Source organism: Pseudoalteromonas sp. CuT4-3, from assembly GCF_035666335.1.
GTDB lineage: Bacteria > Pseudomonadota > Gammaproteobacteria > Enterobacterales > Alteromonadaceae > Pseudoalteromonas > Pseudoalteromonas atlantica.
Genome location: NZ_CP142030.1, coordinates 900,172 through 957,842 on the forward strand (window position 1 = coordinate 900,172; position 57,671 = coordinate 957,842).

47 protein-coding genes, 1 pseudogene and 1 riboswitch (2 of these 49 only partly in view) are annotated in these 57,671 nt (G+C 40.5%); of the genes and pseudogenes, 28 read left to right on the plus strand and 20 right to left on the minus strand.

The window, feature by feature from the left end:
* Positions 1 to 157: the 5' portion of a pantetheine-phosphate adenylyltransferase gene (gene coaD / locus VOI46_RS04045; protein ID WP_004588523.1), read on the minus strand. Its footprint begins 335 nt before the window's first position; 157 of the gene's 492 nt are visible here — the first part of the coding sequence; its start codon is at positions 155 to 157; its stop codon lies off the left edge, out of view.
* A gap of 326 nt (positions 158 to 483) precedes the next feature.
* On the opposite strand from coaD, the gene VOI46_RS04050 reads away from it, so the two are divergent.
* Positions 484 to 1,137, plus strand: a complete 654-nt coding sequence (locus VOI46_RS04050) for a TetR/AcrR family transcriptional regulator (protein WP_004588522.1) — start codon at positions 484 to 486, stop codon at positions 1,135 to 1,137.
* A 97-nt stretch (positions 1,138 to 1,234) separates the two neighbouring features.
* On the plus strand, positions 1,235 to 2,692 hold the full coding sequence (gene thiI / locus VOI46_RS04055; RefSeq protein WP_004588521.1) for a tRNA uracil 4-sulfurtransferase ThiI: 1,458 nt from the start codon (positions 1,235 to 1,237) through the stop codon (positions 2,690 to 2,692).
* A gap of 26 nt (positions 2,693 to 2,718) precedes the next feature.
* On the opposite strand, the gene VOI46_RS04060 is transcribed toward thiI, so the two are convergent.
* Together VOI46_RS04060 and VOI46_RS04065 are read right to left on the minus strand one after the other, a co-directional pair.
* Positions 2,719 to 3,621 carry a ketopantoate reductase family protein gene (locus tag VOI46_RS04060; protein WP_004588520.1) on the minus strand — a complete coding sequence of 301 codons (903 nt, stop codon included), beginning with the start codon at positions 3,619 to 3,621 and terminating at the stop codon, positions 2,719 to 2,721.
* Complete coding sequence (locus VOI46_RS04065) at positions 3,614 to 3,967, minus strand: VanZ family protein (RefSeq protein WP_004588519.1); 354 nt, start codon at positions 3,965 to 3,967, stop codon at positions 3,614 to 3,616. Before VOI46_RS04065 ends, VOI46_RS04060 begins: the two co-directional genes overlap by 8 nt.
* A gap of 150 nt (positions 3,968 to 4,117) precedes the next feature.
* Here VOI46_RS04065 and VOI46_RS04070 point away from each other — a divergent pair, with 150 nt between their 5' ends.
* The 3 genes from VOI46_RS04070 to VOI46_RS04080 all read left to right on the plus strand — a co-directional run bounded on the left by VOI46_RS04070 (position 4,118) and on the right by VOI46_RS04080 (position 7,766).
* Positions 4,118 to 4,600, plus strand: a complete 483-nt coding sequence (locus VOI46_RS04070; RefSeq protein ID WP_004588518.1) for a YajQ family cyclic di-GMP-binding protein — start codon at positions 4,118 to 4,120, stop codon at positions 4,598 to 4,600.
* 267 nt (positions 4,601 to 4,867) lie between these two features.
* Positions 4,868 to 5,650, plus strand: a complete 783-nt coding sequence (locus VOI46_RS04075) for a hypothetical protein (RefSeq protein ID WP_004588517.1) — start codon at positions 4,868 to 4,870, stop codon at positions 5,648 to 5,650.
* A gap of 86 nt (positions 5,651 to 5,736) precedes the next feature.
* Positions 5,737 to 5,900, plus strand: a riboswitch (cobalamin riboswitch).
* A gap of 36 nt (positions 5,901 to 5,936) precedes the next feature.
* Positions 5,937 to 7,766 (plus strand): TonB-dependent receptor, encoded by a 1,830-nt coding sequence (locus VOI46_RS04080; protein ID WP_004588516.1) that lies wholly within the window; start codon positions 5,937 to 5,939, stop codon positions 7,764 to 7,766.
* A 245-nt stretch (positions 7,767 to 8,011) separates the two neighbouring features.
* Here the strand turns inward: VOI46_RS04080 and msrA are convergent, their stop codons facing one another.
* From msrA to VOI46_RS04095, 3 genes are all read right to left on the minus strand, one after another.
* The gene (msrA, locus tag VOI46_RS04085; RefSeq protein WP_004587180.1) at positions 8,012 to 8,548 is read right to left on the minus strand and encodes a peptide-methionine (S)-S-oxide reductase MsrA; all 537 of its coding nucleotides are present in this window, start codon (positions 8,546 to 8,548) and stop codon (positions 8,012 to 8,014) included.
* Between the two features lie 89 nt (positions 8,549 to 8,637).
* Positions 8,638 to 11,745 carry an efflux RND transporter permease subunit gene (locus tag VOI46_RS04090; protein WP_004587179.1) on the minus strand — a complete coding sequence of 1,036 codons (3,108 nt, stop codon included), beginning with the start codon at positions 11,743 to 11,745 and terminating at the stop codon, positions 8,638 to 8,640.
* Between the two features lie 3 nt (positions 11,746 to 11,748).
* Positions 11,749 to 12,801: an efflux RND transporter periplasmic adaptor subunit gene (locus VOI46_RS04095; protein WP_004587178.1), complete on the minus strand. Its 1,053-nt coding sequence runs from the start codon at positions 12,799 to 12,801 to the stop codon at positions 11,749 to 11,751.
* Between the two features lie 246 nt (positions 12,802 to 13,047).
* On the opposite strand from VOI46_RS04095, the gene VOI46_RS04100 reads away from it, so the two are divergent.
* The 6 genes from VOI46_RS04100 (at position 13,048) to VOI46_RS04125 (ending at position 18,693) form a co-directional block, all read left to right on the plus strand.
* The gene (locus VOI46_RS04100) at positions 13,048 to 13,752 is read left to right on the plus strand and encodes a DUF2982 domain-containing protein (RefSeq protein ID WP_004587177.1); all 705 of its coding nucleotides are present in this window, start codon (positions 13,048 to 13,050) and stop codon (positions 13,750 to 13,752) included.
* Between the two features lie 20 nt (positions 13,753 to 13,772).
* A complete protein-coding gene (locus VOI46_RS04105) occupies positions 13,773 to 14,105 on the plus strand; it encodes a hypothetical protein (protein WP_004587176.1) in 333 nt (110 codons plus the stop codon).
* Between the two features lie 217 nt (positions 14,106 to 14,322).
* A complete protein-coding gene (locus tag VOI46_RS04110) occupies positions 14,323 to 15,978 on the plus strand; it encodes a DUF1566 domain-containing protein (RefSeq protein ID WP_004587175.1) in 1,656 nt (551 codons plus the stop codon).
* 9 nt (positions 15,979 to 15,987) lie between these two features.
* Positions 15,988 to 16,506: a DUF1566 domain-containing protein gene (locus VOI46_RS04115; protein ID WP_004587174.1), complete on the plus strand. Its 519-nt coding sequence runs from the start codon at positions 15,988 to 15,990 to the stop codon at positions 16,504 to 16,506.
* A 175-nt stretch (positions 16,507 to 16,681) separates the two neighbouring features.
* The gene (locus VOI46_RS04120) at positions 16,682 to 17,599 is read left to right on the plus strand and encodes an AAA family ATPase (protein WP_004587173.1); all 918 of its coding nucleotides are present in this window, start codon (positions 16,682 to 16,684) and stop codon (positions 17,597 to 17,599) included.
* Positions 17,600 to 17,610: 11 nt separating this feature from the next.
* The gene (locus VOI46_RS04125) at positions 17,611 to 18,693 is read left to right on the plus strand and encodes a general secretion pathway protein GspB (RefSeq protein ID WP_004587172.1); all 1,083 of its coding nucleotides are present in this window, start codon (positions 17,611 to 17,613) and stop codon (positions 18,691 to 18,693) included.
* A 49-nt stretch (positions 18,694 to 18,742) separates the two neighbouring features.
* Here VOI46_RS04125 and VOI46_RS04130 read toward each other — a convergent pair whose 3' ends face one another.
* Together VOI46_RS04130 and putA are read right to left on the minus strand one after the other, a co-directional pair.
* On the minus strand, positions 18,743 to 19,936 hold the full coding sequence (locus VOI46_RS04130; RefSeq protein ID WP_054983194.1) for an HD-GYP domain-containing protein: 1,194 nt from the start codon (positions 19,934 to 19,936) through the stop codon (positions 18,743 to 18,745).
* Between the two features lie 120 nt (positions 19,937 to 20,056).
* Complete coding sequence (gene putA / locus VOI46_RS04135; RefSeq protein ID WP_004587170.1) at positions 20,057 to 23,860, minus strand: bifunctional proline dehydrogenase/L-glutamate gamma-semialdehyde dehydrogenase PutA; 3,804 nt, start codon at positions 23,858 to 23,860, stop codon at positions 20,057 to 20,059.
* 207 nt (positions 23,861 to 24,067) lie between these two features.
* Between putA and VOI46_RS04140 the strand changes: the two genes are divergently transcribed.
* Entirely contained in the window at positions 24,068 to 24,550 is a 483-nt protein-coding gene (locus tag VOI46_RS04140) for a winged helix-turn-helix transcriptional regulator (RefSeq protein ID WP_004587169.1), read from the plus strand.
* Between the two features lie 112 nt (positions 24,551 to 24,662).
* Here the strand turns inward: VOI46_RS04140 and VOI46_RS04145 are convergent, their stop codons facing one another.
* The gene (locus VOI46_RS04145; RefSeq protein ID WP_024034313.1) at positions 24,663 to 25,268 is read right to left on the minus strand and encodes a TIGR04211 family SH3 domain-containing protein; all 606 of its coding nucleotides are present in this window, start codon (positions 25,266 to 25,268) and stop codon (positions 24,663 to 24,665) included.
* A gap of 215 nt (positions 25,269 to 25,483) precedes the next feature.
* Here VOI46_RS04145 and VOI46_RS04150 point away from each other — a divergent pair, with 215 nt between their 5' ends.
* From VOI46_RS04150 to VOI46_RS04170, 5 genes are all read left to right on the plus strand, one after another.
* Positions 25,484 to 27,004, plus strand: coding sequence for a CYTH and CHAD domain-containing protein (locus VOI46_RS04150; RefSeq protein WP_004587167.1), 1,521 nt, complete (start codon positions 25,484 to 25,486; stop codon positions 27,002 to 27,004).
* A 163-nt stretch (positions 27,005 to 27,167) separates the two neighbouring features.
* Positions 27,168 to 27,728, plus strand: a complete 561-nt coding sequence (locus VOI46_RS04155; RefSeq protein ID WP_324738174.1) for a phosphate/phosphite/phosphonate ABC transporter substrate-binding protein — start codon at positions 27,168 to 27,170, stop codon at positions 27,726 to 27,728.
* Positions 27,729 to 27,782: 54 nt separating this feature from the next.
* On the plus strand, positions 27,783 to 28,937 hold the full coding sequence (locus VOI46_RS04160; protein ID WP_029772239.1) for an IS110 family transposase: 1,155 nt from the start codon (positions 27,783 to 27,785) through the stop codon (positions 28,935 to 28,937).
* Between the two features lie 336 nt (positions 28,938 to 29,273).
* Positions 29,274 to 29,549, plus strand: coding sequence for a PhnD/SsuA/transferrin family substrate-binding protein (locus VOI46_RS04165; protein ID WP_324738175.1), 276 nt, complete (start codon positions 29,274 to 29,276; stop codon positions 29,547 to 29,549).
* Positions 29,550 to 29,662: 113 nt separating this feature from the next.
* The gene (locus tag VOI46_RS04170; protein ID WP_004587165.1) at positions 29,663 to 31,777 is read left to right on the plus strand and encodes an ATP-binding protein; all 2,115 of its coding nucleotides are present in this window, start codon (positions 29,663 to 29,665) and stop codon (positions 31,775 to 31,777) included.
* Positions 31,778 to 31,800: 23 nt separating this feature from the next.
* Here VOI46_RS04170 and VOI46_RS04175 read toward each other — a convergent pair whose 3' ends face one another.
* Complete coding sequence (locus VOI46_RS04175) at positions 31,801 to 33,318, minus strand: hypothetical protein (protein WP_004587164.1); 1,518 nt, start codon at positions 33,316 to 33,318, stop codon at positions 31,801 to 31,803.
* 337 nt (positions 33,319 to 33,655) lie between these two features.
* On the opposite strand from VOI46_RS04175, the gene VOI46_RS04180 reads away from it, so the two are divergent.
* The 5 genes from VOI46_RS04180 to VOI46_RS04200 all read left to right on the plus strand — a co-directional run bounded on the left by VOI46_RS04180 (position 33,656) and on the right by VOI46_RS04200 (position 42,645).
* Complete coding sequence (locus VOI46_RS04180) at positions 33,656 to 34,876, plus strand: response regulator (protein ID WP_004587163.1); 1,221 nt, start codon at positions 33,656 to 33,658, stop codon at positions 34,874 to 34,876.
* A 221-nt stretch (positions 34,877 to 35,097) separates the two neighbouring features.
* Complete coding sequence (locus tag VOI46_RS04185) at positions 35,098 to 35,436, plus strand: P-II family nitrogen regulator (protein ID WP_004587162.1); 339 nt, start codon at positions 35,098 to 35,100, stop codon at positions 35,434 to 35,436.
* A 12-nt stretch (positions 35,437 to 35,448) separates the two neighbouring features.
* A complete protein-coding gene (locus VOI46_RS04190) occupies positions 35,449 to 36,678 on the plus strand; it encodes an ammonium transporter (RefSeq protein ID WP_004587161.1) in 1,230 nt (409 codons plus the stop codon).
* Between the two features lie 149 nt (positions 36,679 to 36,827).
* Positions 36,828 to 39,170, plus strand: coding sequence for a penicillin-binding protein 1B (gene mrcB, locus VOI46_RS04195; protein WP_004587160.1), 2,343 nt, complete (start codon positions 36,828 to 36,830; stop codon positions 39,168 to 39,170).
* A gap of 454 nt (positions 39,171 to 39,624) precedes the next feature.
* Entirely contained in the window at positions 39,625 to 42,645 is a 3,021-nt protein-coding gene (locus VOI46_RS04200) for a TonB-dependent receptor (RefSeq protein ID WP_004587159.1), read from the plus strand.
* A 130-nt stretch (positions 42,646 to 42,775) separates the two neighbouring features.
* Here the strand turns inward: VOI46_RS04200 and VOI46_RS04205 are convergent.
* The 5 genes and pseudogenes from VOI46_RS04205 to VOI46_RS04225 all read right to left on the minus strand — a co-directional run bounded on the left by VOI46_RS04205 (position 42,776) and on the right by VOI46_RS04225 (position 49,293).
* Positions 42,776 to 44,562 (minus strand): annotated as a pseudogene (locus VOI46_RS04205) (methyl-accepting chemotaxis protein).
* A 157-nt stretch (positions 44,563 to 44,719) separates the two neighbouring features.
* Positions 44,720 to 46,000, minus strand: coding sequence for a glutamate-1-semialdehyde 2,1-aminomutase (gene hemL, locus VOI46_RS04210; RefSeq protein WP_004587157.1), 1,281 nt, complete (start codon positions 45,998 to 46,000; stop codon positions 44,720 to 44,722).
* A gap of 35 nt (positions 46,001 to 46,035) precedes the next feature.
* Complete coding sequence (locus tag VOI46_RS04215; RefSeq protein ID WP_004587156.1) at positions 46,036 to 47,052, minus strand: aspartate carbamoyltransferase; 1,017 nt, start codon at positions 47,050 to 47,052, stop codon at positions 46,036 to 46,038.
* 116 nt (positions 47,053 to 47,168) lie between these two features.
* Positions 47,169 to 47,603 (minus strand): CopD family protein, encoded by a 435-nt coding sequence (locus VOI46_RS04220; RefSeq protein ID WP_004587155.1) that lies wholly within the window; start codon positions 47,601 to 47,603, stop codon positions 47,169 to 47,171.
* 7 nt (positions 47,604 to 47,610) lie between these two features.
* Positions 47,611 to 49,293, minus strand: coding sequence for a chloride channel protein (locus VOI46_RS04225; protein WP_004587154.1), 1,683 nt, complete (start codon positions 49,291 to 49,293; stop codon positions 47,611 to 47,613).
* Positions 49,294 to 49,541: 248 nt separating this feature from the next.
* On the opposite strand from VOI46_RS04225, the gene erpA reads away from it, so the two are divergent.
* Positions 49,542 to 49,880, plus strand: coding sequence for an iron-sulfur cluster insertion protein ErpA (gene erpA, locus VOI46_RS04230; RefSeq protein ID WP_004587153.1), 339 nt, complete (start codon positions 49,542 to 49,544; stop codon positions 49,878 to 49,880).
* A gap of 48 nt (positions 49,881 to 49,928) precedes the next feature.
* Here erpA and VOI46_RS04235 read toward each other — a convergent pair whose 3' ends face one another.
* Positions 49,929 to 50,117, minus strand: coding sequence for a hypothetical protein (locus VOI46_RS04235; protein ID WP_004587152.1), 189 nt, complete (start codon positions 50,115 to 50,117; stop codon positions 49,929 to 49,931).
* 499 nt (positions 50,118 to 50,616) lie between these two features.
* Between VOI46_RS04235 and VOI46_RS04240 the strand changes: the two genes are divergently transcribed.
* Positions 50,617 to 50,856, plus strand: a complete 240-nt coding sequence (locus VOI46_RS04240; RefSeq protein ID WP_004587151.1) for a helix-turn-helix transcriptional regulator — start codon at positions 50,617 to 50,619, stop codon at positions 50,854 to 50,856.
* Between the two features lie 71 nt (positions 50,857 to 50,927).
* Here VOI46_RS04240 and VOI46_RS04245 read toward each other — a convergent pair whose 3' ends face one another.
* Genes VOI46_RS04245 through VOI46_RS04260 form a run of 4 tightly spaced genes read right to left on the minus strand, consistent with a single transcriptional unit; the run spans position 50,928 to position 54,678 of the window.
* Positions 50,928 to 52,307 carry an MFS transporter gene (locus VOI46_RS04245; protein WP_004587150.1) on the minus strand — a complete coding sequence of 460 codons (1,380 nt, stop codon included), beginning with the start codon at positions 52,305 to 52,307 and terminating at the stop codon, positions 50,928 to 50,930.
* 46 nt (positions 52,308 to 52,353) lie between these two features.
* Positions 52,354 to 52,971, minus strand: coding sequence for a peptidylprolyl isomerase (locus VOI46_RS04250; protein ID WP_004587149.1), 618 nt, complete (start codon positions 52,969 to 52,971; stop codon positions 52,354 to 52,356).
* 2 nt (positions 52,972 to 52,973) lie between these two features.
* Entirely contained in the window at positions 52,974 to 53,534 is a 561-nt protein-coding gene (locus VOI46_RS04255) for a YajG family lipoprotein (protein ID WP_004587148.1), read from the minus strand.
* 1 nt (position 53,535) lies between these two features.
* The gene (locus tag VOI46_RS04260; RefSeq protein WP_004587147.1) at positions 53,536 to 54,678 is read right to left on the minus strand and encodes a methyltransferase; all 1,143 of its coding nucleotides are present in this window, start codon (positions 54,676 to 54,678) and stop codon (positions 53,536 to 53,538) included.
* A gap of 42 nt (positions 54,679 to 54,720) precedes the next feature.
* On the opposite strand from VOI46_RS04260, the gene VOI46_RS04265 reads away from it, so the two are divergent.
* From VOI46_RS04265 to VOI46_RS04280, 4 genes are all read left to right on the plus strand, one after another.
* Positions 54,721 to 55,332, plus strand: coding sequence for an alpha-ketoglutarate-dependent dioxygenase AlkB (locus VOI46_RS04265; RefSeq protein WP_004587146.1), 612 nt, complete (start codon positions 54,721 to 54,723; stop codon positions 55,330 to 55,332).
* A 55-nt stretch (positions 55,333 to 55,387) separates the two neighbouring features.
* Positions 55,388 to 55,699, plus strand: coding sequence for a BolA/IbaG family iron-sulfur metabolism protein (locus VOI46_RS04270; protein WP_004587145.1), 312 nt, complete (start codon positions 55,388 to 55,390; stop codon positions 55,697 to 55,699).
* 124 nt (positions 55,700 to 55,823) lie between these two features.
* Positions 55,824 to 57,017, plus strand: a complete 1,194-nt coding sequence (gene fabV, locus VOI46_RS04275; protein ID WP_004587144.1) for an enoyl-ACP reductase FabV — start codon at positions 55,824 to 55,826, stop codon at positions 57,015 to 57,017.
* Between the two features lie 353 nt (positions 57,018 to 57,370).
* On the plus strand, positions 57,371 to 57,671 hold the 5' portion of the coding sequence (locus VOI46_RS04280; RefSeq protein ID WP_004587143.1) for a Na(+)-translocating NADH-quinone reductase subunit A. 1,043 nt of this gene lie beyond the right edge of the window; the window shows 301 of its 1,344 coding nt (coding positions 1–301); the start codon lies at positions 57,371 to 57,373; the stop codon falls past the right edge of the window.

Consider the following 57,671-nt stretch of genomic DNA (forward strand, 5'->3'; position numbering starts at 1 on the left):
CAACTCGCTCATCGAGACTAAAGCACGGCTTTTTTGAAGGGTTATGAGCAATAGCAACAATAACCGTGCTAAACATTTTAGCTGCGCGCTGAATTAGGTCGGTGTGGCCGTTGGTTAACGGGTCGAATGTACCAGGATAGATTGCCGTAACGTTCATAGATTTCACTAACTATTATTTTTTTAGTAGTCTATCAGTGTTTGTTCTACAAATCAGCCTAGGAGCTCAGGTTGAGCTTTTATGTTTGATATTTAATCAGTAAAAGTGCTTTAAATGCGTTACCATTTTTTAGAGTGTAATTACGCTGCTTAGGCTTTGCGTTAGCTAACAGCACCACATTAATGCAAATGCCTGCGTGCAGCATAATCTGACCCTCGTTTTTAAAATAGTAAATTATGATGGTATTTAAACCTGCCTGATTTGTTTATACTGCAAGGCTGATATTTAGTGTAATGTAGTTTATAAGTTAATTTGAGTCGTCGCATATGAATACTAAGGATAAAATAATACACACCAGTATTTCGTTATTTAATGAACATGGTGAGCGTGCAATATCAACCAATCATATTGCATCACATTTAGGGATGAGCCCGGGTAATCTTTACTATCATTTTAAAAATAAAGAAGACATTATCCGACATATTTTTGCGCTTTACAGCGAGCATTTACATACTCATTTTAAACCCATTGAAGCAAACGATGATGCCTTTGATCATTTAACTGCTTATTTAGATTCATTATTTGAGCTAATGTGGCGCTATCATTTTTTTTACGACAACTTAGGCGACATCCTCTCAAGGGATGAAAGCTTAAAACAAGCCTACATTGGTTTTCAGTCAACTTTATTAGAGCAGGTTCGCCAAGTTATTTTAGGCCTGCGCGATAACGAAATGATTGCCATAGAAGAGCAAGATGCGCTTGAACTTGCTCATACTCTTAAGCTAACCGTTAGTTTTTGGACTCCGTATATTAAAGCGCGTAGGCTCAGTGGTAATTTAGCCGAGCAAGATATTTATCATGGCATTTTAAAAGTATTAGCATTATTTAGGGCTTACAGCACCGAAAAAAGCATACTTAAAATGAATCAGTTACGTGAAAAATACACCCAACTTGCAGAGCAAGCGCCAGCGCTTGCCTAACTGCTGTTAGTTGGTTAGTTCCTAGACGCAAAAATTTTTGCTATAATCGCGCGCCCAATGCCTGGGAGCGCGAATTCCCGCAGTCTAAGAGTGAACTATGCTTAAATTTATCGTCAAACTACATCCTGAAATTGCCATTAAAAGCCGTTCGGTACGTAAACGCTTTACTAAAGTGTTAGAAAATAACATTAAAATTGTATTGCGCCGTGTTGACGAAAAAGTACAAGTAAGAAACAACTGGGATAATATTTCTGTTGTAACTAAGCTTGATGATGCACAAACACGCCTAGACTTTATCGATAGCTTGCAGCGCATTCCTGGTATTGTGCAATTTATTGAAGTGACCGAAACTGATTTCACAACGCTTGACGATATCTATAAAAAAACCATAGACCTAGTAGGGCACACCATTGTTGGTAAAACGTTTTGTGTACGCGCAAAGCGTATTGGTCAACACGACTTTACTTCTACCGATTTAGAGCGTTACGTGGGTGGTGGTTTAAACCAGCACGTTGAAGGCGCGCGCGTTAAGTTAAGCCGCCCAGAAGTAACTATTCGCTTAGAAGTAAAAGACGATAAAGCCTACATAGTTACGCAAACTCACCTAGGTATGGCAGGCTTTCCACTACCAACACAAGAAGACGTGCTTTCGTTAATGTCAGGCGGCTTTGACTCAGGTGTAGCAAGTTATCAGATGATCCGTAAAGGTGCTCGCACGCACTTTTTATTCTTTAATTTAGGTGGCGCAGCACACGAAATTGGTGTTAAACAAGCCAGCTACTATTTATGGAAAAAATTTAGCTCTACTCATAAAGTTAAATTTATCACGGTTGATTTTGAACCGGTTGTTGCCGAAATTTTAGAGAACGTTGAAAACAGCCAAATGGGTGTTGTGCTAAAACGCATGATGATGCGTGCTGGCAGCCAAGTAGCCGAAAAATTAAATATTCAAGCCTTGGTAACTGGTGAGAGTATAGGTCAGGTTTCTAGCCAAACCTTAGCTAATTTAAGTGTAATTGACCGCGTAACAGAAACCCTGATTTTGCGCCCACTTATTCAGCACGACAAACAAGAAATTATAAATATTGCACGTAAAATTGGCACCGCAGAAATGGCCGAAACCATGCCTGAGTACTGTGGCGTAATATCTAAAAAGCCAACGGTTAAAGCTAAACTTGACGTTATTAAAGCCGAAGAAGAAAAGTTCGACTTTGATGTGCTTAATACTGTTGTTGAAAACGCTCGCATTATGGATGTGCGTGATATAGACGTAGAAGCTAAGCAAGAACTTAAAGAAGCTGAGTCGGTAGTTGATTTACCAGCGGGTGCAGTGGTTGTTGATATTCGCTCACCAGAGGAAGAGGATGCAGCGCCGCTTGAGATTGACGGTATAGATGTAGTGCATTTACCGTTTTTCCGCTTAGCGACTAAATTTGGTGATCTGCCAAAAGATAAGGATTACTACCTGTATTGTGAAAGAGGGGTTATGAGCCAGTTACAGGCGCTTATTCTTCATGAAGCAGGCTTTACGGGTGTAAAAGTTTATCGCCCGTAAAGGTTAACCGTAATTTAGAGCGTGGTTTATACCACGCTTTTTTTTGCCTTAATTTTAGCAAGTAGGGCATCGTTTAGCGGGGTGCTGATATTTAATCGCTTACCTTGTTGGCTAATATAGCCACAAATGGCGTCTATTTCGGTTTGTCGGTTATGCGCTACGTCTTGATGCATTGAAGAGTAGTTTTCAGCGGTTAGCATCATTACGTTATAAGCGTTGTTAAGTGCATCAGCCAGCTTAATATCAAGCTTTAAAGCCTGGGCTATTTGGCATGCCTCAGTTAATAAATTAAAGATAATGCTATTAAAATAAGGGGCACGTAACTGACCATTTTTAATATCATACAATGCGCTTAATGGGTTAATGGCAATATTTACTAATAGTTTTTCAAATCGTAGCTGCTCAATATTAGTAGTGTAGCTAAGCTGCGGCACGTTTTGCAATTGCTCACACATTGCTTGGCGATAACTGTGCGCGCAAGGGTTGCAGGCACCTAATACGCTTTTACCTTCACCGGTGTGCTGTACTATAAAGTCGTTTGTTTTAAAGCCAGCCATGCTGGTGGTTAAAAAGTACAACGCTTGTTGCTTATCGAGTTGCTCATTGAGTGTTTCAACATTACCCATACCGTTGTGCGATACAATAAGTACACTACTTGGCGATAAAAAGGGTTTAATTTGCGTAAAGGCCGATTGCACCTGAAAAGCCTTTACTGCAAAAATAACAATATCAAACGCGGGCTGTTCATTAATTTGCTTAAGTGTAATAAACCGTGCATTAATTTTTTGCGAAGGCTGTTTTGCTTTGCAATAAAAGCGTGTATTTGCAGTGGCTTTGCGTGTTAACACATGAACAGTGTGAGCTTTAGATAAAAAATGGCTTAGCAATAAACCAATAGCGCCGTCGCCAATAATAAGAATATTAGCCATAAGGGTTCTTTTTTCGAGGAGTAAAAATGGTTCTTAGTAAAAAGTACGTGGCCGCACCGGCAAAATCAGCAACAAAATCACCTAATGAGGCCTGCCTGTAAGGAAGCGCATCTTGCATTATTTCTATTGCTGCACCGTAGCCCGCAAGCAAAAGTACTTGCGTGTACAGCGGTAACTTAAAGGCTTTATCCATAATGATGGCAAGTATAAAAAAAATCCCAAAGTGGGCAACTTTATCAACATGTGGAAATAAGTTCGTAACGCCGCCTTTTATTTCTTTGGCAAATAAGAGGGTAAACACCACAATACTAATCAAAAAAACTGCTTGGTAAACACGCCTTGTCACGATAAATCCTAAAACCGCTTAAAAAAGAGGCTGCAGTATATCAAACTAAATTAGTATCGCACCTGAACAACTGGCAGAAAAATGTAAAGATTTATAATTTTAGCGTTATAATCGGCGCATAAATTTAGATTTAATAGTTAGGAGAACCCAATGCCTTCATTTGATATCGTATCAGAAGTAGAAATGAACGAAGCTAAAAATGCAGTAGATAACGCCAACCGTGAGCTAGAAACGCGCTTTGACTTTAGAGGTGTTGACGCATCAATTGAGCTAAACGACAAAACAATTAAACTAAAAGCTGAAGCTGACTCACAAGTTATGCAATTGTTTGATATTTTAGCAGGTAAAATTTCTAAGCGTGGTATGGACGTAGCAAGCTTGGAGCTGCAAGACATCACTCGTGCTGGTAAAAACGTGTTTCGTAATGTTGCACTTAAACAAGGCATTGAGAAAGACATGGCTAAAAAAGTAGTTAAAGCCATTAAAGACTCAAAAGTAAAAGTACAAGCTGCTATTCAAGGTGAAGAAGTACGTGTAACGGGTAAAAAGCGTGACGATTTACAAGCCGCTATGCAAGTCGTTCGCACTGCAGATTTAGGTCAGCCTTTCCAGTTTAAAAACTTTCGCGATTAATTAGCTAAGTGTCTTTAGTGTTTTAAAGTGAAAATTTAAATGTGTGGTTATTAAATATATTAGCCACACATTTTACCCCGCCCTAATTACAGCCTTTACTTACTCGCAAGCCTAAACCCCTTTTACCTGTGTAAAATTAGTACACTGTTATTCCATACTCTTTTAACGTTATTTAAATGCATTATTAAACCTGCTTATCACGCAGTTGCGTATATTAGGCTATTCTTAATATCAATATTACTTAATAGCGACTGTTAAAGGCTTTAAATGCTTAAGTTTTTTGTTTTTATAATTATTATTGCGAGCAGTAAGTTTAGCTTTGCCAAGCCAATAAATGTAGATGTGTTGGTAGAGGACGGTTACTTTCCAATTATTATTAATGCTGAAAAAGAGCAAGGGGTAGCGCCTGAGTTTGTAAAAATACTCAATGACTCTCAAAGCGAATATAAATTTACTCTTAACTCTTTGCCTGTAAAAAGGCTCAAAAAGTGGGTCGAATGGGGGGAATTCGACATGTTATTTTTAATGGCTATGCAATGGGTGCCTGAGGTAGCAAGAAGTGCCTTACAGGAAACGAGCTTTTATGTTATTGCAAAAAATGAGTTGTATACGCTGGCACAAAACGCCCAAAAGCAAAGCTATTTCGATGACTTACATGCTTTAACAAAAGCGGGGGTATTGGGGTATTCCTATCGTTTTGCTGATTTTATAACCGATGCACAATATTTAAGTGATGAACACCAAGTTAGTTTAACAATCGATGAGTTTAACGTTGTTAAAATGCTGCTATTAAAGCGTGCCGATGTTGGGGTGTTAAATAACATAGCTTATCAATACTTTAAAAAGAACAACATTTTTAATATGAACCTGCTTTATAAGAGTAATACCCCAGATGCTATATACGATACTCATTTTTTAGTTAATCCTGTGCGCAGTAAAATTACGGTAAAACAAATGGATAAGCTTTTAAATTCGTCTGCAATAAAACCTAAAATCACAGCGCTTTTAAGTTCATACGGCGTAACATCCAGCTTTACTGAAAATAAATAATATAACCTTTAGCTATATAGACGTCCGTTGACATTTGTAAACAAACTGCTCACAATAACCGCCTATTTTCAAGGTGCTTGCTGGTTGCTAAATACAGGGTTTAAAGTATTAAAACTAACAGCGAGATAATCGGGAAGTTGGTGCGCCTTTATAACAAAAGCAATCCCAACACTGCCCCCGCAACGGTAAAGTATTAACGCATTTATGTGTTTACTGAGTCCGGAGACCGGCCTTGAAGTAATCTTACTTACTTAAATCTTTGCGGTGGGCAAAGATAGGGAACATCATGCTAAATAAAACAACTCTTGGCGTTGCTATCTCGGCTGCGCTGTCTTTTTCTGTATCTGCTGCACAAAGCCCAATTGAAAAAATCACTGTTACCGCTAATAAATTTGAACAATCAATAAATAATGTTTTAGCGAGCGTTAATGTAATTGAACGCGCCGAAATAGATGCAAGCAATGTACGCGATTTACCAACCTTACTAAGCACACAAGTGGGTTTTCAAATTAATCCTAATGGTGGTTTTGGGCAAACAGCGGGTGTGTCATTACGTGGTACAGGTTCTGGCGATACGCTAATTTTAATTGATGGTGTACGCACGGGCTCAGCCACGCTAGGACAAAAAGCATTAAGTAACGTGCCGCTAAATAGTATTGAGCGAATCGAGATCATAAAAGGCTCGCGTGCAGCTGTGTATGGCTCAGATGCATTAGCTGGGGTTATTAATATAATAACGCGTGAAGCGAGCAATGTATCACTTGATGCCACATTTGGCTCTAACGCTTATCAAAACTATCAACTTGCAGGTTCAGTAAAATCAGATGAAGTGGTTAGCGCATTTAATGCAGGCTTTGAAAAAACCGATGGTTTTGATGCATTACAAGGTATAGCGCCCGATGACGACAGCTATGAAAATAAAAACGTAGGCTTTAAAGTAAACTATGCAGATGCACATTACGGTAACTTTAAGCTACTAGGCCAGTACAGCGAAGGCTACGCGGATTACGATAGCAGCTTTAGCCCGGCTACGAGCACGGTTGAAAGAGGGGACTTTAAAAACTATCAACTGTCGGCGCAGTGGAGCAAAAACTACACTAACCAATCTCATGCTATAGATGTTGCTTTTGCAACCGATGATTCTGACAGCACATATGTGGACTTTTTTACCGGCGGGCCATTAACCAGTACATTTATTACTAAGCGCTCGCAAGTAGATTACAGCGGCCAATACCGCTTAACAAATGCGCTTAATATTAGCGGCGGCGTTAATTGGTATAACGATGATGTATCGCACAGCTCGCAAGCATTTGATGAGGATAGCCGCGATGTATTAGCAGTGTTTGTTGGGGCTTATTACGACACCGACACTGTGCTTGCCAATTTAACTCTTCGCCAAGACGACGATGAACAGTTTGGTGATGAAACAACCTATACTGCGGCGGCTGGTTATCATTTATCTGAAAATTCAACATTTAGAATTAGTCAAAGCACAGGTTTTAAAGCGCCAACATTTAACGATTTATACTACCCAAATTTTGGTAATCCAGATCTCCAACCTGAAAAATCAATAAACCGCGAGCTTGGTGTAAATGTTAATTTTGACAGTGCACAAGTCGATTTTGCAATTTTTAGAAACGACATCGAAGATAAAATTGATTACGATGAAAACTTTGCGTTAGCTAATATAAACGAAGCTCGCTACGAAGGGGTTGAGTTTAGCCTTACACAACAAATTTTAGGGTTTGATAGCCACTTAAATTTTGCATATTTAAGTGCCGAAAACAAAGAAACCGGCGATGAGCTACGCAATGTTGCCAAGCGCACTGTTAATTGGGAACTCGCAAAGCAATTTGGTGATTTTGATGCTCGCATTGATATGCAATACCGCAGTGATCGCGAGGGTGCAGTAACGCGCCTAGGGTCGTATACACTTTGGAACCTAGCGGGTAACTATCATGTAAACGATAATATTGAGCTGTCGCTGCGTGTAGAGAACCTATTTGACAGAGATTACAATGTGGTTGACTCAAGAGCTGACTTTACAAGCGGTGACGTATATTACTACAACACCCCAGAGCGCCGCTTTTTTGCAGGTGCAAGCTATCAGTTTTAATAGCGTTTTTTAATATACAAAAGCCCGATTTATATCGGGCTTTTTAATGTGTATTTATACCAATTCGCATTAATACTTAATCATTTTCAGGGGCTAAATGTGTCGCTATCTGCGTTAAAAAATTCTCATTTAGAACAACTAAATAGCGAATTTTTTGCCTTGCTATCAACACGTTTATCCATCCTCAAAATAGATCACTTAATTATGCGGATTGGTATTAGAATTATTTTAACAACGAAAATTAGCTAGTTAGCTAAGAATTCTTTAAATAAAGTTTCAAACTTGTGCAATTTAGGCGCTATTAAAATACTACAGTAACCCTGCTGTGGGTTTTCGTTGTAGTAATCTTGATGATAATGCTCAGCTGGGTAATATATGGTAGCAGGACTAACCTCTGTCACTATTGGCTCGCTAATATGGTTTTGTAACTGGGCTATCATCTCATTGGTTTGATTTAATTGTGCATCGTTGTGGTAATAAACAACACTTCTATACTGTGTGCCAATATCGTTACCTTGGCGATTTAATTGCGTGGCATCGTGTAACGTAAAAAACATGCTAAGCAGTGTTTCAAAGCTTACTACAGCGCTGTCAAATTCCAGTTGCACAACCTCAGCATGGCCTGTTGTACCAGAGCAGACCGATTTATACGTGGGGTTGTCGGTATGGCCGCCGGTGTAACCTGAGCATACGTTTAGTACACCTTTTACTCGTCTGAATGCAGCGTCTATACACCAAAAACAGCCTCCACCAAATGTTGCTAGTTGTGTTGATGTGCTCATTAGTTGTCCTAATTATGTATGTTACAGTATTAAGGCGAGCATAAATTGAATACGCCGTAACAGCAAGTTACGGCGCAGTGTAAGCTCAGTTAAATTTCTTCGCTGTCTTTTAACGGGTGAGAGTCGGCTTGCTTATTTAATTTTTGCTGTAAAAATTCTGGCGACTGTGTGTTGCGGGCTAGGGCATAATACGCCGCAGGCACAACATAAAGCGTTAGCAATGTTGATACAATAACCCCTGTAAATACCACCACACCAATTACCATGCGGCTCTCTGCGCCTGGGCCTGATGCCAATACTAAAGGCACTGCGCTCATTACCGTAGTCAGAGAGGTCATTATTATTGGGCGTAGGCGCTGAGTGGCCGCTTGCAAAATAGCCTCGCTAAATTCTACGCCTTTATCGCGCAGTTGGTTGGTAAATTCGACTATTAAAATACCATTTTTAGCGCTTAAACCTATCAGCATTACAATACCAATTTGGCTATAAATATTAAGCGTTAAGCCGGTTGCCCATAGGCCAAACATGGCGCCCATTAGGCCAAGCGGTACCGTTAGCATAATGACAAACGGGTGCATAAAACTTTCAAATTGTGCAGCTAAAACTAAAAAGGTCACAGTCAGGGCAAGCACAAATACATAGGTCATGGCCGATGCGCCTTCGTAATATAATTGTGATTCACCCTTATAATCTACAGCGCCGTCAATGTCGTTTTCTTCTGCAGCTACTTTGTTTAAAAAGTTAAGTGCTTGTTCAAGTGTATAACCGTCCGCAAGGTTAGCGCTTAGTGTGATGGCACGCATTCGGTTATAACGATTTAAGCGCGATGCTGTGGCCTCTTCTTTTAAGCTTATAAGGCTATCTAGCGGGACCAGCTCACCACTGCGTGATTTAAGGTAAATATTTGAAATATCAGTAGGATTTGTAAAGTCTTGTTTAGTGCCCTTTAAAATTACATCGTATTCTTCACCACGGTCAATAAAGGTGGTAACACGGCGCTGTCCTAGCATGGTTTCAAGCGTGGTGCCTACATCTGATACCGACACACCTAAATCAGCGGCTTTGTTTTTATCTATGCTGACTAAAAATTGTGGAAAGGTTTCTTTATAGTCGTGATCGATTCTTACCAAGCCTGGATTTTTTTCTGCGCGCTCTATAATGCGGTCGCGCCAATCAGCAAGTTGCTCGTAATCGTTACCTTGTAGTACAAACTCAATGGGGCGAGAAGAGCCACCACCGCCAATACCACGGCGCATAATAGCAAAGGCACGTACATCTGTTACTTCGGTCATTTTGGCGCTTATTTCGTCCATAACTTCCCAGGTAGAGCGCTTGCGCTTATCCCAATCGGCCATACCAACGATAGCAACACCGCCACTGCCGCCCCAGCCCGGTACGCGCACTAAAACACGGCTTAATTCGCCAGCTTCTGAGTAAGGAAGCAGGCGCTCTTCTATTTTGGCCATGTTGGCAGCGTTATTTTCATAACTTGCGCCTTCAGGGCCGCTCATCATAATAAAAAAGGTACCGCGGTCTTCTTTTGGCGTAAGCTCAGAGGGCACTTGCAAAAACAACGAGTAGCTAACAAAACCAGCAAGTACTAGGCTTATCATTAAGCCCCATTTTTTGGTCATATTTGAGGTAAGCGATTGGCGGTAACTGTTTTCAACTTTGCTAAAAACACGGTCCATCCATTGGCTAAATTTACTTTCTTTTTCTGACGCTTTTAAAACTTTAGAGCACAGCGCAGGCGAGAGCGTAAGGGCAGTAATACTAGAGAAAAACACCGCGGCACTTACAGCCATTGCAAACTCTGTAAACAAAGCGCCAATTCGTCCATCCATAAATACTAAAGGTACAAACACCGAAATAAGCACAAGCGTTGTCGCAATAATTGCAAAGCCTACTTCGCGGGCACCTCTAAAGGCCGCTAATAAAGGTGGCTCGCCAAGCTCAATACGACGGTGAATATTTTCAAGCATTACAATGGCGTCATCTACGACCAAACCAATCGCTAATACCAGCGCAAGTAAGGTTAATAAGTTGATTGAATAACCCATGGCAAGTAAAAACATAAAGCTGCCAACAAGTGCTACAGGCACAGTAACGGCGGGGATAAGCGTAGCGCGAATATTACCTAAAAAGATAAATATTATTAACACCACTAACCCCATAGAAATGGCAAGCGTGCTATATACTTCGTTGATTGACTCTTTAATAAAAATAGACGAATCGTAGCTGTCTTGAATAGTGGTGCCCTCTGGCAAATTACGTTTTATTTTTTCAAGTTCACTGCGGGCGTTGTCTACCACTGTTAAGGTGTTTGCTTTAGCTTGCTTTACTATGCCAAGGCCAATCATGTTACGGCCGTTACCACGGAACAGGCTTTCATCGTCGGCGGCTTCTAAATGTACATCGGCAACTTCACCTAAACGCACAAGGTAGCCGTCTTCACCGCGTTTAATAACTAAGTTTTGAAAATCACGTTGGTCTTTATAGCTACGCGCTGTACGTACGGTAAAGTCGCGGTCGATAGACTCAATTTCACCTGCTGGAAGCTCTACGTTTTCGCTGCGTAGGGTGTTTTCGATATCACTCGAAGTGATCCCACGAGCGGCCATGGCTTGGCGGTTTAGCCAAATTTTCATGGCGTATTGGCGCTCACCACCAATACGTACATTTGAAACGCCATCTACAACGGCTAATCGGTCAACAATAAAGCGCTGTGCATAATCGCTCAATTGCAGCGAGTTCATGGTTTCACTGTTAAGTACAAACCAAGCAATAGGGCTCTCGTCGCTGTTTGACTTAGATACCTCTGGTGGGCGCACTTGCTCTGGTAGGTTATCTAGTGCGCGGGCTACTCGCTCTCGTACATCGTTTGAGGCTGCGTCAATATCACGGCTTATATCAAACTCAATAACGATATTAGAGCGCCCATTTCTGCTTGAAGAATTAATACTTTTAATGCCTTCAATACCCGATATCCGGTTTTCTAATATTTGCGTTATTTTTGTCTCGACTATTTCTGCCGAAGCACCAGTGTAGTCAGTACTAATACTGACAATAGGAGTTTCAATATCTGGGTATTCTCTAAGTGGTAGCATCGAAAAAGCCACCAAGCCAAATGTTAGCAGTAGTAAGTTAATTACTATGGCAAAAACAGGGCGTTTAACACTCGTATCTGTAATTTTCACCGATTAACCCTCAACACTTACTTTGCTACCAGGGCGAATTTTAATAATGCCTTCGGTAATCACTTGCTCGCCATCGCTAAGGCCTTCATCAATCGCTACCCAGCCGTTATTTCTGCCAGCAACATGTACTTCTACCTTATTGGCAATACCCTCTTTTACTTGATATACAAAATGTTTATCTTGCAGTGGGATCACGGCTTTTTCTGGCACCATAAGCGCCTGATTACTACTAAGCTCCAGAGCGGTGTTTAAAAGCATACCAGGGCGTAATAGCCCGGATTTATTAGCAAAGCTTGCGGTTACTTCAACACTGCGAGTAATCGAGTCGATACGAGAACTAATATGGGTCACTTTGCCGGTAAAAGTGCGCCCTGGGTAGGCATCGTTTTGAGTATGTACTTTCATGCCTAGGTTAAGTTGAGATAAATATTTTTCAGGGACTTTAAAGTCAACTTTTATAATACTAATATCATCAAGCGTTGTAATAATTGTATCGCTACTTACATAAGCACCAACCGACACTTCTCGTTTGCCTAATAAGCCAGAAAACGGCGCGGTAATTAGCATTTCATCAAGTTTGGTTTTAGCGCTTTCTAGCTGAGCTTGCGTGGCATCTACGCGAGAAAGCTGCTCTTCTAATAATGATTTAGCGGTAGATTGCGTACGAGAAAGCTCAGTAAGGCGGCTTAACTGACGTTTTTCTTCTTTTAAGTTAATGCCTAGCTCTTTTACAGCGTATTGTTCTTGCTGATTTTGCAGCTGCACAAGGCGTTGGCCTTTACTTACTAAGTCGCCATCTTCAAAATATATGTGTGTAACATAATCGCTTTGTGCGCTTTTTATATAAATTGCTTGGTTTGCGCGTGCACTGCCTATGGCTTCAATCATAACGATGTTTTCTTGAGACGATACCGTATGAGCCATTACCTGTGTGGGTGTATCACTTGAATTAGATTGTTCGCCATGGCTAGATGGCAAATATAAGTACACACTTAAAATAACAAGAAGCGTAATTAAAAATGGAAAAAGAGCTTTACCTGACTGTTTTGAATACATCGTTTTCATACCTGAAAATAAATTGTAAGTATTGTACGAAATAAGACCGTGAAAAGGCGGTTATGTGTCTCATAAATTTGTGCGTTAGGCGTAAAAATTTATGAGACTAATTACTTGTTCCCATTTAACACTAAAATTATGATAAAACGATGAAGCAACCACCGCAGTGTAAAACCTGTTTAACAATGAGAAAAATAATACTTTGGGGTATTGTTATGTTTTTATTTTATATGGCTTTTTACCAATATGGGTAAGCCAAGTTCAATAATAAAATACAGGGCGCAAGGGGCGCGCAATGGCATTGAAGTACTTACTGTAGGCAGCGTAGGTTTAGTATTTATTATGCTGTTTAATTTACTGCGCCCGGGTGAAATTAGCTTAATAGAAATTTTTTTAGTAAGCATGTGCATAGCTGCTATTTTTATTGGTTTTTTAAAAACACAGGAACCTTATTACAGTTTAGTGCTTAGCGAGTCCTTACTTGTGTATCAGCATAAGTATGGCCAGTGGCAGTTACATGTTAGTAACTTACACCACAGCGGTATTCCTAAGGTGGCTGACGGCCTTGAACACCTTGAATTAAACGCAGTAGGTTTAAAACTTAATGATATGGACGAATTTTTAAGCGCTATACACCCACGCATTGCCGGAAAACTACTGATAGAGCAGCGTAATTTATTTATGCAAGCTGTTCAAAAACATTGCAAAAATGGCAATTGCCCATCAGAATGGTTAATAGAAGAGACACAATACACCTCACCTAAAGGATTTAGCTATACTGGACTTATAGCTATGTTTGCTAACAGAGCCAAGCACCTTGAGTTGTTAACGGGATATAACTTACTGTTACCCGCAAGTGTATTAGAGACAGACATTTGGTCGTTCAGTGCCGATTTAAATAAATGGAAACGCGCACCTGAACGGTTTATAGCATCGCAAGTTGGACACTAAATGCGATAGTAGGAAAAATAATGAGCCAAGAAAGATCTTTTATAAAGAGTGGTCGCAATACCATCATCCATAAAGATAAAAAGCTTGATCTAGTCATTGTTAATGCAGAGCAGCACCCACGTATAAGGGTAACTCAAAATGGTTTGGAGCCATTTAAAGAGGATCTACCTAAAAACCGGCGTGATGCCAAAGAGCGTTACCTTGAAATTGTTAATGTAAGTAGCGCTGATATTTTTGGTGAAGAAAAACAGCTGTTGTTTATTCAGGCGCTTGATGGGCGTGAATACAAAGTAGATTACTCAAAAATAGGCACTAAGCTGTTTGTGCGTATTCATCAAGATACGTATATGTAATACCAATCCGCAATACTGCTTAATCATTTTGAGAGGCTAAACGTGTTAAAAAATTTTCATTTAGAACAACTGAATAGCGAATTTTTTGCCTAGCTACCAACACGTTTTCAAGCCTCAAAATAGAACACTTAATTAAGCGAATTGGTATAACTCTAAATGGCATCTTTATTGCTAGTGATTACACTATAGTAATTATTTGACATTATAGGTGCGTTTTATGAAAGCATTTGCTTTTACTCCTCTTATATCTTGTTTTTTATTGGCTGCCTGTGGCGGTGGAGGCGGCGGTAGTGAAGACTCTGCTGTTGAAACCTCGGTTAATGCCGGAACCGATCTTCAAGTTGTAGAAAAAACAGAGTTTAAAATCACTGCACAAGGCTCACCAGATGACGGTACCTTTACTTGGCAGCGCGTTAGCGGCCCATCTGTGGACGGCTTCCCGCTTGAAGGTGCAGAGCAAACAATTACTGCGCCCGATGTTAAAGCCGACAGTGAACTTGTACTATCTGTAAGCTATCAAACGGATAACGGCAGCTTAGTTAGTGACAACGTGAGCATATTTATTACCTCAAGTAATCAATTACCGCTTGCTGTTGTTAGTCAAACAGCCCCAGAAACACTGCCTTCAACCTATAACGACACCGTAACGTTAAGCGCTGAAGAGTCGAGCGACCCTGATGAAAATGGCCAAATTAATAGCTATCAGTGGCAATTAATTTCAGGCCCTGATTTAGATGTAACCGACTTTGACAACTCTACGGTAAGTTTTAGCCACCCGCTGCTTGAATCAAATACTAATTTAATATGGCAATTAAGCGTTACCGACGACGAGGGCGGCGAGGCAAGTACTGAATACAGTATGACATTAAATAAAACAGACGAGCTGGTTGTGGCCAATGCCGGAGATGACCAAAACGTTGAAGAATTTGAGGAAGTGACCTTAGATGCAAGTGAAAGTGACACCCTAACAGATACGTTTTCATGTAGCTGGCAACAATTAACGGGCAATGCCGAAACGCTGGCAAATACTAGCCAATGTACCACGACATTTTTTGCCTCCGACGTTGATTTAGATACCACGTTGAGCTTTGAAGTCACTGTTACTGATTCTAAAGGGCGCACTGACACCGATACCGTATTTATTGACGTATCACCAAAAGCATTAGGGTTAATTAACGACAGTGGCCTAGGCGAGTGTTATAACAATACCCAGCGTATCAATTGCCAAAGTAGTGACTTTCCGGGTCAAGATGCAGAGCTTGGTCGAGACAGCTTTGCCAACCAACTCGATAAAGCAGGCCAAGGTAACCTTGCGTTTGACTACACTAAGCTAAATCAGTTTGCTGATGAAGTAGCGGATGATAGTGACGACTTTACTTGTATACGCGACAACGTAACGGGGCTTGTATGGGAAGTGAAAAGTGTAGAGTCAGGTACATTACCTAATACCACCTTACGCGATGGCCAAAATCATTACTTTTGGGATTTAGGCACGACAACCTTTACCGATACCAGTACCGCTAATACCACCTGTCCAGATGATACAAGCTGTGGTGTGCAAACCTATATAAATGAAGTGAACGACTTAGATTTTTGCGGCGGTACCAATTGGCGCTTACCAACTTACACTGAGCTGTTGAGCTTAATAGATTATGGCAAGCAGGGCGAAAACGTATTAATTGATGAAGCGTTTTTTCCAAATATGCCAGAAGCAGGCGCTATAGATGATGTGAATTTACCGTACTGGACATCACAAACTGCAGCCGATGGTACTAGCTTATCGCAAGCGTACATTATCGATATGAGCAACGGGAATGACTTAGCCTACCCGAAAGAAAAATACGCGTATGTACGTTTAGTCAGAAGCCGATAGGAGAAAATCATGAAAACATGCTTACTATTTTCAATGGCTGTATTTAGCGCAAGCTTTCAACTAGTCGCAGCGCAAACGTGTTACGACGGGGCGGATACAACAACACCAACCACTCGCTTCACCCTTAATGACGATGGCACAGTGTTAGATACAGAAACAGGCCTAATGTGGCAACGTTGTAGCTACGGACAAGTTTACGATAGCGACACTGAAACATGTACAGGCTCTTCTCCGTCACTTAATTGGCAAGAAGCACTCAGAGGCGCAGAAAACGACACCACTGCCGATTACGACGATTGGCAGGTGCCTAATATTAAAGAGCTTGCCAGTATTTTAGAGCACAGCTGCACCGAGCCAAGTATTAACGAAGAGGTGTTTTTAGGCACTAAATTGCAAAACTACTGGAGTAATACCTCAGGGGTAAGCACGATGAGCTCAGCATGGGTTTACCAGTTTGATAGCGGGCTTAATAGCTTACATGCTAAAACCAGTGACGTGTATTTACGTTTAGTGCGTTACGAAAACTAAGTAAAATAAAATAGCCAAGCACTTAGCTTTAATACAAAAGCGCCGCTAAATTTAGCGGCGCTTTTTTGTTTTACATAAATTTACGTTATTTCAATAATAAAGCGCATACAACGTTGTTACTTTGTCGTTTTTTTTGCCATTATAGGCCGAGTTTTAATGACGAAGGAACATTGCGGTGTATTTAAGCTACTTTGGCTTGAGCGAAAAGCCATTTTCGATCTCGCCCAACCCCCATTATTTATTTTTAAGCGAACGCCACAAAGAGGCACTTGCCCACTTAACCTATGGTTTAGGCGAAGATGGCGGGTTTGTATTGCTAACCGGCGAAGTGGGAACAGGCAAAACCACCATTACCCGCAGTATGTTAGAGCAACTGCCAAAGAACACTCAAGTTGCAATGATCCATAATCCGGCGCTGTCGGAGCTTGAGCTTTTGGCCAGTATTTGTGATGAGCTAAACATTACTTACGATGCCCAAAATGCCACCCTTAAAAGTTTAACCGACATTATTAAGCAGCACCTAGAGGCTAATAACAAAGCGGGCGGGCACACAATTTTAATTATTGATGAAGCGCAGCTCCTTGCCCCCGATGTGCTTGAGCAATTACGACTATTAACTAACATAGAAACTGATCATAAAAAACTGCTACAAATAGTCTTAGTGGGTCAACCAGAGCTTCAGGCATTATTAAAACGTACTGAGCTTAGGCAGTTAGCGCAGCGAATTACAGCACGGTATCATTTATTACCGCTCACCCAAGGGCAAACAGTTGCGTATATAAAGCATCGTTTACATATTGCCGGGTGTGATAAAGGCGTGTTTTCGCTCGATGCGATGCAAGCTGTACATCAGTTAACTGGCGGCATTCCACGCTTAATGAATTTAGTCTGTGAGCGCGCGTTAGTCGGGGCTTTTTCTAAGCAGCAGCTCATTGTTGATAGTGATATTATAAAACAATCAGCCCAAGAATCACTGCCTATGGATTTTGTGGCTGCGCAGAATAATGCGCCTAAATCCACTGGCCGTGTTTATTATTACTTAGCATTTGCTGCTTTGTTTGCAGTAGGTGTTGGCATGTCGTTTATTATATAGTTAGGTAATTTATGTCTTATTTATTAGATGCATTAAAGCAATCTCAACAAGCAGATATGAGCGCCGAGCAATATGATTTGCAGTCAGCGCAGTTAAAGCAGCAGCAAGCACTTACGCGCTATAAAAAAATGGTGTGGCTACTTGGCGGCGCAATTGCAGCATTTATTGCCATAGCGGGTGGCTTTACAGCAGGTAAGTGGTTTCAAAGCAGCGCACTTTTAAAAACAAGCCAGCCGGTTGACGTTGTTAGCACTGATAGCAAAAAACAAAAACAAGCAGTAACAGATGAGCCAGCTACAGCGCAAAATAAAGCCGCAAAGCCTGTAACATCACCTTCTTCAGAGGCTGAAAAAAATAGTAATAAAGCAACGATTGAAGGGCAGTTGGTGTATGTACAAACACCTACCGGGGTACAAAAAATGTTGCTTACCCCACAAGGGCAGTATATCCCTATTAATGATAATCCGGCGCAGCAGCAACCAGGTTACAATGTGCAAACACCTATAAATGCTAACGGATATAATCAAAATGCGTTTAATCAGCAAACTTACAATGCACAGCTACCTAATACGCAAAGCTATAATCCACTTGCTTATAATGCACACGGCCAAAACACGCAATTTATGCAGCCGCAAGCACAAAATACAAGCTCAGCAGGTTTAGATATGAGCAAGTACAAAGTGCTTGGAAAACCACTGAATGGTGAAAATACCCCAAGCACGCAAGCGCCGCAAAGTAGCCCGGAGCTTGATGCTGTACCGAGTAAATTAAAAGATGCCTTTGCACAAGCGATAAAAGACTCGGAGCAAGAACAAGATTACGAAGTAACGCAGGCCTCACGCAGTTCATCTCGAGTTAAACCGGTTGAGCTATTACCAGATGGTTTACAAGCCATGCTACCAAGCATTAAATACCAAGCACATATATACTCTTCAAGTGCAGATAAACGCTGGATAAAGCTTAATGGCAGAGAGCTACACGAAGGGGAGAGCATAGGGGCACTAACAGTGCGCGAAATTACCCCAGAGCAAAGTGTACTTGATTTTGATGGTTATGAATTCAGTATTAAAGCTTTGCAGGATTGGCCGCAATAAAGCGCAGCTAATAAAGTAAAGCCGCAAAACTGCGGCTTTACTTTTTAACTCAAGGTAAAATAGCGTTTTTGTAAAAGCGCTCTAAATCAATGTTGTAGTCGGTCGGCTTAACAGTTGATTCGAGCTTGTCAGCTGTTTTTTTATTTGCCAAGTTTATATCTTGCATTTCCGTGTAGCGACCGTGTTTAGCACTATAAAATGTTTTAACCACCGGCTTTAAAGGTGTTTCAGGGTTACTCTGTGTAACCAAGCCTACTTTTTGGCTAGATAAGCGCACCAAGGTGCCTACTGGGTGAATGCCAATACATTGGATAAACTTAGTAAGTAGCTCACCATCAAAGCTATCAGGGCAACCATCTTTTAAAATTTTAAACGCTTTTATAGGCTCCATACCTGCTTTATATACCCGCTCTGCCGTAAGTGCATCATATACATCTACAATTGACGCCATACGTACGTATTGGCTTATCTCATCGCCTTTTTTGGCAAACGGATAGCCTTTTCCGTCTAACCGCTCATGGTGTAGGCCGGCAATATCTACAGCAATCCCCGTTAATCCTGCTTCTTCCAAAATTTGCTTAGAATACAGAGCATGGTTTTGCATAATTTTAAATTCGTCATCACTAAAGCGGCCCGGTTTATTGAGCACTTTGTCAGGAATTTTAATTTTTCCTATGTCATGCAACAAAGCACCTGTAGTGAGCTCTACAATAATGTCGCGTTCTATGCCTAAGTGCTTTGCAAAAATACCCATTAAAATAGAAACGTTGATAGAGTGCTCTAATAAGTAAGCATCTTTTTGACGCATTTGGGTTAAGCAGGCTAGGGCATCTTGGTTTCTAAAAATAGAGTCCATAAAGCCACTGGCAAGTTCTTTAAAAGGCGCTATGTCTATATCTCTACCCGCTTTTATATCGCCAAAGGCCTTTTGTTGAAGTGTTTTAGCTTCGTCGTAGAGCTTTTTAGCTTTGCCCATTTCTTGTTCGCTACTATGAACTTTAAGCCAAGGGTCGCGTTTTTTAATCTCAGCCTTAGGCGCTGGGGCTTGGGTGTCGGGCTCGGGTGTAGTTAATGTTTTATCTGGATCTATCTCTATTTCTAAAATGCCCGCTTTTTTGAGCTTATCGATACTCGTCTGAGTTTTAACCCAGCCTTGGTTTTTAATTTTAATGCGCCCAGTTTGTTTTGTAACACTTTGAACAAACATGCCAGGCTGTAATTGCGAAATAGAGATAACTTTCAATTTTTTTGCTTCTGTAATGGGTCTTTGTTTAAATTAGCATCATTATACGTTTCAATATAAAAAAAAAGGCACTTTTTAAGTGCCTTTTTTTACATTTTTAGTTAATTAGTATTGGATGGGCTATTCGTCATCTTCTACTAGGGTCATCAGTGAAGTATTACCACCAGATGCGGTAGTATCTATACTGATCGTTTTTTCAGTAATTAAGCGCTTAATTAACGTATCGTAATACTCTGAAGTAATTACTGGTAAAATAGCGCCTTTACGCTGTGCAAGTTGTTGGCTGAAGTAACCTAAACGAGACGAACGTGCAGCAACCACCGCACCCGCTAAGTGAGGGTGAGCCAAAATAGCTTGTAGCTGATTAGGTTTTGCAACCTGGAACACGCCCTCAGCAACGCCTGTGGCAATAAACTTATCTTTAAAGGCTACCGCTTCGTCGTAAAATAGCTCTGATGCTACCGTAATTACTGTATTACCTGCAGCAAGTGCTGTAATGATTGAAAGCGCCCAAAAGTTAAATGACGTGCTTTTATCTGCATAACATACTACACAACCACGTGCTTCAAGGTGCAAGGTGTTTGATTCACCAGTAGGCCCAGGCAAAGTAGTAAACTTACGCATATGTTTTTCTAAACGGTTAAGTTGTGCACGCGCTTCTGAAAGCGTTAATGCCAAATCGTCCGCTAGGTCATCAATAATTTCGACCGTTGCTACTTTAGCAAGCAACTGACGAACAGCCGATACACGGTCATTCAGCGGTGTTGCACGCCAAATTTTCTCATCGCGCATTGAGTTAGCCATTAACTTTTCAACTTGCTCGTTTGCACCGCTGTAATGGTGTAAATCAAGCTCATCTGGCGTTAGGTTAGTCATTTGCACGTTATCAGGTGATGCTTTCTCTTTTACTAAACGCTGCAGGTAGTTAGGGCCACCGGCTTTAGGGCCTGTACCAGATAAACCACGGCCACCAAATGGTTGCACACCGACAATGGCACCAATCATGTTGCGGTTTACATATACGTTACCCGCACGCGACATTTTAGCTAGGTACTCACAACGCTCTTCAATACGTGAGTGAACACCCATTGTTAAGCCGTAACCTGTGTTGTTAATTTGGTCAATCACGTTGTCGATATCATTCGCTTTAAAGCGAACAATGTGCACACATGGACCAAATACTTCACGTTTAAGTACTGATAAATCTTCGATTTCGTATAAACGAGGGGCAAAAAAGTAGGCGCCATTTTCAGTGTTATCAGGGATCTTACACTCGTAATGAAGTGTTGCATTACCTTTTAAGTATTCAACATGATCATTTAGCGTTTTAAGGGCTTTTTCATCAATTACTGGGCCCACATCGGTAGAAAGTAATGACGGGTCGCCAATATGCAGCTCGGCGAGTGCGCCTTTAAGCATTTCAATAATGCCATCGGCTACATCTTCTTGTATAAATAATACACGCAGTGCTGAACAACGCTGGCCTGCACTTTGGAAACCTGAGCTTATTACATCATCAACAACTTGCTCTGGCAGCGCTGTTGAATCCACAATCATACAGTTTTGGCCACCGGTTTCTGCAATTAGCGGTACTTGAATATCGTTACGCGCAGCCAGTGTTTGTGAAATCAGTGTGCCTGTTTCTGTAGAACCAGTAAACATAACTGCCTGAATACGCTCATCAGGTACGATTGTTTTACCTACCTCAGAACCACGGGCAATCACCGGCTGTACTACATGCTCTGGTAAGCCAACCGAAAGCATTAACTCAATAGCGCGAAGTGCGATTAAGCTTGTTTGCTCTGCAGGTTTTGCAATAACAGTATTACCAGTCACTATCGCAGCGGCCACCTGACCTAAGAAAATAGCAAGCGGGAAGTTCCACGGGCTAATACATAAAATTACACCGCGTGCTTCAAAGCGCTCATCGCTTGCAAGTTCTTCTGCACGTGCCGCGTAATAACGACAAAAATCAACGGCTTCACGTACTTCGTCAATACCATCTTGCGTAATTTTACCGGCTTCTTTAATACATATAGCGACGAGCTCATCGTGGTGACGCTCTAGAATATCTGCCACGCGGCGTAATAAATTAGCACGCTCTTTTACAGATGTTTGCGACCATGACTCAAACGCCGCTTCTGCATTGGCCAAAATGTCTTTCATCTCATCGCCAGATTGCAGTTTAACGTGGCCGATGATTTCGTTGTGATTAGCTGGGTTTTTAACTGCTAATGCGCCTTCAGGTACTTGGCTTTGATCAATTAAATGCTCGTTAAACCAGCTTTCAAGATTTTCTTTGAATGGCGTAATTACATTAATATCGGTTAAGTCCATGCCTTTAGAGTTAGCACGTTCGTCGCCGTATAAGTCGATTGGCATTTTAATTTGCGTATTGTACTTATTACGTAAACCTTGCAGTGTTTCTACTGGATCAGGTAGTAGCGACTCAACTGGTTTAGTGGTATCTACAATGGCGTTTACAAACGATGAGTTAGCGCCATTTTCTAGTAAACGACGTACTAAGTAGGCAAGTAGGTCTTCGTGCTGGCCAACGGGTGCATAAACACGGCATTGAATTTTTTCTTCATTTACGATTTGGTCAAATAAAGATTCGCCCATACCGTGTAAACGCTGGAATTCAAATCCGGTGTTATCGCCTTTAGCAACTTCTAAAATAGTGGCTGCAGTGTAAGCGTTGTGTGTTGCAAATTGCGGGTACAGTACATCGCGTGCTTCTAGCATTCTAATAGCACAGGCTTTGTAAGATACATCGGTAGTTGCTTTACGCGTAAATACTGGGTAGTGCTCTAAACCATCTTGTTGCGTGGTTTTAATTTCTGTATCCCAGTAGGCACCTTTTACAAGGCGGACCATCATTTTACGGCCTACACGAGTAGCAAGTTCAGTTACCCATTCAATAACAAAAATAGCGCGCTTTTGGTATGCTTGTACGGCTAAACCAAAACCTTGCCAGTTACCTAAATCTTCATCGCTAAATACCGCTTCTATAACATCTAACGAAATATCTAAGCGGTCAGCTTCTTCAGCATCAACCGTAAAGCCAATGTCGTATTTTTTAGCAGCAAGCGCGAGCTCTTTCAGTTTAGGTACAATTTCGGCCATTACGCGGTCTTTATGCGTGAACTCATAACGTGGATGAATAGCAGAAAGTTTAACTGAAATACCTGGGCTTTTAACTGGGCCACGGCCATTTGCCGCTTTACCAATTGCATGGATTGCGTTCATGTAGCTGTCGAAGTAACGCTTGGCATCTTTCATTGTGCGCGCGCCTTCGCCTAACATGTCGTATGAGTAAACGTAGCCTTTTTGCTCTTTTTCAGCAGCGCGTTCAATGGCTTCGTCAATGGTGCGACCCATAACGAACTGCTTACCCATAATTTTCATGGCAAAGTTTACAGATTTGCGGATCACAGGCTCGCCTAAACGACCTATGGTCTTTTTAAGCATGCCAAATTGCTGTTCTTTGGTTTTATCTGTGTAGTTAACCATTTTACCGGTTACTAATAATCCCCAAGAAGAAGCATTAACGAATAAAGAATCGCTGCTTCCTAAATGAGAACTCCAATCACCTTTAGCAAGCTTGTCACGAATTAACGTATCTTGCGTGGCTTTGTCTGGTACGCGAAGTAGGGCTTCGGCCAAACACATTAACACTACACCTTCCTCACTAGAGAGTGAGAATTCATTTAAAAGTGCGTCTACACCGCTTTGACCGTCTTGATCTTTTCGAATGTTTAAAACAATCTGGCGAGCTCTTTCCCATGCACGGCTTCGTGCTTTAACACCCACTTCTGCAAGTGGTAAAATATGATCAATAACAGCATTTTCATCAATGCGGTAAAAATCACGAATTTTCTGTCTTGTAGGACAGGTTGTTGTCAAATCGCCATTGAATAACATAAGCAACCCTTAGGAATGTTAATATGTAAATAGTAGAACAAAATTTATGTGCTTGGGCTGTTGAGCTAAAGCAACTTTGCTACCAATAAATTACCAGTGATGTAATGCGTGCATTCTAATTAAATTTCAGCAGAATATGCTGGTTAAATTTCACGATTTACGATAATTTACAGGGCATATTTTCAACTTATCCGTATAAAATTCTGTATGACAAGTCCAAATAGATTACGCCTGCTTGATCGTATCGATTTAGCAATATTAGACGTTCTTCAAAAGAACGGCAGAATTTCTAATGTTAACCTAGCAAAACAGGTTAATTTAAGTCCTAGTCCATGCCTTGACCGTGTAAAACGTTTAGAGCAAGAAGGCTATATAGAAGGGTACTTTGCAAAGCTTAGCGAACAAAAGCTGAATCAGAGCTTAGTAGCGCATGTGCAAGTATCGCTGGTGACATCTAACACGGCCGTTTTTAAAGTATTTAAAGAGCATATACTTAAAATTGAGCAAGTTGTAGAGTGCGATATGGTAGCGGGAGGATACGACTACCTGCTAAAAATTAGGGTCTCGGATATGGATGAGTATCGACAGGTGCTAGGAGACTTGGTCGATATTCCGGGAGTAGGTACTCACCATACTTACATGGTAATAGAAAAAATTAAGCAAGATCCTGGTTTACGTTTGGATGTTTAAAAACCAAATGCTTATTGCAATACATTACACACACATTAAAAAAGCACCTAAGGGTGCTTTTTTAATGATTAGCCAGCGGCTATTAAACTTAGTAAACCAAGGTTTAGGTTAATTAAGCCCACCCTTCGTAGCGCTTACGGCGCGAAAGTACAACGGTAAGTATAATACCTAAAAACAAACCTATAAAAGCAATAGCGCCACCATAAGTAAGTAGTTGGCGTTTTTCTTTTGCAGTGGCAGCTTGTTTTTGAGCACGTTCTTGCTCAAGTGTTGTTTGCAGCTCAGTAATTTGTTGATTAAGCAACTTGTTTTGATTAGTTAAGCTTTGATTATGTTCTTGTAACTGAGGTAGCTCAACTTGTGCTTGGCGTAGTTTGTTTTGCACTGTGCTCATTTCGCTACTGAGTGTTTGATACTGCTGATGAAGCCCTGGCGTTTGCGATATAAATTTAGACTCAACCCAACCTTCACGGTCTTTATCGTCTTTTATTTTTATAAAGCCGTTTTCTTCTTTTGATAGCACGGTTAATTTAGTACCCGCATCTACAGAGCCAAGTAAGCGGTAGTTTTTACCTGCGCCAGAGCGCATAAAGGTATATAGATTATCGATTATATAAGCTGAATTTGCATCTGATGAATTGGCTGTTTGAGCTTCTTGTGCTTGGCTTATAAACGAGGTGGCTGTTAAAAGTAGCCCTAGTAAACAGTGTTTTAGCATTTATCTACCTTGTTAGTCTATCCGTGTCCGTTGTGGTTGTGATTGAGATTTTCACATAAGTAGTGAGATAGTATGGATTAAACGCGTTAATAGCAAGGTTGATATTGTAACCCAGTGCGGGCGTTGCTCAGCCAAAAAGGTTAAAAAATTTGCAAAATGAGGTGGCTTTGTTTATTTTGAGCACTTATTTATTTTAAAGGTAATCCTCAACCCTAATGGATACTGAGATAGAACTGAAGTTTTTGGTATCAGATGCCGTTGTTCCACTGATCCCCTCGCTAATCACACAATTTGCTAAAACGGTTATTAATAAACCTTCACGTAGTTTGCAAAATGCCTATTACGATACCCCAAGTAGAGAGCTAAGAGCCCTTGATATAGGTTTTAGAACCCGCTGTGCCGACAGTAAATGCGAACAAACAATAAAGCTTGCTGGCGAAGTTGTGGGTGGGCTACATCAACGTCCTGAATACAACTTACCAATTGAATCAAGCCGTCCTGATTTATTAGCATTTAATAATGCTATTTGGCCTCATGGTATGCAAGTAAATGCTATTAGCAATAATTTATATCCTATTTTTAGCACTAACTTTATTCGTCGTACTTGGTTAATAGAAACCCCAAATGGCGCAAAAATTGAAGTCGTGCTAGATAAAGGCGAAATAGCTGCATCAGGTAAGGTTGATATTATTAGCGAGCTAGAAATAGAGCTTGTTGAGGGCAACAGAGACGAGCTATTTGCTTTGGCAGATAAACTTGTTAGCCAAAACTGTATTCGTTTAGGGCTTTATTCAAAAGCAGCTAGAGGCTACCGACTAGCCGATGAAACACCGCTTAAACCAAGTAAGTCTATTGGGTTTGTAAAATTAAAAAAACAAGCAACTCAAGAGCAAGCACTAATAGAGGCCATGAACTTTGGTATTCGTTTTGTGCAAAAGCATGAGCAGTGTTACTTTGACAAACCAAGTTTAAAAACGCTCAAACGTGTGACTGATGGCATTAGCTTAATTAGGCATAATTTTTGGTTGTTTGACGATATTGTAAGTAAAGACAGTACTGAGCAATTAAGAACAGAGTTAAAGTGGCTGTTAAGTGAATTAGCCTGGGTTGAAAATGCAATTCAGCTAAAAACTTATACATCTAAACGCCATGCATTTTATAAAAAAATAAATGCAGCGCCTGCATTAGCGCAAGTTATTAACGATTTAAAAGAGCTACAGCCAAGCATTGATGATATTAATGCTTTGTTTCAAAGCGCGCGATACAACCGTTTATTGCTGTCGTTAACTACCTGGTTGGTAGATAAACAATGGCGTAAGTTTTGGGGGCAAACTCAACTACAGGCGGCAGAGCAGCCAGTAGCTAAAATTGCAAAACGTTTGTTTAATAAAGATTGGCAAAATTTAGATAAGCTACTTCCTAAAGAGCAAACGCTTACAGCACAAGATTATTTAAGCTTACGCACCCAATTAGAAAACAGCTTATTAAGCGGTAATTGCTTAGGGTCATTGTTTGACAAAGAAGAGCGCTTAGAATTTAGACTGCCGTGGCTGGATATTTCTCATGGTATGTACGAGCTCAGCACGCTGGAATATTTAAAGCAGCTTTGCGGCGGGCAAGAAGACGAGCAGTTGGCTAAAATTCAACAGTGGCTAGATCAAAAGTCAGATTACTTAGTCAGTGCAATGGAGCAAAGCCGTTTAGCGTCTTTTGATATAGAGCCGTACTGGCAGTAATATATTTAAGCAGGTGTGTATTGGCGCCTGCTTTTATCTTTTTGTTGAAACTTTCTTAAACCTCCTTAATTAAATAACCTCTTAATTTCTACGTAATAAAAATGGTGCGTTAGTCACTCGTTAACTATGCTTATAGTCATAAACCTACAACGGTAAGACTAATATGAAGTGTAGTGTTGTTTTGCTTTTTTTATTCAATAGTATGGGTGTCTATGCTCAAACCTTTACTTTTGGTGTAGTTCCGCAATATGAGCCTCAAAAACTCACTGCAATATGGCAGCCCTTTCTTAATAAAGTAACCGAAAAAACAGGCGTGCAACTACAGCTTGTTACCGTGGAATCAATCCCGGTTTTTGAGCAAGGGTTTGCAGATGGCGATTACGATTTTGCTTATATGAACCCATGGCATAGTGTGATTGCTTACGACAAGCAAGGCTATTTACCGATAGTGAAAGATGCCGCGCGCCATTTGCAAGGCGTATTAGTGGTCAATAAAAACAGTAATATTGAATCCGTTAAGCAGCTTGAAGGCGCCGAAATTGCTTTTCCTGCGCCTAATGCATTAGGCGCTTCTTTATTAATGCGGGCGGAGCTTGCCCTATTGTATGGCTTAACAATAGAGCCTGTGTATGTACAAACGCACTCATCTGTTTATTTAAACGTGGCACTTAGACATAATGACTCCCACACGGTGTTAGCCTCCGCTTTTCGTGGGTTAGCTTAATTCAAAGCCAGAGCCATAATTAGTTTGTCAATTAACTAAACAGCAGAGGCTAACATGAATAAACATAGCATACTTTTTATCGGTCTTGATACACATAAAGAATTCAATGAAGTCGCCTATATTGAAGAACATAGAGGTGCGCAACCTGTTCATCTTGGCCGAGTTTCGTCTTCCAAAGTGGCCGTTCAAAAGCTTGTTCGTCAGTTCGAATCGAAATACTCTGGCGCAACACTTCATTTTGTTTATGAAGCAGGCCCATGTGGTTATTGGATTTACAGGTTAATTACCAGCCTCGGCCATTGCTGTTACGTGGTGGCGCCCTCTCTTATTCCTAAAAAACCTGGTGAGAAGATTAAAACCGATAAACGTGATGCTCTTAAGCTTGCTAAATTACTTAAGTCTGAAGATTTAACACCTATCTATGTTCCCGAGCCTGAAGATGAAGCTGTACGCGATTTATCTCGTGCACGCGAAGTGGCAATGAAGGACTTAAAAGATGCCAAATATCAATTAAAGGCGCTGTTGCTTCGCAATAATATTAATTATAAAGGCACTGCGAATTGGTCACAAAAACATTTACGTTGGCTCACTGAGATTGTGCTGCCACACCCCGCTCAGCACATCGTCTTACAAGAATTTTTACACACAATTACCGAACGAATAAGCCGACTTGAACGGCTAGACAATGAACTAACACACCACGTTCACCAGTGGCGTTATTATCCTGTTGTCAAAGCAATACAAGCTATGCGTGGTGTCCGTTTGTTGGTCGCCACTGGCGTTGTTGCTGAGCTTGGCGATTTATCGCGTTTCGACCATCCCCGTAAATTAATGAGTTATCTCGGTCTTGTACCCAGTGAACACTCGAGTGGTGGCAAACGCCATATTGGCGCCATCACAAAATGCGGAAATGGCCGAGCAAGACGCCTTCTTGTGGAAGGTGCACACACTTATCGGTATGCGGCAAATATATCAACAGATATGCAAAAACGACAAGAAGGCTTACCAAAGGACATTATTGATATTGCGTGGAAAGCACAGATTAGGCTCTGCAAACGCTATAAAAAAATGATAGCCAAAGGGAAACACTACAATCTGGTTGTTACCGCCATTGCCCGAGAAATGATTGCGTACATATGGGCTATTGCAAAAGAAGTGGTGCTTACGCCAGTGAATACAAAACTTAGATTGGCAAGAGTACCCGCATGATAAACGTATTAGAGTTAATGCATGGGATCAAGCATCGGGTGTGGCACAACCACCGACGGCGTTAGGATGGCAGTGCAGCTAACGCTGCATTGAACCACGAACATAGACTGAAGACAGGTGCCACGACGAAATAAGTAAGGTCTGCTCTGTTACTAGAAATAGTAATAACCAACGAATATCAGCAAGATAACCGACGACATTACTTGCTTCATCCTATGTATTAACTCGCTCTAATTCGAGCTAAAGTAATTATGGCTTAAAAAGTTAGGCAGGGATCAGTGCGTTTAACTTGACAGTGGGAGTCATACCAACGCAACACCTGCCGGCGGCGGGGTGATGGGCACATTAAAGCAACAGCCTCAAAATTTGCAGCAAAAGCTAAAAGTTATTTACAAAACGCGTAAGGTTAGCCGCCACCCCATTGTGGTTCACCCTAGAGTAAATAATCAGGTACAAGCGCAAGTTCAACAAGCAATTATAGAAATAGGGAGCGACCCTAAACAAAAACACTTACTAGCGGGTATTCCTATAATTAACCCAAGTAAAGCAAGCATTGACGATTACAACCAATTAACGCAATGGGGTTTACGCTCGTTTTATGTTGAAAATTAACTGGTGGCGCAGCCTAAGGGTTCAAAGCTTTATTGCGGTAATGGCATTTGGCTTTTTATTAATATGCTTATTTTTTTTTTACGCTTTGCCAGAGCAAGCTAGGTGGGTAAACGATGGCCTTTCTAGCGCAGCGCTCTTTACAGCAACTATCTACATCAATAAAAACCTCTTTATTAACTCGTCAATACGCACAGCTGTATGAGCAAATAGATGCGCAACTTAATACAAACCCTAATTGGAAAGCAATTAGAGTAGTAGAGCCGACTACAGGTAATCAGTTATATCCATTAGATGAGTGGCAGCTGTTAGCTCAGCAGGGCAATGTTACGTTTAATGAGCATATTACTTTTTTAGATAAACCTTTGGCTGAAATAACGTTAGTCGTTAATTTTGAAGACGAAATAAACGAAGCGGCCAAGCTACATTACACGTTAATTTATATTCAGTTTTTTATACTTGTGGTGTTTTTTATTGGCTTAGCTTGGTTGGTCGATTATAGAATTACCAGCCCTTTACGGGCGCTCGAAGTCGCCTTTTCTAAACTAGCTAAAGGGAACTTTGATTGCCATGTTAGCGTTCAGCAAAAAAATGAGATTGGCAGCGTCATAAATGCATTTAATAAAATGGCCGGTGAGGTTGCTACTAATCATCAAAAAGTAAACGCACTGAGAATTCAAGCCGAGTCGGCCTGTAAGGCTAAATCTGACTTTATGGCGAGTATGAGCCATGAGCTTAGAACGCCGTTAAATGCGATTTTAGGGTTAGCGCAGCTTTATCAATATGACAGTAAAGCAACCGAGGTACACAAAGACAATGCGCAAAGTATTTACCAAGCTGGGGAGCATTTACTTTTACTAATAAACGACGTGCTAGATTTAACTTCTATTGAGTCGGGGAATATGCAGTTTAATTTTGAATATGCCCCCGTGAAAGACATGTTACAGCATAGTATTGAAATAGTGAGCGAACTTGCCAGAGTTGAGCTTATTACTATAAATACTCACAATATTGACTCCCTTGAAGGTATTTACTTATATGTAGATAAGCGCCGTTTTAAACAGGTACTGCTTAATTTACTTTCCAACGCAATAAAATATAACAAAGTGCGAGGTAAAATAGATATACGTTGCGAAATTGCTGATTCCAGCCGCTGTAATATTGATATTGAAGATACAGGGTGCGGTTTTTCAGAAGATGATATTTTAAGGCTTTTTAAACCCTTTGATAGACTAGGGGCAGAGACCAGTAAAACGCATGGTACGGGCATAGGTTTAGTTATTACTAAAGAGCTTGTAGAGCGTATGCAAGGGCAGCTACAAGTAAATAGCCAAATAAATAAAGGCGCGTGTTTTACCATTAGCTTTAATGGTTTTAAAGAAAGCGCTTTAACCACTATACAAGCTGATGAACCGATAAATCATCCCAGCAGTGAGCCTGCAAACTCAGCCACAGGTAAACTCCCAGTATTAAATGTGCTGGTGGCAGAAGATCAACTGACTAATCAGCTGGTTTTAAAGCAGCAACTGACCATGCTTGGTGTTAATTCAACGTTTGCAAATAATGGCGAACAGGCCTGGCAAATGCTCCAAGATAAGTCCTTCGATATGCTACTTACCGATATTCAAATGCCGTTGTTAAATGGCCTTGAGTTGGCTAAAAAAATCCGAAAAAACACACAGTTCAATGAGCTAATAATTATTGCTGTTACAGCCAATATAATGGAAAAAAACATTCAAGATTGTTACAGCGCTGGGATGAACGGTTTTTTAACTAAACCGATAGAGCTTGAAAGCCTAAAAGCACTGTTGATGAAGCATTCTCAAGGCGTTGTTCCTTCGCATACACAGCCGCTGCAAATTACAGCGCAAGCAAGCACTATGTACAGTCAATTAGATATGCCTTTATTGTTTTCGATGTTAGGAAAAGATACGCATGTACATTGTTTAGTCTTTCAGGCGTTTTTACAGACCGCTTATGAGCAAGTTAAATTAATTGAAGCGTATACACATAGTTTAAATTACGCCGATTTATCTTTTCAGGCGCATGGTTTAAAGTCATCTGCTAAATCGGTTGCAGCGTTAAAGTTAAGTGATACCTGCCAGCAGATAGAAAGCTTAGCCGCGCAAAATAAGGTCGATGAAGCGTTATTATTTGCACTACAAACAGGATTTAATGAAGTGGTTACACAGTTAAAAGTGTACTGTAATAAACATGAGGCATCTTCGTAATGCCTCATGTAATGGCCCTTTAATTAATATTTAGCGGCCTGCCCTTTAGCGAGTAGGGAGCTTAAAATGAAGTCGCGTAAGTCGTTATTAGAAAGCTTAAGATCTTCATGTCGTAGGTACATCATATGGCCGCTGCGGTACCCTTTAAAGCTTAACCTGTCTTTCATTTTTCCACTTGGGTCAAGCTGCCATAACGTGTATTTAGCATCAAAGTAATTTGTTGCGCCATCGTAGTAACCCGCTTGAATCATGACGTTTAAATACGGGTTTTGCGCCATCGCTAAACGTAAGTTTTCGCCGGTATTATTTTTACTGCGATCCCATGGGTGAACATTGCCAAATAAGTTGTATTTTACATCCGTTTTATAGTTGAGCTCTTCACGCAGGTAATAGTTAATTGCAGGCGTAAATGAGTGCAGCCAAGAGGTAAGCTCAGCCCAGTAATCAGGTGATTCGCCAGCATCGCGTTTATCAATACCTAAATAGCGCGAATCTAGACGCCCGACAGTTTGTCCGCGCTCACGTAAAAGTTCTTTCCAAAAAAATCGAGTGGGAATATCTAAATTGTTTTGCGCTACAAACTGCTCTGAAAGGCCTGCATATTCGGCCATCTTCTTTATTATTTGGCGTTTTTTATCGGCATCGATAAAGCCACCTTTAGCGAGGGCAGGAATAAGCTCATTAATAGTGAACTGTTCTACCTCGGGTAAAAGTTCATTGAGATCTTTTTCTTGCAAGTTTTTATTCAGTGCTTTGTGATACCACGCAGTTGCAGCAAAATAAGGTAAGCGATTAGCCGCTTTTATAGGGCCGTCGCGTTTTATACCAATATCGGTCGGCGATACTAATACCACCCCATTAATGTACATCCATTGACTGTTTTGTAGTTCATGGGCAAGGCCTGATACACGAGTAGTGCCGTAGCTTTCTCCAATTAAAAACTTAGGTGAGCGCCAGCGCTCGTTTCGGTTAACAAAGGTATTTAGCCATTCAGCTAAGTATTTTATGTCGGCATTGACACCAAAAAAGTGCTCTTTTTGTTGCTCTTTCGAAAGCATTTCACCTTTGGCGTTTTCTACTACGCGTGAATAACCTGTATTTACCGGATTTACATAAACAATATCTGCTACATCTAATACTGAGTAGGGGTTATCTTTTACGCCATAAGGCTGAATGGGGTAGCCTTCGTCATCAATTTTTAATACGCGTGGGCCAGTATAGGCTAAGTGCATCCATACAGATGCAGAGCCAGGACCGCCATTAAACGATATCAGTAATGGGCGAGCTGCGGTGTTATCGACTTTATCTCGTGTGTAATAGGTATATTGTAATGTGGCAATGGTATCGCCATTATCATTCCACACCGGCTGAGTGCCTGTTTTAACGGTGTAGCTAAAGCGTTCACCATTAATTTTTGCTTTATGCTTAGTGACTACGTGGCTATCAATGTCTATTTTTCGTTGGTTTTCTGCTGTTGCAGTACTGCTAAGCAATACCATGGCAAGCGCTAAGGTGTAACGAGTTAATTGGACAAGCTTCATTGTCGTTCCTTATTTTTGTTTAGATGCTATTTAAAATAAAAAACACACAAATAACAAAAGTATTGAGATTAATGGTCGATAATACTGGTTAAGTCTAAACTTATACACGGCGTGTTTGTTTATTTAGGGTTAATTTATCCTAGCGTGTTTAGCTTAGCTAAAAAATCAAGTATATTTGGTCGACTTTGTATTTGAATTAAATACAAGCCTTGCGCTTACATTAATGGACCTAGCCTACTTACTGGCTACATAAACAGAACTTTACTGGATGTTTTTCATAGCTTGTCGCTTCAGTGCAAGTTTAAGTACGTAAAATAACAAGATTAAAGAGAAGTTTATGCAAAGAGTATTAGTGGTTGAAGACAGTAAAGTAGTGCAGCAGGTGCTACGCCACTTAACGGCTCAATATTTAGATGTCGCTGTCGATTTCGCATGGTCATTAAATGAATGCCAAGACTATATTGAGAAACATAAATACTCGCTGGCTTTAGTTGATTTAACTTTGCCTGATGCACCTAATGGCGAGGTCGCTAAATTTACACTTTCACACGCTATTCCTACTGTGGTACTTACCTCAAAAATTGATGAATATAAGCGCCAACAAATGCTAGAGCTTGGTGTTATTGATTACGTAATTAAAGACAATCGCGATTCATACCATTACGCTATCAAGTTAGTGGCTCAGCTTCTGAGAAATCAAGGCTGTAAGGCCTTGGTTGCTGATGATTCGGTGTTAAGCCGCTCCTTAATGAAGCAAATGCTAGAAAAGCAATTATTTGATGTAACCGATGCGCAAGATGGTCAGCAAGCACTCGAAATAATAAAAAGTAACCCTAATATAAAATTGCTCATGACCGATTATGCGATGCCATTAATGGATGGCTTTGAACTGGTTAAAGCGGTGCGTAATTTTAGAGGGCGCGATGATTTGGCCATTATCGGGCTTTCGGGTGCAGGTAAACATGGGTTATCGGCTCGGTTTATTAAATACGGTGCCAACGACTTTTTAACAAAGCCATTTATGAATGAAGAGTTTCATTGTCGTGTTATGCAAACAATGGAGCAGTTGTCACTGATTGCGGATATTAAAGAAAGTGCTTACAGAGACTATTTAACGGGTATATATAACCGCCGTTATTTTTACCAATATGCAGAGCAACTATTAAAAAAACAACAGCAAAATACGCTTGCATTACTCGATATAGATTTTTTCAAAAATATTAATGACACCTTAGGCCACGAAGCGGGCGATCAGGCACTAAAGCAGGTAGCCACGTTAATTAAAACTACGTTTTCTAAGTTTACCGTTGCGCGGGTGGGCGGCGAAGAGTTTGCCATTATATTAGATGATATAGACACGGCGCGTGGGCGAGAGTACTTAGAAGGCTTTAGAAAAAAACTCGCTAAACATGAATTTTTAATCGATGAAAAACCGTTTTCTATCACCATTAGTATTGGTGTTGCTGATTTTCAAAACACTGATTTAACTCAGGCCATGCGCATCGCAGATGCGGCCCTTTACGAAGCCAAAAACAATGGCCGAAACTGTGTTGTGTAAATATAAAAAATAACACTAATTACAAGCTAGTAGGGCATCACTTTTGGTGATGCACCAATGTAGCTAAGTTGTTAAAAAAGCGCACCTTGATGGTGCGTTTTTTTTGTTTTAAATTTACTATTTACGTTTATCTTATTGATATTAAGTGTTTTTTAATAGTGGCACAAAGGTTGGATTATGTAAGCCAACAGGATAACAATAAAGCGTCCGAGGGGGCCACTATGAAAATGATTAGTGCAATCATAAAACCATTTAAATTAGATGATGTGCGTGAAGCGCTCGCTGATTTAGGTATTGAAGGGATGACCGTAGTTGATGTTAAAGGTTTTGGACGTCAACGAGGCCATACAGAGCTGTATCGAGGAGCAGAGTATCAGGTAGATTTTATTCCTAAGATCAAACTTGAAATTGCTACTCGTACTGAAAATTGCCAACGCGTAGTTGAAGCAATTACCAAAATTGCATCAACAGGCAAAATTGGTGACGGTAAAATTTTCGTGTACGACTTAGATCAAATTGTGCGTATTCGTACGGGCGAACTTGATGAAGAAGCAATTTAAGGGGGCTGATTAATGGAAAACACAATTGTAGAACTCAAATTTTCACTCGACACCTTTTATTTTCTGGTGTCGGGTATATTAGTAATGTGGATGGCAGCAGGTTTTGCCATGTTAGAAGCGGGTTTAGTGCGCTCTAAAAACACCACTGAAATTTTAACTAAAAACGTGGCGCTGTACTCTATCGCATGTACCATGTTTTTATTGGTTGGCTACAACATCATGTATGTAGACAACGCTGAAGGCGGTATTATCCCTTCAATTGGCGCATTAATTGGCACGCAAGCGGCCGATGCTGACCACTCTTTAGAATCTGACTTTTTCTTCCAAGTAGTATTTGTTGCAACGGCTATGTCGATTGTATCGGGTGCCGTGGCTGAACGTATGAAGTTATTTGCTTTCTTAGCATTTGCAGTTGTTTTAACTGGCTTTATTTACCCAATGGAAGGTTACTGGACATGGGGCGGCGGTTTCTTATCAGAAATGGGCTTTGTAGATTTTGCAGGCTCTGCCATCGTTCACGGTGCTGGTGCTGCAGCTGCTTTAGCAGGTGTAATTTTACTTGGCGCTCGTAAAGGTAAATACGGTAAAAACGGTGAAATTTACCCAATTCCAGGCTCTAACCTACCACTTGCTACATTAGGTACGTTTATTTTATGGATGGGTTGGTTTGGTTTTAACGGTGGTTCGCAATTACTTCTTTCAGATAAAGAAAATGCAACGGCTGTAGGTCAAATTTTACTTAATACTAACGCTGCTGCTGCAATGGGTGCAATTGCTGCACTGTTTGTATGTAAAGTGTTATGGGGTAAGGCAGATTTAACTATGGTACTAAACGGCGCATTAGCAGGTTTAGTTGTTATTACAGCAGACCCACTTTCACCATCTCCATTAATGGCGTGTTTACTAGGTATTTTAGGTGGCTCACTGGTTGTATTTAGCATTGTAGCTCTAGATAAAGCGAAGATTGATGACCCAGTAGGTGCTATCTCTGTTCACGGTGTATGTGGCGCGCTAGGTATTATGTTAGTGCCTGTATCTAACGGCGATGCAAACTTTGTAACACAGCTTATTGGTTTAGTGACTATTTTAGCCTTTGTTTTTGTAGCTTCATTTATTGTGTGGGCTATTTTAAAGCAAACTATGGGTATTCGCGTAACCGAAGAAGAAGAGCTAAGCGGTATGGACCAACACGATTGTGGTGTTGATGCTTACCCTGAGTTTGTATCTGTTCGCAGTAACTAATATTAAATAGATTAATCATTGTGTTCACAAAGCCCTACCTTGGTAGGGCTTTTTTTCGTTTCAGGGAAGGTTAACTTTTCAGGTGTTAGGCTATACCCAATATGCTAAGCTCACACTCGTGAATAAACCTTGGAATAAATTACACTTAAATGGCTGACAACAAAAAAACACCCAGTAGTAAAACCACTCCTAAGCGTGCACCTAAAGCAACCAGCTCGCCACGTAAAGCTAAATCAAAAACGACTAAAAAAACGTCAAACACTGTTGTTAAACGCACATTTATGCGAAAAACATGGTCTGTTTTTTGGAAATTGAGCTTAGCTGTTTTTATTGCTATGGCCATGTATCTTATTTATTTAGATTCGAAAACAACACGTATATTTGAAGGTAATAAATGGCAGTTACCCGCCCAAGTATACGCACGCTCAATGGAGTTTTACCCAGGGCAGTTTTTATCTAGCCAAGAGGTTGTGTGGGAGCTTGAGCGCCTCAATTATTCGTCAGTTAATAGGCTAAGCCGCACGGGGCAGTTTGTAAAAACAGCCGATAGCATAAAAATTTACCGACGCGACTTTGAGTTTTATGATGGCCTTGAAGAATCGCACATTATTGAGCTGCGTTTTGCCGGGCAAAAAGTAGCAACCATTAAAGATAAATTTGGCAGAAGGCTAAACAGCGCTCGCCTAGAGCCTGTGCAAATAGCCCGTATTGGAAATGATTCAAAGCAAGATAGAGAGTTTGTACCGCTTGATAAGTTTCCGCCTATGTTGAAAGACACGTTATTAGTGGTAGAAGATCGGGATTTTTATCAGCACCATGGTGTGTCGGTATTTTCTATTTTGCGCGCGCTATATTCAAACATTAAAGCAGGGCGTACCGTGCAAGGTGGTAGCACCTTAACGCAGCAGCTTGCAAAAAATATATACCTAACGCGTGAGCGTTCTTTAGTGCGTAAAATAAATGAGGCATTTATTGCGCTTATTCTAGATTACCGTTATTCAAAAGATCAGATTTTAGAAGCTTATTTGAATGAAGTTTACCTAGGTCAGTCTTATAACCAAGGCGTGCATGGCATGGGCTTGGCCTCTGAGTTTTATTTTTCAAAGCCTGTTGATGAGCTGGAATATGATCAAATAGCGCTGCTGGTAGCGATGGTCAAAGGGCCTTCGTATTACAATCCTCGACGCTATAAAGAGCGCACTATGGAGCGTCGCGACCTAGTACTGCGCTTAATGGTTGAAAACAAGCTACTAACTACAAAAGAATACCGTGCATCACTTAAACGCCCAATTGATATAGCGCCTATGAAAGCAAGTTTACAAAAGTCATACCCTGGCTTTTTAGAACTTGTAAACCGTGAGCTTAAGCAGTTATTACCTGATCAAAAAACACTAGATGCTGGGGTTCGTGTATTTACTTACTTTGATTTGCAAAAACAAACGGCGATGGAAGAGTCCATTCAAAAAAGTTTACCGTATTTAGAAAAACGTCCTAACACCGATAAACTCGAAGCAGCCATGATCTCAGTTAATGTAGAAAAAGGCGGTGTGTCGGCTTTAGTGTCGGGGCGCGATGTTCGCTACTCAGGTTTCAACCGAGTGCTCGATACTAAACGAAATATTGGCTCTTTAGTTAAACCCGCGGTGTACTTAACAGCCCTGCAGTTACCACATTATAACTTAGCCACATTACTTGATGACTCCCCTGTGCAGGTAACAAATGAGCAAGGTAAAGTGTGGCAACCTGAGAACTTTGATCACCAATACCGAGGTGCATTACCACTTTATAAAGCCTTTAGTAACAGTATTAATATTCCTGCGGTAAATTTAGGCCTAGATGTAGGTGTTGATAAAGTAGCAAATACGCTCAAAGGGTTAGGAGCAAAAGGTAATATAGATGAATACCCCTCGCTGCTACTTGGTGCTGTAGAAATGTCGAGCTTTGAGGTTGCCCAGCTTTATACCACTATCGCAGCAGATGGCGAGTATAGAGAGCTTACTTCTGTATCTGCGCTAACAGACTCGGTAGGTAACGTATTGTATAAGCATAAAGTTAAGTCTGAGCCGCGCTTTGCAAAAGACGCTGTATATATGACTAAATATGCCATGAAGCGAGTGACAAAAGACGGCACCGCTAAGCGTTTAAATTTACACTTTCCATCAATTCAGCTTGCCGGTAAAACAGGCACTAGTAATGATTTACGTGATAGCTGGTTTGCAGGGTTTGATCAAAACACAGTGACCGTTGCATGGCTTGGTAGAGACGATAATAGAAGCACCGGTTTAACAGGGAGTGTGGGCGCGTTAGAAGCTTATATTCGTTACTTAAAACCGCTCAACCCTGAAGCAATAGCTGATACACGCCCGCCATCAATAAGATGGGCTTTCGTCAATGAAAGAACGGGTTTACAAGCACCGCCCGGATGCGGAAAAGTCATTCAGTTACCACTAAGAGCCAGTGAGTTTGAACCTAGGCCCCAGTGTATACGCTAATAAAATAAAACCTTAATAATAAAACCGCTAACTCAGCGGTTTTATTATATTTGCTTCACTATCTAGCAATCAAAATTTGAAACTAAATAAATTTTAATTACTTTTATTAGCTTATTTTTTTAGAAGTAAATTAAAAAGCAGTAAGTATGATTAGACTAAAGTAGCACTTTGCGAGATTAAAAATAAGAGCTTTGTAACGAGTATGTTAATGGTTCAATTAACTGAATTATTGTTAATTAATTGCCTGTTTTTGTTTCTTTAAATTAACATTAAAAATCTTATATATCACAAATAAACATGTAAAAATAAATTTAAGTTATTGTTTTTAATTTATTTTTATTTATGTTTTAGTTTTATTTAATTAACATATTTACAATTTGTACCCTTTTGATACCCTCTGTATGCATTTTGTATAAAGTGCAAAAATAATTATAAACTTAACAGGGATAAGAGTATGAAAAATATTTTCAAAAAAAATCTTACGGCAATAGCGGTTCTCGCTTCACTAGGTGTAGCGCTTCCAGCAGTGGCATCTGATGTTGTAGGTTCTATCGATAATATTTCTACTACAGCAGGGTATACCGTAACAGTAAAAAATCCTGCAACAGGGTTAGAAAGAACATTAAATATTTCTGAAGACGGTTCATTTCGATTTGCTTCATTGCCTTCAGGTAGCTATCAAATACAAATCTTAAAAAACGGTGCCGTTGTAGCTGAAGATAGTGTTCGCGTTTCATTAGGCGCTAATGCAAAAGCGAGCTTTGATTTAGCACAAGTCAGTGATTCCGGTCCTGAAGTAATTCAAGTATTAGGCGCTCGTATTTCTTCGATTGATTTAACAACTGCCGATTCTGGCCTAGTTATTACAGATGCTGAAATAGACCGCATGCCGATAAACAGAGACCTTACCTCGGTTGCATTGTTGGCACCTGGAGCTGTTAAAGGAGACAGTGCTTTTGGTAATACTGCGTCGTTTGGTGGCTCATCAGTAGCTGAAAATGCATGTTATATTAATGGCTTAGAGGTTACTAATACCCGCCAAGGCCTTGGTTGTGGTGAAGTGCCGTTTGAGTTCTATGACCAGTTCCAAGTTAAAACGGGTGGTTACTCTGCCAAATTTGGCCGCGCAACCGGTGGTACCATAAATACAACTACTAAAAGTGGTACAAATGAGTGGGAATTTGCGGCAGTTGTGCAATTTCAACCAGACTCTTTGCAAGAAGAGGGAAGTATTTCTCGTGGTAACAATGGCGCAGGTCAAATATTTAGAGATGAAAGCTTAGACACTGATAGCAAAACAGATGTGACTATTTCTGCTGGTGGTCCTCTAATTGAAGACACGTTGTTTTTCTATGGATTAATTAACCCAAGAGATACTGAGTCTACATACACGTGGGGTGGAGATGAATTTTCGCCAAACGATCAATACCGTAATGAATCAGCTTCTGGTGGCGATAATTTATTTTGGGGCGGTAAGCTTGATTGGGATATTAATGAAAACCATAGGTTAAGCTACTTTGCTTATTCTAATCGTCGTGATATTGAGCGTTCAGTATACGAATACAATAACGGTACTGTGGGCGATCGTATCGATGGCGCCATTTTAAAGCGTGGTGGTGAAGCACAAAGCTTAAGTTATACGGGTGTTTTAACCGAAGACCTAGTTGTTACTGCAATGGCTGGTAATATTAAAACCGAATATGAAACGCAATCAGAAAACTTGGTTTGTCCATCTATTACCGACTCTCGAGGTACTGCTAATCCAATCACTGGCTGTGGTGCAGGCGGTAGCTTTGGTGCCAATAATGATGAAAATACCCAATATCGCTTAGATGTTGAATATGTATGGAATGACCATGAAATAACATTTGGTATCGATTACCAAGAGCGTAAGTCTGAGAATATAAGTAGTCCTATTGGTGGCCACAGCTATGATTACAGAACACTTGCAGATAATGGTAGTTGGCAAGCCGATAATGGCGCACTAACAAATAACACTGGTGCCTCGCTTGACTATGTTGAAGACCGTATCTTTGATGGCGGCGGCAGCTTTGAATCAGAGTTAACAGCTTACTACATAGAAGATCAGTGGCAAGTAACAGAGGATTTCTCAGTTAAAGTTGGCTTACGTATTGATGAGTTTGATAGCTGGGGTACGACTGGTAAGTTACTAACTAGCTTTGAAACAGATATTGCACCTAGACTAGGCTTCACATGGGATCCTACAGGTACAGGCGACACTAAAGTTTATGGTACATATGGGCGTTATTACTTACCCGTAGCCAATAATACTATTTTTAGAGCCGCATCAGGGGTTAGTGATATAACCACAGCTTATACGTATACTGGTGTTGATTCGCAAACTGGCGCACCAACAGGCCTAACGCCATTAGCTGATACGCTTGGGAATGGTGGTATTCAAAACTCACAGCAAGTGAGTGGTGTACCGGTTATACCTGAAAAAGATATCTTCCAAGCGCAAGAGGCTGATCCATTCTCTAAAGATGAATATATTATAGGTATACAGCAAGCTTTAAATGATGAATATACAGTAGGTGTTAAAGGTATATACCGCGAAGTTGCAACAGCATTAGATGACTACTGTGGGCGATATGCATACCCTTATTGCGTAATGATAAACCCTGGCGATTCGTCTAGCTGGTACAGTGACGGTTACTACTGGAATGGAACCGATTGGGGAGATTCATCATTCAATAACGACGGTGTTCCAGATAGTGGTTCTTTAACTACCTATTCAGCAGAAACAATAGGCCTACCTAAAGCAAATAATGAATACACCGCTGTAGAGTTTAGCCTTGACTATAAAGCTGACACTATTCGTTATCAGTTTGGTTATACATGGGCTAGAAGTGTAGGTAACTTTGAAGGGGCTGTTAAATCAGATATTGGTCAAGCTGATGCGGGTATTACCCAAGACTTTGACTTCCCAGCAGTTATGGATGGATCTCAGGGCTATCAACCTAATGATAGACGCCATACATTTAAATTCTTTGGTAGTTGGGAGCCAATGGAAGACTTAACTGTAGGCTGGAATGCTACTTTACAAAGCGGGCGTCCTAAGAGCTTATTTGGTCAAGGCTATCCATCTACCGATCCAAATTTAAATGGCGGTTGGGGTGATACTTTCTACATTTATACTAATGAGTGTCCAGATACAAATGGCAACGGCGACTGTGATCAAGATGAGAAAATCTATGAAAAACATAGCCGAGGCACAAATGGCCGTACACCTTGGGTATTTAACTTAGATTTATCTGCTGCATATGATTTCACAGTATCTGATATCGACATGCGTGCATCGGTTAATGTATTTAACATTTTCAACTCGCAAACAGAGTCATCACTGAATGAACACTATGAGCAAAATGAAGGTGAAGTAAATGCGTACCATGATGCTGCATACTCTTGGCAAACACCACGTTACGTTCGTATAGGTTTGGAAGCTCGCTTTTAATACTTATTAATAACTAACCTTAAAAACCCTTCTTAATCGAAGGGTTTTTTGTAATTTAAAAGCACTTTTATTATTTTCAAGATTTAAAAAACTGCATTGATTTAGTTAAGTCATCAGAGAGCTGACTAAGTTACTGTGCGTCTTGCAGTGTAGATTGCGCAGAGAGAAGAGTATGATCTGCTAAGTTACTTACTTCTTGCGAATCGCTTAATGCTTGTGTGGTTGCGTTAGATTGCTCTTTAACCTGCAGTGCTATCTCTTCGCCTTGGTGTTTTATATCGCCCATGCTTTGCTCTGCACTTTGTAAAATATCGTTTGTTTCGGTGGCGGCGTTTACCGATTGTTCCATCTTTTCTACACTGGTGCGCATTTTTTGTTGTGTATCGTCAGAAGCTTGTTGGAGTGAGCTAATTATTTGGTGAATTTCTTGGGTTTGAGTTTGTGTACGCTGGGCAAGGGTTCTTACTTCATCAGCTACCACGGCAAAACCACGGCCATGTTCTCCGGCTCGTGCGGCTTCTATTGCTGCGTTTAGGGCTAATAAATTAGTTTGATCGGCTATTTCGCTAATGCCTTTGCTTACTTTACTAATTTCTTGGCTATCTTGGGCTAAGCGATTGAGGGCTTGTTGGCTTTCGGTAAATTCAACTTGAAGGTCTTGCATGTATTTGGCAAGTTCCATGGTGTTGTTAGAGCCTTGCTTTACATGCTGCGCGGCATCTTGTGCTGTTAACATCGCTTGATTAGCAGACTCTTCTACACTCACTGCACTTTGCTCCATATTACTTAGTGCATCATGAATAGCGTTTACCCGTATTTGCTGTTTTTCAACATCGTTACTCGTTTGGCTGCTTGCCTGTGAAAGCGATTTAGTGGCGCCACATAGCTCCACAGTGCTTGCTTTTACATTCTCTAAAAGTTTTGAAAAGGCATTAAGGAGTGAATTATATCGCGCTGCAATAATATCCATCTCGTCATTGGTGCTAGAGCTAATTGTTGCATTTAAATCGCCATTTGCTGCTCTTTGCGCTGCTTCGGCAAAGCGATTAATGGTATCAACTACCGCAAAATAAAAACCAACCATTAAGTAAAATGCAATCAATAAACTAATTAATGATGCAGCTAATACAGTGTTTCTTATCAAGCGTTGCGTGGTCAGTTTTTCATTTATTAGCGATTCAAGGGTAGGGATGCTTTTATCAATTAGTTGGCTAATACGACTAAGCACGTGGCTGGTAAGCCCTGCAAATTCGTTTTGTGTAAGCTGTATATCATCTGGTTCAAGCAGCTTTTTATCAATGGCTGTTTTAAAAGCGGCTATGGCGTTATGTAAATTAGTGAGAGAGGGCGTCAGTGCTTTATTTATAGATGCATCGGCCGAGGTGGCAATTGTAAGTATTTTATCGAGTTGCTGCTGGTACAAAGGTAGCGATTTACTTAAGTTTGAAAGCGCAATAAAAGTCTCTGGTGTAAAACGCTGGTTAGTAAGAACAGTATTAGCGCTTTGCGCTGTCGCATTTATCTGTATGATAAGCGCAGGTATAGGCGTAACTAATGCGCGATTAACATAAGCACTCGCAAGTTGGTTATCTAAGGCCAAATTAGACTGTATTGAAACCAGCTCAAGTACGTCATTCATTTGCTCATCTTTTACATTAAAACCACGTGCTTTAGCTACTTTTACATTTTTATAGGTTTCACCCTGCATTTGATTTGCAAGAATGTCTCTGTAGCTCAGTAAACCTTGTTTTTGCATTTGAGAGACGCTTATACTCTCGCTTAATAAAGAGATTAAAAAAACAAACTAAGCGCAAGGGGTAATAATAAAATACCAAAAACTAAACCAATTTTAGTTTTATATTTTAAGTTGCCCATTAATGATATAGCAGGTGCTGCTAAGTGCCTTAAGCTCGTCATACGTTTCTCTTGTGGGGTAAAAGTGAGTCTAAAAAGTGAGACCGTATAAAGGCTAAAAACCATTCAATTATCAATACGCACAAATAAAAAAAGCCCGTAAGGGCTTTTTTTAACTACAGAGTTAATAACGCACATTATTAACACATGTATTGGATGCTTATAGCTTAGCGAAGGCGCGCTCTGCAGCTTCAATAGTCGCTTGTACTTCTTGCTCTGTATGCGCTGCACACACAAACCCTGCTTCAAATGCAGAAGGTGCTAGGTATACACCTTCTTCAAGCATTAAGTGGAAAAAGCGTTTAAAGCGTTCTAAATCACATTCTGTAGCTTGTTTATAAGTGGTTACTTTTTCTGCTTCAGTGAAGAAAAAGCCATACATACCGCCTGCGTAGTTAGTGGTTAAAGGAATGCCTGCTTTTTTAGCGCCTGCTTCAAAACCTTCACAAATAGCTTTAGAAATAGCTTCTAACTTATCGTGCAAACCTGGTTCACTTAATAGCTCAAGCGATTTTAAACCCGCAGCCATTGCAATAGGGTTACCAGAAAGAGTACCGGCTTGGTAAACCGGACCTACTGGCGCAATGTAATCCATAATTTCGGTTTTGCCGCCAAAGGCACCAACAGGCATGCCGCCACCAATGACTTTACCTAAACATGTTAAGTCAGGTTTTATGTTGTAATACGCCTGAGCGCCACCTAATGCAACACGAAAACCGGTCATTACTTCGTCAAAAATAAGCACCGATTTGTACTCATCACATACTGCACGCAAGCCTTCTAAAAAGCCTTCTACAGGAGGAATACAGTTCATGTTACCCGCTACTGGCTCAACGATAATACATGCAATGTCGTCTGCGTATTTTTCAAATACCGCTTTTACTTCATCAAGGTTATTAAACGATACGGTAAGCGTGTGCTTTGCAAAATCCTCAGGAATACCAGGTGAATTTGGCACACCCATGGTTAATGCGCCAGAACCTGCTTTTACTAATAATGAGTCGGCATGGCCGTGGTAACAACCTTCAAACTTAAGGATTTTATCACGCCCTGTATAGCCACGAGCTAAGCGAATGGCACTCATTGTTGCTTCTGTTCCTGAGCTTACCATGCGTACTTTTTCGATTGAGGGTACAAGCGCTTTTACTTTTTCGGCCATTAAAATTTCGGCTTCAGTGGGCGCCCCATAACTTAAACCGTTTTCTACCGCTTCGTGAACAGCTTGCTTTATAGCTGGGTGGTTATGGCCCATGATCATCGGACCCCACGAACCTACGTAATCAATATAACGGTTGCCATCGGCATCAAAGGTAAAGGCACCCTCGGCTTTGGTAATAAATAGTGGTGTGCCACCTACACCGTTAAATGCACGTACAGGTGAATTTACGCCACCAGGAATTGAAGTTTGTGCACGATTAAATAAATCTTGGCTAATTGTCATGAAAAATCCTATTAGTTGTCGCTTGGTAAAAGTGTTTAGCTGTCGCGTTTGCGGCTAAACCAAGGTACGTCTACTTCATATTGCTCGACTTTGTTTTCTACGCCGAGGGTTAAAGCAAACAGTGCCATACGAATTAACACGCCATTTTGTACTTGGCGGAATATAGCTAAATTGTCGTTACTGTTTAAGTCGTTATCAAGCTCATTAGCTTCTAAACGGCTATCACGTGGGAGCGGGTGCATAAGCACGGAGTTTGGCTTACAGTGCGCGTTATAAATTGATTGGCTAATTCTAAAGCCGCCACGGTATTTATTAGCTTCTTCTTGTGAAGGGAAGCGCTCTTCTTGAATACGTGTTTGGTACACAATATCGGCTGCTAAGTTCCCTTCCATTTTGTTTACTAATTGTATTTTATGGCCTGCATTTTCTACCGCATCTAAAATACTCGTTGGCATTTGCAGGCCATCGGGCGCCACCATCGAAAATTTTACGTTTTTGTAATGGCACAATAATTTAGATAATGAATGTACTGTGCGGCCATATTTTAAATCGCCAACTAAGGCGATATGCATGCCATCTATGTTTTGATCAAATCGGTTGAGTTCGCGCTCAATAGTTAGCAAGTCAAGTAATGCTTGAGTAGGGTGCTCGTTTGGGCCATCACCACCGTTAATTACCGGTACGGTACAACCGTCTGCAAATTCGCTTACCGAGCCTGCATCAGGGTGGCGCATAGCGACGGCATCAGCGTAAGCCGAAATAACACGCGCAGTGTCGTAAAGCGATTCGCCTTTAGCAAGTGCTGAGCTTTGCATGCCGGTTGTTTCGCGCACGCCACCGCCTAATAAATTAAAGGCAGTACCAAAGCTTACACGCGTACGCGTGCTTGGTTCAAAAAACAAATTAGCTAAAATAGCGCCTTCTAGCACTGTTGTTTGCTTTTGTTTTTTAGCATAAGGCTCCATTTTTTTCGCTACTGCAAAAATACGCTCAATGCAGTCTCTGTCGAGTTGATTTACCGACAGTATATGTTCACCTTGGAAACTTAACATGGGGTTATTCCTAATCAATCAAAGGGGCGCGATAATCCATAAAAATGGGGCACGCAATCGCGCGTGTTATAGCAAGTATTGTAAATTGCAGCGCAGTTTAACATGCGCTACACAGCTTATAAATTAGGTTTTATTACCGCAAGCGCAACAATAATTAGCAGCGCAATAACTGGGAACTCATTAAAAATACGATAAAAACGGTCCGTTTTGGTATTTCTGTCGTGTTTAAAGTCGCTCAGTAATTTAAAGCAGTAGCCGTGGTATAGATATAAAATAATGACCAGTACCAGTTTGTAGTGCAGCCACATGCTGTATCTAAACCACTCACGGCCATATTCTACAATAGTGAGTACACCAAAAACGGCCGTTAAAATAGCAAACGGGGTAACAAAAAAGAGTAGCCGGCGTTCCATCACTTTAAGCATTGAGTTACAGGCTTTTTCTTCGCTCATTGCGTGGTATACAAATAACCGAGGTAAATAAAAAATACCGGCAAACCAAGCAATCATAAAAAAAATGTGCAGTGTTTTATAAATTAGTAAAGCGCTCATAAGAATCCTAAAGTAGGCTGTTACGAATAGTTAAAATATTATTTATTTGATCCCAGCGTAATAGCCCCATTATTTGCTGATCATCTAGCAAGTTGTATACATACAGGGCGCCGCTGCGTTTATCTTTTAAAATATCAAAGGCATCAGCTAAGGTCGACTGGCTGCTAATGCCTTGTAAACTAATGTAGTTTATATTTATGTTTTCGCCCGACATCAGGGTAAGGTCGTACTCTGCTAAGCGATAGCCGTTTTCTTCATCGTAAACTATTAAAGGGGTTTGGCTGTCCATGGCGTCTAAGGTGTTTTTAATTTGCTCTTTATCGTCTGAATAAAGCAGTTTAAAGTCCTCATCCATATCATCCATTATGCCCACTTTTTGTAGCGCCTCCGTTGCGGGAGATACATGATAAGGTAGCCCCTGAAAATCAAGCTGTTGCAAAAATATAGACCGATTGCCAAATACTTGCAGCGCCGTTACATAGGCGGTTGTTATCACTAACATGGCCGGTACAATAATCTCTGGCGAGGACGTAAGCTCCATCACAGTTGTTAATGCTGCTAACGGCGCATGTAATGTAGCTGCGAGTAATCCTGCCATTCCTAATACGCCGTATGTACCTGCAATGTCAGCACCTGGGCTTATAAATTGGGCAAAAAAGGCCATTAAAGTACCTGTTAATACACCTAGCCCAATAACGGGGCCTATTAAGCCACCCGGTATTCCTAGGCCAATGGCAAACAAGGTCGCTAGCAGTTTAGCTATTAAAATAGTGGTAAGTAGTTGCGCGTTTTCAGGCGATTCAACCGCAATAGTAATCGCACTCATACCCGAACCCATCGCTTGGGGCACTGCATAGGCAATAATACTCGCAATACAACCTGCAATGAGTAAACGAGGAAACATGCTTAAAGGTTTAAATGTTTTTATAATCAGCATTAAATTTTGATTAAAGCTATAGGCAATTGCCCCTAAGGCCATGCCACATAAAATTAAATATGGGTAATGCCAACCACTCAATGGCGTAATGCTAATAAGTGCAAGCTCTGAGCCTTCACCAAACACAAATTGGGTCGCTAATGCACCAGTTAGTGCGGCAAGCATAATTGGTACAAAAATATGCACTTTGTACTCACGTAGCACCACTTCCATTACAAAAATAACCGCAGCCAGTGGGGTATTAAACGAGGCCGCAATACCAGCGGCGACACCACAGCCACTTAATGTACGCATGGCGTTATGCGGTAAATGAAGTTTATCGGCTAATATACTTGCGCCAGTGGCGCCCATATGAACAGATGGCCCTTCGCGGCCCACCGAAAAACCACTAATAAGTGCCAGTGCACCACCAACAAATTGGTTTATGGTGTTGTAAAGCGGCATTTGCCCGTAGTGGCGTTTAATGCGATGAATAACAAAAGGAATGCCTAATCGGTAGTGCTTAAAGCCAGTAAATGCAGCAAATGTAGCAATCAGTAGCGCAGCAATTAACGGCATTAAAACCCGTTCAAGAGTGGGGATAGTCGTAAAATTATCGGGAGTGTCTAAAAATAAGCTTTGAAAAAACAGAATCGTTAAGCGAAATAAAATAATAAAAAATGCAGCAATTAAACCAGCACTTACGCCTAATAAGCATAATTGCACAGAGGTTTTTGGTTTTGCTAATCGACGCCTGAGTTGCTCAAGCCACATGCTGTATTCTCCGCCACATTTTTTCAGCGAGCAGTTTAACAAAAGTGTGCAGGTAAGTCCTTGTGATTTTGCAATTTTAAACACTTATATTAACAAATATTACAGCAATCACTGAAAACACATTTTGCTATCGTATCGGCTTAAGCAATAGTTAAAAGCCTAAGATAGCGCAAGAGATGTTTGACTATACTTGATTAAAACACTCGGGTATTAGATAATCACGCCATTGCGATATTGAGGGTTTTAAAATGTCTGAAGAATTACCAATAAAGTTCAGCGATGCAGCTGCTGTTCGTGTTAAACAGTTAATCGACGAAGAAGAAAATCCAAATTTAAAACTGCGTGTTTACGTAACAGGTGGTGGTTGTTCTGGTTTTCAATATGGTTTTACTTTTGATGAAAAAGCAAATCCTGGCGATTTAGAAATAGTTAAAAATGGTGTAACCCTGGTTATTGACCCAATGAGTATTCAGTACTTAGTTGATGGCGAAGTGGATTACACCGAAGGGTTAGAAGGCGCACGCTTTTTTGTATCTAATCCTAATGCAACGACTACCTGTGGGTGTGGTGCAAGTTTTAGCGTTTAAGCAATTTACGCTTAGCTATTAAAGCCGCGTTAGCGGCTTTTTTAATGCCTAAAATTCAATTGGGCTGTAATGGGTAAACTGCATTATTAATACAAAAAAGCCTAATACAAAAGCAGAAAAGGCAAGTATGTATAAAAAGCCTTTTTTACCTTGTTTAATGGGTACACCGTAGTGACGTAAAAACAAAAACCATAAAAAGCATAGTAAAATAGGCAACAAAAATAAGACTCTAAACATACTTCCTCTTTAGTCCCTTAGTTAGGGAAAAACGTTATTTATGGGAACTTTTTTACCCTTACTGTTGTTTAAACATCAATACAGCAAGGTTATTCGCACGTTAATTTGTAATAAAGTGCTTTTATCTTACAATTAATTTTTTAGGAAATAACTTAATATTTTTGGTACGTTAACTTAAATATTCAGCATAAGTAAAGGTTAGTGGTTGGGTAAATTTATGCAAACTATGTAATTAATTATTTAACCGAACTGTTAATAGTATATAATGTATCCAAGAGTGAGACGGGCAAAATTTCACTCTTAATAAAAATAAACCTATATCCTATTTTTGCGGGTTAGCACTGAATAGATTGGTAGGTTGAATAAGTAGCAATACCTTTGCTTATTTAAGCAATAGCTTGCTATTGAATAATGTAGTGGGTACCTGCTTATATGCCTCCAATCATTGTGTGACTACTGCTTTGACGGGTATGTCATATCATCTAGTAGGAGATGTAAAATGATGGGCAAGACTGTTTCTTCTGAAGAAAACGAAAAGCTAACTAAATGGCTTAAAACAAAACGCCATGAAAAGGGTCATACAATGCGTAGCCTGGCACAAGTGCTAGGAACACCTCACTCATTTATCGGTAAGATTGAAAATCAAGAACGCCGCTTAGATGTTATTGAGTTTGTACGTTACTGTAATGCACTTGAAGTTGATCCGCATGAAGCGCTAGGCTTAATTAAAGCGGATTAATATTGTTTTGCTTAGGGTGTTATAAGGGGCACTTGAACGGCCTAAGCAAATCACGTTAATGCAGGGATGCATTACATATTTTTATGGTAATTTTGCTCTAACTGATAGAGCTTATGCCTAATCAAATATAAAAACACCAGCGAAGGTATTACCATTAATGCCGTTAACACAAAAAATAATGCCCAATTTCCCATTAGCCAATCATCAATAACCACACCACTGTAACTTGAAAGCAATGTACGCCCTAAATTACCAAGCGAAGCCAGTAATGCATAATGTGTTGCACTAAATGCCCGGTCACATAACATCGATATAAATGCCACCATAGCCACTAACGACCAAGCCTGAGTAAAGCCGTCAATTACAATAGCAAAAGCGTATAAACCTAAATTAGGGCCAACCAGGGCAATAGCCGAAAATGCTAAATTAGACCCCGCCATAGCAACACCACTTATAAATAGCCCTTTTACAATGCCGTACTTTTGATTGAACAAGCTGCCCACAAAGGTAAAAGCAATGGTGAGTACTGCAGTACCTACTTTTGAAAAAGTGGCTATGTCACTGTTGCTAAAGCCTATTTCTTTATAAAAAACAATCGACATACGCCCTAAGAAAGCTTCGCCTATTTTAAATAAGAAAATAAATGCTAATAAGGCAAGGGCTGTTTTAACCCCATTTTTAGCAAAAAAGGTTTTAAAGGGATCAACCACTGTAACGCCAAGCCAAGCTATCACTTTAGTAAAGGGCGTTTGTTTAATGCTGGCTAGTTTTTCAAGGTATACGCGCTCAAGCTCTGCGTGAACAGCTTCTCGGTTTGATTTAGGCTCTTTGGCAAATAACACGCCGCTCATTAGTATCAACATAACAGCGGCTAAAAAGTAATACACTTGTGGCCAATCTAAAGAGGGGATATCGGCCATGTAAAAAGGAATAGCCCCCAGTAATGCATAACCTGTCCACCAACCCGATGTGGCCATAGCAGCAGCTGCAGTGGCTTTATGAGATTCGTTTTCGCTTAACGTGTCTATTCTAAAAGCATCAATTGCTATGTCTTGTGTGGCAGAGGCGACTGCGATGAGTAAACATAAGCCGGCGGCAATCGCTAAGTTTGCTTTTAAATCAAGCCCCGCTAAAAGCAGGGTGCCAATAAACATAAAGCTTTGGCAAAATAAAATCCAGCTGCGACGTTGCCCAAACCATTTGTACAATAATGGCAGTTTGGTTCTATCAATAAGCGGCGACCACATAAAATTAATGCTGTATGCGCCAAATACAATACCAAATAAGCCAATCATACTGCGGCTTAGGCCTTCGTCTTTTAGCCAAGCCGACATCACAGAGCCAATCAGTACCCATGGAAAACCACTGCTCATACCAAATATAAAAATATTGATTAAACGTTTATCTTTAAAATACGAGAAATATTCGCTTACTGAGAGGGTTTTGCTCATAGGGCCTTCATTGGCGTTGGGTGCAACTTAGTTGCACCTCAGTGATTTATAATGGGGTTTGCTCAAGTACTTTAATATTTAAAATAACAACGGGCGTTTTTGGTACAAAGTCGTAGCCAATTTTTTCATTAAAGCCGGTTTCTACTGCCATAATTTTATCTAGTGTGTCGTAACCGTCCATTACATTGCCAAACACGGCAAAGCCCCAGTCTCTACCTGGGTTTAAATGATCGTTATCATCCATATTAAAAAAGAACTGGCGAGTTCCTGAATGCGGTTCACGGTCTTGATACGCCATAGCGATGCTGTACATATCATTTTTTAAACCGTTGCCACTCTCGTTAAATATAGGGTCGTTTTCGTGTAAGCCATCAAGGTCTTTATCGTAGCCACCGCCTTGTATTACAAAGTCACGGTCGTTTTCAACATCACGTTCTACACGGTGGAATATACTGCCTTGGTAACTTTTATCCATTACGTAGGTTAAAAAGTTATTTACCGTAATAGGGGCTTTTGAGCGGTCTAGCTCAACCACAATGCTACCCAATGACGTGACTATTTCTACACGCGGAAAAATATTGTCTTTTTGAACAAAACGGCCTTCTTGCGCGGCAAAGGTGCTTACACTAAATAGTAGGCTTAAGCAGATTAAAAATCGTTTCATTGTTAACCTTCTAAAAATTCAATTAATTCTGGGTCCGATACAATGCGGGTTATAATTTGTTCCGTCAACTTATTGAGTTGACCTTCAATTTTGGCGCGATCGTGGCTCAGCGGCCCTTCTAAATTAGCACTGCCACGATACACTTTACTAAAATTGCTGGTAGAGCGAATGACCCGTACGCCTAGCTCAATGTGCGCTTCGCTGGTATGGCTCATGAGCTTTTCAGTCACCTTTGCTTGTAGGGCATGAATGTCTAGTTCAAAGCGGGTTGTTGCTAGGTTTGAAATACTTGCCCCGTTACGATTTAGCGCGCTATCTAATACGCTTTTAACAGAGGTTACAATATCTTGGCTGGCAAAGGTTTTGGTTTTGTCCGACTCAACAAGCTTAAGGGTGGCGCTATCACCACGTAAATCAATAACGCTGGTACTTAAACTGGCTGAAATAACGCTAATTTGGCCACTTTTATAAACCGGGTTTAGTATCACTTGGTTTGGCTGGTTACTGCATGCGCTAAACACCAGCATGGAGCAACAGGCTAAAATAAATTTAGTTAATTTCATTTTATAGCATCCCACTATTTTTAGTTGCGCTGAGCACTACAAACTTTTTGTTTGAACCTAATAGCTTACAGTTACCAAACATACGATTTAATTTATCGTGATAATCTAAATGACGATTCCCAATAATACGCAGCTCGCCACCTTCTTTTAATGTATCTTTTGCTTGTTTAAACATTTGCCACGCAATGTGGTCGGTAACGGCTTGGGCTTGGTGAAATGGAGGGTTACACAACACCATATCCACACTGTCTCTTGCAAAGCCGGTTAAACAATCGTTTTCTATAAATTTACAATCATCAAATTTATTTGCTTGGTTAAGTTCTACATTTAAACGTGCAGATTCGACCGCCATGTACGACTCATCAACAAAGGTTACCGACGCATTTGGACAGCGTGATAACGTCATTAAGCCCACTACGCCATTACCACAACCTAAGTCGATAATACTTTTTGCTTTTGAGATTTGTGGCAAGTAATTAAAAAAGAACCGTGCACCTATATCTAACGAATCGCGCGAAAACACATTGGCATGGTTCGTTATATTAAAATCAGTGCCTTCAAGCTGCCAACTTACTGGGAAGTTAGCTTCTTTATAACCGCCTTTAGCTGTACTTAATATTAAACGCGACTTTTTAACGGCCAAACTTGTTTTGGTTTCGCCAATAAATTGCTCAAACGCTTTTATAGTTGAGTTATGAATTTCCTTTGTTTTACCCGCGGCAATAACCGGTGTGCCAGGGGCAAGTACTTCACTCAACTCGCTTAATTGAAACTGTAAAAACCCGACGTTACGCGGTATTTTTATAAGTACTAAATCAACCTCTTCAGGCAGCGCAGATAAGCTATCTAACTGTGTAAATTGGGCTGTTGATAGTTTATTTTCTTTTAAATTATAGGCTGCAGCTTGGTGGCTAATATAAGAATCGTTAACTGAACAAACCGTTAATTCACTAAAATAACAGGCAAGGGCACCAAACGCGTCGTTTAAAATTAGTAATGAGCGACAATCAGGGTGATGTTCGTTAACATAATTGATAAGGTACTCGTCGGCCGAATCCCACGCTTGTAAACTGCGGTTTTTTTGATCCAAAGGGAAACGTTCAAGAGTAAATGTTTTATCGCCTAGCTGGGCTTGCGTCGTCATAATGGTTTGTTGATCAGTAATCTAATGTAGGTAAATTCTAACATGCAACGGCAAAACGCCAACCCCCAACAGTTACCAAACGGCTTTTCTTATCAAAGTAAGGCGCTTAGTGCGCAAAAAAGCCTCGATTTATTTTATTATTTACAAAAAAATCTTAATTGGCAGCAGCCTAATGTCACTGTGTATGGCAGAACAGGGCCCATTCCACGTTTGCAATGTTTTATGAGCGACTTAAATATTGAATATGGTTACTCACACAGTAAACAAATTGTAGAGCCTTGGGATGAGGTGCTTTTAGCAATGCGAAAACGTTTAGAGCGACATTTAAATAAGCCGCTTAATTCGTTATTAGTCAATTATTACCGTGATGGTAACGACACCATGGGCTGGCACAGTGATGATGAAATAGAACTAGGCCCTGAACCTACCATTGTATGTATATCACTTGGTGCTGAGCGCGTACTCAAATTAAAGCAAAAAGCCACGAATAAAGTCACCGACTTAAAATTACAAAGCGGTAGTTGTTTAGTGATGAGTGGGCATAGTCAGCGCGACTACCAGCACGCAATCCCCAAACAAACAACGCTTGCTCACCCACGGATCAGCTTAACGTACCGCTTTATTGAGCACATTAAACAAAAGCAATTTAGTTAGTTAAATTAACTTGTTATAGTAGCTGCACAAATCAGTGACTAAATATGGTGTTTTAATGTCAATGCAACAACAAATTCAAGACAAGCTTAGTAGCGCGATTGCCTGTAAGCATTTAAACGTAATTAACGAAAGCCATATGCATAGCGCCGGTACTGAGTCGCATTTTAAAGTAATTGTGGTAAGTGAAGAGTTTGCGGGTAAGCGATTACTACAGCGCCACCGCCAAATTAACGAAGTACTAAAAGATGAGCTAGCAAATCATATTCATGCCTTAGCGATTCATACGTACACGCCTGATGAATTTTCAGAGCAGGGTGGCGAAGCACCTGACTCTCCAAATTGTATGGGCGGCTCAAAGCTAAATTAACCACAATGTAGGTTAGCCAATATAAATAGGGGTATTTGATCAGGTTTAACTGATCAGATCAGTGTTTTTAGTATTAGCCTTTAAACTAGCGCTAATTTTTATTGTAAAAGATATAGGATGATCAATGGTCATTAAGCCTAAAATTCGTGGATTTATTTGTACTAACGCACACCCTGTAGGATGTGCAGAGCATGTTCAAGAGCAAATTAACTATGTAAAACAACAAGGCGAATTAAAAGATGCGCCTAAAAATGTACTCGTAATTGGTGCATCTACTGGCTACGGCTTAGCGTCTCGTATTACGGCGGCATTTGGCGGTGGGGCTAAAACACTGGGTATTTTCTTTGAAAAAGAAGGTACAGAGCGTAAAACAGGTTCTGCTGGTTGGTACAATACAGCAGCATTTCAAGACGTTGCAGATGAAGCTGGGCTTTGGTCAAAAAATATTAATGGCGATGCGTTTTCTAACGAAATTAAGCAAAAAGCAATCGAGACAATCAAAGCAGATTTAGGCAAAGTAGACTGTATTATTTACAGCTTAGCATCGCCTCGTCGTACCGATCCAAATACCGGTGAGGTGTATTCATCTACACTTAAACCTATTGGCAGTGCTGTAACTACAAAAAACTTAAATACGTCAAAGCGCGAAATTGACGAAGTAACAGTAGAAGCCGCAAGCCAAGATGACATCGACAACACCATTAAAGTGATGGGCGGTGAAGATTGGGAAATGTGGATTGATGCATTAAAAGAAGCAGACGTACTAGCCGATAACTTTAAAACCACGGCTTATACTTATATAGGTAAAGAGTTAACGTGGCCAATCTACGGGCACGCAACTATAGGTAAAGCAAAAGAAGATTTAGACCGAGCAACTGCTGCAATTAAAGAATCGACAAAAGATTTAAATGGTCAAGCCTATGTGTCGTCGTTAAATGCTGTTGTTACTCAGGCAAGCTCTGCCATTCCTATTATGCCGCTATATATCTCTGCTTTATTTAAAGTAATGAAAGCCGATGGCACTTATGAAGGCACCATTGAGCAAATTCATGCTTTATTTAGCGAAAACCTATACGGTGAAAACCCACGCTTTGACGAGGGCGGCCACTTATTCCAAAACTACAAAGAGCTAGAAGACGATGTACAAGCACGTGTGCAAGCTGTTTGGGATAAAGTAGATACGAGCTCAATTGATGAGCTAACCGATTATGTAGGCTACCATAACGAATTTTTACGTTTATTTGGTTTTGGCATTGACGCTGTTGACTATGAGCAAGATGTAGATGCAGTGAAGCCAATTGCAAACATGATTGACTAATCATACTTTGTAATTATAAAAAGTCGCTTATTGCGGCTTTTTTGCTTTTAGTGTTTTAGATATTTTGTGGCAGTTAGGTGCTTAGGCTACCACTTTGGTCTACCTTGATTTTTATTTAAAACACTTAACAAAACTAAATAAGTGTTTCTGTCGTATAATTTTCATAAATACACTCGCATAGTCGTACATAATGATGTTAAAATCGAAGCAATATGTGAGGAGTTTTACTGCGTTGCTTGTTTGATATTCCTAGCAAGTTGTTCTTTTGTACCTTGATATATCTTGGATAACTCAAGTGGCGACGTGGTTGATACGATTTTTCAGTTTCTTTCCGTTAATTAATGCAAGTGCGTATGATCAACATAAAAAAAGGTCTGGATTTACCCATAGAGGGCGCGCCTCAGCAAGTTATTCATGATGGTTCTGCCATCAAACGTGTAGCTGTGCTAGGTGAAGAGTTTATCGGTATGCGTCCAACCATGCATGTTCGTGTGGATGACCAAGTCAAAAAAGGCCAGGTACTTTTTGAAGACAAAAAGAACCCAGGCGTCCTATTTACTGCACCAGCTTCTGGTACAGTAAAAGAAATTAATCGTGGTGCTAAACGTGTGCTGCAATCTGTTGTTATTGAAGTAAACGGCAGTGAGCAAATCA

Coding starts and splice junctions, on each gene's coding strand:
- VOI46_RS04050 (WP_004588522.1), top strand. CDS start 484: ATGAATACTAAGGATAAAATAATACACACCAGTATTTCGTTATTTAAT.
- thiI (WP_004588521.1), top strand. CDS start 1,235: ATGCTTAAATTTATCGTCAAACTACATCCTGAAATTGCCATTAAAAGC.
- VOI46_RS04060 (WP_004588520.1), bottom strand. CDS start 3,621: ATGGCTAATATTCTTATTATTGGCGACGGCGCTATTGGTTTATTGCTA.
- VOI46_RS04070 (WP_004588518.1), top strand. CDS start 4,118: ATGCCTTCATTTGATATCGTATCAGAAGTAGAAATGAACGAAGCTAAA.
- VOI46_RS04075 (WP_004588517.1), top strand. CDS start 4,868: ATGCTTAAGTTTTTTGTTTTTATAATTATTATTGCGAGCAGTAAGTTT.
- VOI46_RS04080 (WP_004588516.1), top strand. CDS start 5,937: ATGCTAAATAAAACAACTCTTGGCGTTGCTATCTCGGCTGCGCTGTCT.
- msrA (WP_004587180.1), bottom strand. CDS start 8,548: ATGAGCACATCAACACAACTAGCAACATTTGGTGGAGGCTGTTTTTGG.
- VOI46_RS04095 (WP_004587178.1), bottom strand. CDS start 12,801: ATGTATTCAAAACAGTCAGGTAAAGCTCTTTTTCCATTTTTAATTACG.
- VOI46_RS04100 (WP_004587177.1), top strand. CDS start 13,048: ATGGGTAAGCCAAGTTCAATAATAAAATACAGGGCGCAAGGGGCGCGC.
- VOI46_RS04105 (WP_004587176.1), top strand. CDS start 13,773: ATGAGCCAAGAAAGATCTTTTATAAAGAGTGGTCGCAATACCATCATC.
- VOI46_RS04110 (WP_004587175.1), top strand. CDS start 14,323: ATGAAAGCATTTGCTTTTACTCCTCTTATATCTTGTTTTTTATTGGCT.
- VOI46_RS04115 (WP_004587174.1), top strand. CDS start 15,988: ATGAAAACATGCTTACTATTTTCAATGGCTGTATTTAGCGCAAGCTTT.
- VOI46_RS04125 (WP_004587172.1), top strand. CDS start 17,611: ATGTCTTATTTATTAGATGCATTAAAGCAATCTCAACAAGCAGATATG.
- putA (WP_004587170.1), bottom strand. CDS start 23,860: ATGTTATTCAATGGCGATTTGACAACAACCTGTCCTACAAGACAGAAA.
- VOI46_RS04140 (WP_004587169.1), top strand. CDS start 24,068: ATGACAAGTCCAAATAGATTACGCCTGCTTGATCGTATCGATTTAGCA.
- VOI46_RS04145 (WP_024034313.1), bottom strand. CDS start 25,268: ATGCTAAAACACTGTTTACTAGGGCTACTTTTAACAGCCACCTCGTTT.
- VOI46_RS04150 (WP_004587167.1), top strand. CDS start 25,484: ATGGATACTGAGATAGAACTGAAGTTTTTGGTATCAGATGCCGTTGTT.
- VOI46_RS04155 (WP_324738174.1), top strand. CDS start 27,168: ATGAAGTGTAGTGTTGTTTTGCTTTTTTTATTCAATAGTATGGGTGTC.
- VOI46_RS04160 (WP_029772239.1), top strand. CDS start 27,783: ATGAATAAACATAGCATACTTTTTATCGGTCTTGATACACATAAAGAA.
- VOI46_RS04165 (WP_324738175.1), top strand. CDS start 29,274: ATGGGCACATTAAAGCAACAGCCTCAAAATTTGCAGCAAAAGCTAAAA.
- VOI46_RS04170 (WP_004587165.1), top strand. CDS start 29,663: ATGGCCTTTCTAGCGCAGCGCTCTTTACAGCAACTATCTACATCAATA.
- VOI46_RS04175 (WP_004587164.1), bottom strand. CDS start 33,318: ATGAAGCTTGTCCAATTAACTCGTTACACCTTAGCGCTTGCCATGGTA.
- VOI46_RS04180 (WP_004587163.1), top strand. CDS start 33,656: ATGCAAAGAGTATTAGTGGTTGAAGACAGTAAAGTAGTGCAGCAGGTG.
- VOI46_RS04185 (WP_004587162.1), top strand. CDS start 35,098: ATGAAAATGATTAGTGCAATCATAAAACCATTTAAATTAGATGATGTG.
- VOI46_RS04190 (WP_004587161.1), top strand. CDS start 35,449: ATGGAAAACACAATTGTAGAACTCAAATTTTCACTCGACACCTTTTAT.
- mrcB (WP_004587160.1), top strand. CDS start 36,828: ATGGCTGACAACAAAAAAACACCCAGTAGTAAAACCACTCCTAAGCGT.
- VOI46_RS04200 (WP_004587159.1), top strand. CDS start 39,625: ATGAAAAATATTTTCAAAAAAAATCTTACGGCAATAGCGGTTCTCGCT.
- hemL (WP_004587157.1), bottom strand. CDS start 46,000: ATGACAATTAGCCAAGATTTATTTAATCGTGCACAAACTTCAATTCCT.
- VOI46_RS04215 (WP_004587156.1), bottom strand. CDS start 47,052: ATGTTAAGTTTCCAAGGTGAACATATACTGTCGGTAAATCAACTCGAC.
- VOI46_RS04220 (WP_004587155.1), bottom strand. CDS start 47,603: ATGAGCGCTTTACTAATTTATAAAACACTGCACATTTTTTTTATGATT.
- VOI46_RS04225 (WP_004587154.1), bottom strand. CDS start 49,293: ATGTGGCTTGAGCAACTCAGGCGTCGATTAGCAAAACCAAAAACCTCT.
- erpA (WP_004587153.1), top strand. CDS start 49,542: ATGTCTGAAGAATTACCAATAAAGTTCAGCGATGCAGCTGCTGTTCGT.
- VOI46_RS04235 (WP_004587152.1), bottom strand. CDS start 50,117: ATGTTTAGAGTCTTATTTTTGTTGCCTATTTTACTATGCTTTTTATGG.
- VOI46_RS04240 (WP_004587151.1), top strand. CDS start 50,617: ATGATGGGCAAGACTGTTTCTTCTGAAGAAAACGAAAAGCTAACTAAA.
- VOI46_RS04245 (WP_004587150.1), bottom strand. CDS start 52,307: ATGAGCAAAACCCTCTCAGTAAGCGAATATTTCTCGTATTTTAAAGAT.
- VOI46_RS04250 (WP_004587149.1), bottom strand. CDS start 52,971: ATGAAACGATTTTTAATCTGCTTAAGCCTACTATTTAGTGTAAGCACC.
- VOI46_RS04255 (WP_004587148.1), bottom strand. CDS start 53,534: ATGAAATTAACTAAATTTATTTTAGCCTGTTGCTCCATGCTGGTGTTT.
- VOI46_RS04260 (WP_004587147.1), bottom strand. CDS start 54,678: ATGACGACGCAAGCCCAGCTAGGCGATAAAACATTTACTCTTGAACGT.
- VOI46_RS04265 (WP_004587146.1), top strand. CDS start 54,721: ATGCAACGGCAAAACGCCAACCCCCAACAGTTACCAAACGGCTTTTCT.
- VOI46_RS04270 (WP_004587145.1), top strand. CDS start 55,388: ATGTCAATGCAACAACAAATTCAAGACAAGCTTAGTAGCGCGATTGCC.
- fabV (WP_004587144.1), top strand. CDS start 55,824: ATGGTCATTAAGCCTAAAATTCGTGGATTTATTTGTACTAACGCACAC.